This window comes from Agromyces sp. C10 (assembly GCF_023217995.1).
Classification (GTDB): Bacteria; Actinomycetota; Actinomycetes; order Actinomycetales; family Microbacteriaceae; genus Agromyces; species Agromyces indicus.
Genome location: NZ_JALPSX010000012.1, coordinates 1 through 56,047, shown reverse-complemented (window position 1 = coordinate 56,047; position 56,047 = coordinate 1). Strand labels below are relative to the sequence as shown.

Here is a 56,047-nt window from a genome sequence, read left to right as displayed (position 1 = left end):
GGGTACGCGGCAACGGTGAACGAACGGCACGCGAGGGGGCGAACGGATGCCGCGCGTCCCTCGGGAGGGCGGTCAGGAGCGCCAGATGTCCAGCGACTGCGCAGGCGGCCGACCGTCGATCTCGGCGAGGATCAGGTGCGAACGGGTCGACACCACGCCGGGCATGTCGTGGATGTCCCGGAGGATGGCCTGGCTCAGCTGCTCGTGGTCGGGAGCGCTCACGGTGAGCATGATGTCGATGTCGCCCGAGACCGCCTGGACCTTCTCGACGAACGGCAGCGTCGCGAGCTTCGCCGCGATCTCCTCCCACGAGACGTCGCCGATGCGCACCACCACGAGCGCGGAGATGTTCAGGCCGATCGCCTTGCGATCGATCTGCGCACCGAATCCGGTGATGACACCGCGCTGCTGCAGTGCGAGCACGCGGTTGTGCGCCGCCGTCCGGGAGATGTGGACGCGTTCGGCGAGGGTGCGGACGGACAGCCGGCCGTCACGGCTGAGCTCCGCGACGATCCGCCGGTCGATCGCGTCGAGCGGTTCGCCTCGATGTGCTGCCTGCTGGGTCATCCTCGTCCTCGCGGTTCGGTTCCAGCGTACCGGCTGCGCCGACGGAGCCGTCGGAGCGAGACGCGCGTGGGCAGGGCCCGGAGCCTCGCCGGCACGATGCGGCGCGCGACGCCCAACCCCCGCAACCAGGCCGCGGCGACCCGCCGCGCACGAGGAGTCCAGCGGAACCCGTACGCCTCCCGAAGCGCCGGGGGGAGGAGCGCGGCCGTCAGCAGGCGCACCGCCGGCATGAGCGCCCGCAGCGAAGCCGGCAGTCCGGTCCCGGCGAGCAGGTCGCGCGCCACCGCTCGCGCGTCGTCACCCACCTCCAGCCGCGGCATCCGCTCGGCCCACCACGCATCGAACTCGCGACGCGTCGCCGGCCACCCGGCATCCGCCCCTTGCAGCCGCGCCGCGATCGGCGCATAACCGCGAACGAGCGCGTCCGCGGTCGCCGCATCCAGCGGGCGCCCGGTGAGCCGCTCCTCCAGCTCGAGCGCCACGGCGAGGATGGTCGCCGCGACCCACCGCTGCGCATCCGCATCACGCGCGTCGTACGGACGCGGGCGGTCGCCCCGCACGCGCGCATGCCGCGCGTCGACGACGCGGACCACGTGATCGATGTCGCGATCGTCGCCGAACACCAGCGCGGTCAGGTACTGGTGCGTCCCGTCCAGCCGATCCAGCGGACGCTCACGGAACGCGCTGTGCCGGGCGACGCCCGCCGCGACGCGCGGATCGGCCAGTTGCAGCAGGATCGCCGCCGCGCCGCCGGCCATGAGCGTCCCGTCCGCCGCATGCCGGCGCAGGATCGCGCGGTCGTGTGCCTCATCCATCCCATCCGTTCTACCGCGCCCGCATCCGGTCGGCTCGCAGGCTGGGCCGCGTAGACTCACCGGGTGCGCCGGAGCCTCCCCACGACCCTCGCCGCCCTCGCCCTCGCGGGCACGGCGGTACTCGCCGGATGCTCGGCCCCGGCCCCGGCCTCACCCACCCCGAGCGAAGCCATCACGACCCCGTCCCCGACGCCGACGCCCACCCCGCAGACGGCCGAGGAATGGGCGACCGACCGGGTGTCGGGCATGACGCTCGACGAGAAGGCCGCCTCGGTGCTCATGCTCCACGCCCCCGGAACCGACCCGGCCGCCATGCGCGCCCTCCTCGACGAGGGCATCGCCGGAGTCATCCTCATGGGCGACAACATGCCCGGCGACGAGGCCTCCCTCGCCGCCCTCACCGCCGACCTGCAGCACGACCCCGACGCGGCGACCCTCATCGGGATCGACCAGGAGGGCGGCATCGTCAGTCGGATCGACTGGGATCCCGCACCGGGCCCCGCCGAGGTGCGCGCGCAGCCCCCGCAGGCCGCGCAGGAGGCCTTCGCGGCGCGCGCCGCCGCCCTGTCGGCCGCGGGCGTCAACGTCAACTTCGGCATCGTGGCGGACGTCACGGCCGACCCCGCCTCGTTCATCTTCGACCGCGTCCTCGGCACCGACCCGGCCGGCGCCGGCGAGCGCGTCGCCGCCGCCGTCGCCGGGGAACGCGGCACCGTCGCGAGCACCGTCAAGCACTTCCCCGGCCACGGCGCCGCGCCGGGCGACTCGCACGTCTCCGTACCGTCCGCGCCCCTCACGCTCGACGAGTGGCGCGCCGGCCCGGCGCTGCCGTTCGCCGCCGCGATCGAGGCCGACGTCGAACTCGTCATGACTGGTCACCTGGCGTACCCCGCCGTCGACCCCGCGCCCGCCTCGCTCTCGCCCGAGTGGCACCGGATCCTGCGCGAGGAACTCGGCTTCGACGGGGTCGTCGTCACCGACGACATGCTCATGCTGCAGCACAACGGGCTGCCGGAGTACGCCGACCCGGGCGAGAACGCGGTGCGCGCGCTCGCCGCGGGCGGCGACCTGCTGCTCTACGTGCTGCCCGCCGATCCCGCGGAGTTCGGGATCAGCGTCGACGGGCTGGCCGCCTCGATCTCCGAGGCCGTCGAGTCCGGTCGGATCCCGGAGGCACGTCTCGACGAAGCGGCCGCGCGGGTCCTCGAACTCCGCCGGGAACTCATCGTCGGATCCGGGGAATAGATCCCACTCCTCCATGCGTTTGCATTGAACGTGGCCGGAACCGGCCGAGAATGCATCGAAGGAGCATGACCGAATGACGACGACCGAGACGACCATCGAGATCCCGGGCTACAAGGCCGGAACCTGGAAGATCGACCCGACGCACAGCGAGGTGGCCTTCAGCGTCCGCCACCTCATGATCAGCAAGGTCAAGGGCAAGTTCGAGCGCTTCGACGCGACCTTCGTCACCGGCGAGGACCCGCTCGACTCCCGCGTGACGGCCACCGCCGAGGTCGCCTCGATCAACACGAACGAGCCGAACCGCGACGCGCACCTGCGCACGAACGACTTCTTCCAGGCCGACCAGTACCCGACGATCGAGTTCGTCTCGACCGGCGTCCGCGTCGTCGACGGCGACTTCAAGGTGGACGGCGACCTCACGATCAAGGGCGTGACCAAGCCGGTCACGTTCGACTTCGACTTCGGCGGCTTCGGCACCGACCCCTACGGCAACTACAAGGGCGGCGCCACGGCGAAGACCGTGATCAACCGCGAGGACTTCGGCCTGTCGTGGAACGCGGCCCTCGAGACCGGCGGCGTGCTCGTCGGCGAGCAGGTCACGATCACGATCGAGCTGCAGGCGGCGCTCGTCCAGGACTGAACGCGCCGCGCGTGGTCGCGCTGAGGGCGGCCCGGGCTCCGGCCCGGGCCGCCCTCACTCGTCCCTGGCGACCCCGCGCAGTTCCACGCCGTGGAATCGCGCCCAGGCCGCGAGCGGACGCGTGAACCGATCGGATGCCGCCCGGCTCGACGGCTCGAACCAGCGGAGCTCCACCCGCGGCTTCGCGGCGGTGCCCGCGCGACGCCAGGTGCCGACCACGCGCCCGTCCAGCACGAGCAGCGGCTGGAACACGCCGTTCCCGCCGGGGATCACGCGATCGGCGAAGCGGGGATCGCACACGGGGGAGCGGTCGGCGTAGCCGAGGAAGTACTCGTCAAAGGCCGCGAGCGCGAGTGCACCCCGAGGGCGGGATGCCGCGGCATCCGTCGACCCGGCTGCGACGAAGCGGTCGGGCTCGGGCCCGAACCGCTCGACGCGGTCGCCCGCCGCCGCGAGCGCCGTCGCAGCGTCGGTCTTCGTGACCCCCATCCACCACGCGAAGTCGGCGACCGTCGCAGGACCATGGCCCGTCACGTACGCGGTGAACAGCTCGGCCAGCGTCTCGTCGCGCTCGGTCGGCTCGCCCCCGTCGGCGGGCGCCCAGTCGTCGAGCAGCGCGAATCGCTGGCTGCGCCCGTCGACGGGGCCGCAGCACAGCACCCCGTCGCGCGCGAGCCACGCGATGAGGTGGTAGGCACGCTGTCCGTCCGGACGGATGCCCGCGGCCGCCCACGTCGCCGCGAGCTCGTCTCGCGATGCAGTGCCGGATGCCGCGAGCAGCCGTTCGGCGGCATCGCGCGCGACTCGGTAGTCGGTGTCGTCGAGCTCGAGCTGCACGAGTCGGGATCGGGACGCGGCGGTGATCCGCGGGCCGGTGATCCTCAGCGCGGGCCGCAGCAGCCGGGCCGGCATGAGGTGGAGCGTGCCGCGCATCGGCCACGACCGCACGATGCGCCGGGACTCGATGGCCGCGTCGACCGCCGCCACCGACGGTCGCGACATCCGACTGCCCACCGCCCACTTCGCGGCACCGAGGTCCTGCGCCTGCACCGCACCCAGCCGCTCGACGACCGCGACGGGATCATCGGCGAGCTCACGGAATCCGTGCGAGGCGAGTCGTGCGGCGCGCATCGCGGGGGAGTCTCCGGCCGGCATGCCGCCAGTCTGCCGTGAACCGCCGACCTGCGGCATCCGTCACCGCCCGGTAGACTGGAGGGCTGTGCCGCTCGGCACGCCCACCCCGCCCATCCCGACCGGAGGTCGTCCGTGCTCGCCGTCCAGGACCTCGAGATCCGCGTTGGCGCGCGCCTGCTCATGGAGGGCGTCAACTTCCGCGTCTCCGACGGCGACAAGATCGGCCTCGTCGGTCGCAACGGCGCCGGCAAGACGACGCTCACGAAGACGCTCGCGGGCGAGACGCTGCCCACCGGCGGTCGCATCGACCGATCGGGCGAGATCGGCTACCTGCCGCAGGACCCGCGGTCGGGCGACCCCGAGATGCTGGCGCGCACGCGCATCCTCGACGCCCGCGGGCTCGGTTCGCTCGTGCTCGGCATGCGCGAGGCGTCCGAGAAGATGGGCTCCGACGATCCGGCGGTCGCCGAGAAGGCCATGAAGCGCTACGGCACCCTCACCGACCGGTTCCAGGCGCTCGGCGGCTACGCCGCCGAAGCCGAGGCGGCGTCGATCGCGTCGAACCTCAACCTGCCCGACCGGATCCTCGACCAGCCGCTGAAGACCCTCTCGGGTGGTCAGCGCCGGCGCATCGAGCTCGCGCGCATCCTGTTCTCCGACGCCGACACGATGATCCTCGACGAGCCGACGAACCACCTCGACGCCGACTCCGTCGTGTGGCTCCGCGAGTTCCTGAAGAACTACAAGGGCGGCGTCATCGTCATCAGCCACGACGTCGAGCTCGTGGGCGAGGTCGTGAACCGCGTGTTCTACCTCGACGCGAATCGCGCGCTCATCGACATCTACAACATGGGCTGGAAGCACTACCTCCGCCAGCGCGCCGCCGACGAGGAGCGCCGCAAGAAGGAGCGGGCCAACGCCGAGAAGAAGGCGGGAGCGCTGCAGGCGCAGGCGGCGAAGTTCGGCGCGAAGGCGTCGAAGGCGGCGGCCGCACACCAGATGGTCGCGCGCGCCGAGAAGCTGCTCGCCGGCCTCGAGGAGGTGCGGGCGGTCGACCGGGTGGCGAAGCTGCGGTTCCCGACGCCGTCCCCCTGCGGTCGCACGCCGCTCACGGCATCCGACCTCTCGAAGAGCTACGGGTCGCTCGAGATCTTCACCGCCGTCGACCTCGCGATCGATCGTGGCTCCAAGGTGGTCATCATCGGCCTGAACGGCGCCGGCAAGACGACGCTGCTGCGCATCCTCGCGGGCGTCGACCGACCCGACACCGGCGTCGTCGAGGCCGGCCACGGGCTGCGCATCGGCTACTACGCCCAGGAGCACGAGACCCTGGACGTCGCTCGCACGGTGCTGCAGAACATGGTCAGCGCGTCGCCGAACCTCACCGAGACCGAGGCGCGCAAGGTGCTCGGGTCCTTCCTGTTCACCGGTGACGACGTGCACAAGCCCGCCGGAGTGCTCTCCGGCGGCGAGAAGACCCGGCTGGCGCTCGCCATGATCGTCGTCTCGGGCGCGAACGTGCTCCTGCTCGACGAGCCCACGAACAACCTCGACCCGGCGAGCCGCGCGGAGATCCTCGACGCGCTCGCCCACTACGAGGGCTCGGTCGTGCTCGTCTCGCACGACCCGGGCGCGGTCGAGGCGCTGAACCCCGAGCGGGTGCTCATCATGCCGGATGGCACGGAGGACCACTGGAGCCGGGACTACCAGGAGCTCATCGAGCTCGCCTGATCGGCGTCGCGGTGCGGGCCGAGTTGGTCTCGGGCGCGCTTCGGGCAAGTTGTATCCTGCGCGCGATCGTTGCGTCCAAACGCGGGCAAACGCATGGATGATGCGCACGGTGGCGTTGTCGCGCTGTCGAGTTGCATCAGGCCGGTCTTTGACGCACACTTGCGCAGGCTCCAGATCGACCGGAGGGATTCCCCGCATGACCACGTCCGAACCGTCGCGCTCGCCCCGCCCCACCCGCATGCACGAGGTGTCCGCCGAGACCACCGACCTCGTCGACCTCGTGCTGGACTACTCGCGCCGCCGCCTGCTCGCCGACGACACCCCGCTCGACCGGCCGATCTCGGAGTTCGAGCTCGACCGTCGCGCCGGTCGCAGCATCGATGAGCACGGCATCGGCGCGGAGCAGGCGCTGTCGCGCTTCGAGCACGTGCTGGCACCGGCCTGCATCACGACCGACCACGCCCAGTACCTGTCGTTCATCCCGACCGCGCCGACCAAGGCCGCGATCGCGTTCGATCTCGTGGTGTCCGCGAGCGCCCTCTACGGCGGATCCTGGCTCGAGGGCGCAGGTGCCGTGTACGCCGAGAACGAGGTGCTCGCGTGGCTCGCCCGCGAATTCGGCCTGCCGGCCACCGCGGGCGGCGTCTTCGTGCAGGGCGGCACCCTCGGCAACCTCTCCGCGCTCGTCGCCGCGCGCGAGCACGCCCGCCTCGCGATGACCCTCGCGGGCGCGCCGATGCCGGATCGCTGGCGCGTGGTGTGCAGCGGCGAGGCCCACTCGTCCATCGCCTCCGCGGCCCGGGTCATGGACGTGGAGGTGGTCCCCGTGGCGCCGGGCGACGACGGGATGCTGCGAGGCGACGCCGTGCGCGCCGCGCTCGACGAACACGGGCCCTCCGTGTTCGCCGTCGTCGCGACGGCGGGATCGACGAACTTCGGCATCGTCGACGACCTCGCCTCGATCGCGGCCCTGAAGGACGAGTACGACTTCTGGCTCCACGTCGACGGTGCCTACGGCCTGGCCGCGATGCTCTCGCCCCTCGCGCGCGACCGGTTCACCGGGGTGGAGCGCGCCGACTCGGTCATCGTCGACCCGCACAAGTGGCTGTTCGCGCCCTTCGATGCCTGCGCGCTGATCTACCGCGACCCCGAGGCCGGCCGGCGTGCGCACACCCAGCACGCCGAGTACCTGGACACGCTCACCGAGACGAGCGAGTGGAGCCCGTCGGACTACGCCGCGCACCTCACGCGCCGGGCGCGCGGCCTCCCGCTGTGGTTCTCGCTCGCCACCCACGGTGCCGCGGCGTACCGGGACGCCATCACCGCCTCGATCCGGCTCGCGCACGAGATCGCCGCGGAGATCGACCGGCGCGACGGGTTCCGCCTGGTTCGCGACCCGCAGCTCTCCGTCGTCGTCTTCGAGCGCGAGGGCTGGACGAAGGCCGACTACGACGCGTGGTCCGCGCGGCTGCTCGAGGCCCAGCACGCGTTCGTCACGCCGAGCTCCCACGCCGGCCGACCGAACACCCGCTTCGCCATCGTGAACCCGCTCACGACGTTCGAGCAGCTCGCCGCCATCCTCGACACGATGCGATGACCCGATCGAATCGTGAACTCGGGTAACGATGCAGCAGGTTCCGATTCGCTCCAAGGGATGACGCGCCGACGCGTCATCGGCGATCGAGGATCTCGTCCTCCACGTCGGCGTCGCTCCGGCTGCGGGACGGCTTGGGCGGCCGCTTGGGCTCGGTCGACGGATGCCGCGGCGGGCCCGACCGCTCTGCGGCATCCGCGGCCAGCAGCTTGCGCTCCTGGTTGGCGAACCAGCCCAGGGCGACGAAGCCCATGAGGGCGAACACGAACCACTGCAGCGCATAGGAGAGGTGCGGGCCTTCGTCGCGCTCGGGGCGGGGCAGGGCTATGGGCGGCTCGGACGCATCCGCCCCGGTCTGCACGAGGATGCCGTAGGCGCCCGTGTAGGTCGGTTCGCCGACCCGCTCGGCGAGCTCGTCGAGGTCGATCGTGGCGAACTCGGCACCCGACGAGGTTCTGCCGGCGATCTGCTGCTCGCCCGCCTTGAGGCGCGCCGTCACCTCCACGCGGCCGTCGGGCGCGGCCGGGAACTCGGACGGGCGCCCTTCGGAGTCCTGCGGGATCCATCCGCGATCGACCACGAACACCGTGCCGTCGTCGAGCCGCAGGGGCGTCAGCACCTCGAAGCCGGTGCTCCCGGCCCCCGGGCGGTTGCGCACCACGACCTCCTCGTCGTGGAGGTATTCGCCCGACAGGGCCACGACCTGCCAGCGCTGGTCGATGTCGAACGAGTCGGGATCGGGCAGCGCCTCGGCGACCGGGATCGGGTCGGCGTCGTAGTTCGCGTCGATCCGCGCGACCTCGGCGAGCGCCTCGGCGCGGCGATTGAACTGCCAGGTGCCGAGCGCCGAGCAGGCGATCGCGAAGACCACCACGAGCGCGAGGTACCCCGCCCAGCGCGGCGAGGCGAGGAATCGCCATCGGCTCACGCCGAGCCACCCCCGACCGCGCCGGCGCCGGGCGAGGGCGCGGGTGCTGCGGCATCCGTCGCCTCGAAGGACGACACGCGCACCGGGAACGCGCGTGCGGCGAGGAACTCGCGCAGGTAGTCGACGTGCTCGTCGCACGCGAGCCAGGTCTTCACGCGGTCCTCGGCGTGGATCTTGGGGTTGCGCCAGTCGATGCGGCTGGTCGCCGCCTCGCGGCACCCCGCGCGGGAGCAGCCGCCCGCGGGGGCGGCGTCGAGCGAGCCGATCACGCGGCGTCCCCCCGGGAGCGCGGCTCGCGCGTCTCGTCGTCGCCCGCCGCCGCGTCGTCGGACAGGGGAGCGCCGGGCGAACCCGGGGGCAGCGGCATCAGTCCGCCGGGCCGCAGCACCTCCTGGTCGCGGCGCGACGTGCCGACGTTCGCGACGATCACCGCGAAGTAGGGGAGGAAGACCGCCCCGGCGGCGAAGACGAGGATCCACCAGCCCTGCGCGAACAGCAGCGCGAAGATGCAGGCGACGCGGATGCCCATCATGACCGAGTACTTGATCATGCGCGCACGCCGCTCGTCGTCCGGCGACGCCGGCAACGACGTGATCGACTGGGTGGGCTGGTGCTTCATGGTGGTCGCCGGGGCTGGCGGCGCTCCTCACCTCCAAGGGTACGTCCGATAGGGGCAGCGGATGCCGCTACACGGCAACCTCTATGCTGGGACGGGCCGTTCGGCCTTGACGCGCACCCCTTGGAGAGAGACGGAGTCCGCCATGACCACGAGCCGTACCGTTCTGGTGACCGGGGGCAACCGCGGCATCGGCTACGCGATCGCCGAGGAGTTCCTCGCGCAGGGGCACCGGGTCGCCGTGACGGCGCGCTCCGGCGAGGGTCCCGAGGGGGCGCTCACCGTGCGGGCCGACGTCACCGACGCGGAGTCGATCGACCGCGCGTTCACCGAGATCGAGGCCGCGCTCGGACCCGTCGAGGTCGTCGTCGCCAACGCCGGCATCACCCGCGACACCCTGCTCATGCGCATGAGCGAGGAGGAGTTCACGAGCGTCGTCGACACGAACCTCACGGGCGCCTTCCGCGTCGTCAAGCGGGCGTCGAAGGGCATGCTGAAGGCGCGCTTCGGTCGCATCGTGCTCATCTCGAGCGTCGTGGGGCTGTTCGGCGGTGCCGGGCAGGTGAACTACTCGTCGTCGAAGGCGGGCCTCGTGGGCATGGCGCGCTCGATCACGCGCGAGCTCGGCGCGAGGAACATCACCGCCAACGTCGTCGCCCCCGGGTTCATCGAGACCGACATGACGGACGCGCTGCCCGCGGAGCAGCAGGCCGAGTACAGGAAGAACATCCCCGCAGGCCGGTTCGCCACGCCCGGCGAGGTCGCGAAGGTCGTCGCGTGGCTCGCGGGCGACGACGCCGGCTACATCTCGGGTGCCGTCATCCCGGTCGACGGCGGCCTCGGCATGGGGCACTGACCACCGCCGACACGGGAGCGCGGTCGCGCCGGGATCAGCGGTCGATCCGGTTCGCCGAGTACTCGGCGCCCTGCGGCGGCGTGCCGAAACGCGCGTTCGGCAGGTAGAGCGAGTTCGCGTACGACGCGACGGTCGTGGGCACGTCGAACGCCTCGCTCGTGAGCTGGTCGACGTACCTCCCGCTCCGACCGTCGGCGGTGAGCTCCACCACACCGACGAGGTTCAGCCGGTTCTGCACCACGTACAGGGTGCGCCCCTCGACGAGGAGTCCGTCGCCGTTCGTGAGCGGCACGCCGCCGAGGTCGACCGCGGTCGCGACACCGGTGGCGGGATCCACCCGGAACAGGGTCGAGGTCGCGGACTGGATGACGAGCAGCGCCTTCCCGTCCGGCGTCACCTCGATGCCGTTCGCGTTGAATCCCGGCTGCAGGACGAAGTCGCCGGTGAGCGGAAGGGCCTCGACCGCGTCTTGCGGGGGCAGCGCCCCGGCCGGTCCGAGGGGGAGCCGGTAGAGCTGCGCCTGCTGGCTGTCGGTGAACCACGCGGCGTCCCGCGTGACGATGACGTCGTTGACGAACGTCGCGCCGGACCCGAGCCGGTAGCTCGCGAGCAACTCGCCCGTGCGCGTGTCGATGACGCGGGCGTCGCCGGCCGGGCCGCCGGCGACGAACAGGCGGCCGCGCTGGTCGACGTCGAGGCCGACCGACGGCGTGCCGGGGCCTTCGGCGATGACGTCGCCGGCGCCGCTGCGCACGTCGGCCGCGTAGATGTCGCCGTCGGCCAGCGACCCGAAGTACGCGGTTCCGCGCGCGTCGATGGCGATCCCCTCGGGCTGGAAGCCGTCGGGGAGTGGAATGGCGTCCTGCAGCGCCCCGCGTGGGGCGGCAGGCGCCGGCGCAGCCGAGGCGGCCGGGGCGATCCCGAGGGCGACGAGCGCCAGGGCGGCGAGGGAAGCGGACGAAACGACGATGGTTCGAGTCTTCATGCCCTCACGCTAGGCCGGACGCGAGCGCGATCCATGCATTCGGATGGAACTCGCAGACCTCGACCAGCCGGCAGCCAGATCGTCGACCGAGGGAGGGCCCTGGTCCCCGAAGCGCTACCCGCGGAGCCCGGCGAGCGCGAGCACGCCGCTGAGGTCGACGCGGTCGATCGCGACATCCGCCTGCGCCCGCACCACGGGCTTGGCGCAGAACGCGACACCGAGCGCCGCGCGATCGAGCATGCGCAGGTCGTTCGCACCGTCGCCCACGGCGATCGTCCGGGAGATCGGGGTGCCGGATGCCGCCGCCCACTCCTCGAGCGCACGACGCTTCGCCTCGGCGTCGACGACGTCGCCGAGCACGCGCCCGGTGAGCCGATCGCCGTCCGTCTCGAGCCGGTTCGCACGGCAGAAGTCGAGCCCGAGCCGCTCGGCGAGCGGATCGAGCAGCTCGTGGAACCCGCCGGAGACCACGCCGACGCGGCCGCCCGCGGCGTGCACCCCGTCGATGAGCTCCCGGACCCCCGGCGTGGGCGTGAGCCGGTCGCGGGCCGCCAGGACCTCGGCGACGGGCAATCCCGCGAGGGTTGCGACGCGCTCCCTGAGGCTCGCGGCGAAATCGAGTTCGCCGCGCATGGCGCGCTCGGTCACGTCGGCGACGTGCTGCAGGCTGCCGGCCGCCTCGGCGAGCAGCTCGATCGCCTCCTCGCGGATGAGCGTCGAGTCGGCGTCGAGCACGACGAGCAGGCCGCCCTCGCGGCCGGATGGGCCGGCGGTCACGCCGAGGCTCGCACGTGCGAGCCCTTGCCCACCACGGTCACGCCGCTCTCGGTGACGACGAAGCCGCGCGCGAGGTCCTCGGCGCGGTTCAGCCCGATGTGGGCGCCCTCCTCGACGACGACCTCCTTGTCGAGGATGGCGCGACGCACCGTCGCCCCGGCCTCGATGCGCGCGCGGTCGAACAGGATCGAGTCGGACACGTTCGCGCCCGAGCCGACGATCGCCCACGGACCGAGCACGCTCCGCTCGACGTGCGCGCCCGAGATGACCGAACCCAGCGACACGATCGAGTCGATGACCGTGCCGAGCGAACCGCGGGCGTCGCGCGTGAACTTCGCGGGCGGCGAGTTCACCTGCTGGCTGAAGATCGGCCACTCGCGGTTGTACAGGTTGAAGATCGGCAGCACCGAGATGAGGTCCTGGTGCGCCTCGAAGAACGAGTCGATCGTTCCCACGTCCCGCCAGTAGTAGCGGTCGCGATCGGTCGAGCCGGGCACGTCGTTGCGCTTGAGGTCGTAGACGCCCGCGTTTCCCTGGGCCACGAACGCGGGGATGATGTCGCCGCCCATGTCGTGGCTGGAGTCCGTGCGCTCGCCGTCGCGCAGCACGGCGTCGATCAGGGCGTCGGCGTTGAAGACGTAGTTGCCCATCGAGGCGAGCACCTCGTTCGGCGAGTCGGGCAGCCCTTCGGGGTCGCTCGGCTTCTCGAGGAACTGGTGGATGCGGTCGGGCGCGTTCGGGTCGACCTCGATGACGCCGAACTGGTTGGCGAGTGAGATCGGCTGGCGGATGGCGGCCACCGTGGCATCCGCTCCGGACTCGATGTGCGCCTCGATCATCTGGCTGAAGTCCATGCGGTAGACGTGGTCGGCGCCGACCACGACGATGATGTCGGGCTGCTCGTCGTAGATGAGGTTGAGGCTCTGCAGGATCGCGTCGGCCGAGCCGGAGAACCACCGCTTGCCGAGTCGCTGCTGCGCGGGCACCGAGGCGACGTACGACCCGAGGAGCCCGTCGAGGTGCCAGGTCTGCGACACGTGCCGGTCGAGGCTGTGCGACTTGTACTGGGTGAGCACCACGATCTGGCGCAGGCCCGAGTTCACGAGGTTCGACAGCGCGAAGTCGATGAGCCGGTACTGCCCCCCGAACGGCACCGCGGGCTTCGCGCGGTCCTCGGTCAGGGGCATCAGGCGCTTCCCCTCGCCGCCAGCGAGGACAATGCCGAAGATCTTGCGCGTCGCCACCATGTGCCCAGCGTAGTCAGACGGATGCCGCATGGCACAGGAGGTTGACGGCGCGTGACCGCGACGGGCTAACGTTGCCGCATGCGCGTCGACCTGCTCACCCGCGAGTACCCGCCCGAGATCTACGGAGGGGCCGGGGTGCACGTCGCCGAACTGGTCCGAGCGCTCCGCCGCGACATCGACGTGCGGGTCCGCGCCTTCGGCGCGCCCCGTGACGAGGAGGGCACGACCGGCTACGGCACGCCCGCCGAGTTCGCCGACGTCAACGCGGCGCTGTCGACGATGGGCGTCGACCTGTTGATGGCCGCGGATGCCGCGGGCGCCGACCTGGTCCACTCGCACACCTGGTACGCCAACTTCGCCGGCTTCGTCGCCAAGAAGCTGCACGGGATCCCGCACGTGGTCACCGCGCACAGCCTCGAGCCGCTCCGGCCGTGGAAGGCGGAGCAGCTCGGCGGGGGCTACCGCGTCTCGAGCTGGGTCGAGCGCGCCGCCTTCGAGGACGCCGACGCGGTGGTCGCGGTGAGCGACGGCATGCGACGCGACATCCTGCGCTCGTACCCCTCGATCGACCCCGCGCGCGTCTCGGTCGTCTACAACGGCATCGACCTCGAGGACTGGCGTCCGAACCACGACCCCGACCTGGTGCGCTCGCTGGGGGTCGACCCCGACCTGCCGTCGATCGTGTTCGTCGGGCGCATCACGCGGCAGAAGGGCCTGCCGTACCTGCTGCGCGCGGCGCGCTCGCTACCGGACGACGTGCAGCTCGTGCTGTGCGCGGGCGCCCCCGACACGCCCGAGATCATGGCCGAGGTCTCCGGGCTCGTCGCCGAGCTCGCCGAGACCCGCCGCGGCGTGGTGTGGATCGATCGGCACCTGCCGCGCGCCGAGCTCACGGCACTGCTCACCGCGGCGACGTGCTTCGTGTGCCCCTCGGTCTACGAGCCGCTCGGCATCGTGAACCTCGAGGCCATGGCCTGCGGGGCGGCAGTCGTCGGCACGGCCACGGGCGGCATCCCCGAGGTCGTCGAGGACGGCGTCACGGGGGTGCTCGTGCCCATCGACCAGGCCGATGACGGGACGGGTACGCCGCTCGATCCGGACCGGTTCGTGGCCGACCTCGCGGCGGCGCTCACGCGCGTCGTGAGCGACCCCGGGCGTGCCCGCGAGATGGGCGCGGCGGGGCGGGTGCGGGCCGAGCAGCACTTCGCGTGGGCCGCGATCGCCGACGAGACGCGCGCACTCTACGAGCGGGTCCTCGCCGGGCGCTGACCCCGCCGCCGGTGCGCGGGACGGGTTCGAACGTCCCACTAGCATGGTCAGCATGGCGTCTACGGTTCTGCAGTTCCAGCACGTGTCGGTGGTCCGCGACGGGAACGCGATCCTCGACGACATCGACTGGAACGTCGCCTCCGACGAGCGCTGGGTGATCCTCGGGCCGAACGGTGCCGGCAAGACCACGCTGCTGCAGATCGCCGCCGCCGCCATGCACCCGACCAAGGGGTCCGTCGAGGTCCTCGGCGAGCCGCTCGGCAAGACCGACGTCTTCGAGCTCCGTCCGATGATCGGGTTCGCCTCCACCGCGATGGCGCGCCGGATCCCGAAGAACGAGACCGTCATCGACTCGGTCCTCACCGCCGCGTACTCGGTCACGGGCCGGTGGAACGAGGAGTACGAGACGATCGACGACCGCCGCGCCCAGCGGGTGCTCAAGGAATGGCAGCTCGAGGGCTTCGCCGACCGACGCTTCGGCAGCCTCTCCGACGGCGAGCAGAAGCGCGTGCAGATCGCCCGCTCGGTCATGACCGACCCCGAGCTGCTGCTGCTCGACGAGCCCGCGGCGTCGCTCGACCTGGGTGCGCGCGAGGAGCTCGTCGAGCTGCTCGGCGGCTACGCGTCGTCGGCCTCGTCGCCGGCGATCGTCATGGTGACCCACCACGTCGAGGAGATCCCGCAGGGCTTCACGCACGCCATGCTGCTCGCCGACGGCACCATCCGGTCCGCCGGGCCGATCGGCGAGGCGCTGACGTCCGAGACGCTCACCGAGACGTTCGGACTTCCGATCGAGCTCACCGAGCGCGACGGGCGCTACGCGGCGCGCGCCGCCCGCTGACGCGCCATCCGCTCACCCTCTGCTAGACTTGTGTGCTGGCCCGACGGCCGACATGCTTTCCCTGCCCGAAGGCGGGGCGAATCCGAATCCGAATCAACAAGGAAGTCTCCATGAAGACCGACATCCACCCCGCCTACAACGCCGTCGTCTTCCGCGACCTCGCCTCGGGCGAGACGTTCCTCACGCGCTCGACGGTGACCAGCGACAAGACGATCGAGCTCGACGGCCAGACCTACCCGGTCATCGACGTCGAGATCTCGTCGGCCTCGCACCCGTTCTACACGGGCAAGCAGCGCATCATGGACTCGGCCGGTCGCGTCGAGAAGTTCAACCAGCGCTTCAAGAACTTCGGCAAGTAAGACCCTGCCGCACTCGAAGGCCCCGTCGCATCGACGGGGCCTTCGTCGTGCCCGCGCCGCCGCAGCGGACGCGCCCGCCGATCACGCCCCGTGGGCGGCGGTGACGCGGAGGTAGCGAGTCGCCTCGTCGATCGCGGCGAGCTGCGCCTCGTGCGGGGTGATCCGCCCCGCGTCGAGCTCGTCGCCGATCTCGAGGAAGCGGCGCGCCTCGCCGGGGTCGGCGTCGCCGACGACGCCGCGCGCCCAGTCGACGAGCTCGCGCACCGAGATGCGGTCGCGGAGCAGCAGCGCCGCGAGTGCGCGCATCGCCATCGGACGGGTTCCGGGGTCGGGGTCGGGTACCGGGATGCCGAGTTCGCCCAGCGCGCGTTCCAGGGCGGCACGCAGTTCCCACGCCTCATCGGAGTCCGACAGGCCGGCGAGTTCGTGGAGCGCGGGAGCGTCGAGTCCCGCGACGACCGCCTCGACGGCGGCGTCGATGAGGAACGACGGAGGGCTGTCGCCCACGAGCCACAGGGCGCTCGCCTCCGTGAACGCGTCAACTGCCGGTCGGTCCTCGAGCGGGCTCGTCATGGATCCAGCGTCGCAGACGAACGCGATCCGCGCGACGGCCGTTCGTCCCGTCCGGCGAGGTGGAGCGCAGCCGTGCCGCGGCTCAGCGCAGCGGCCACGCCCCCGACGTCGTGAACTCCGGCTCGCCGTTCGCCCGCCGCCACTGCTGATAGCTCTCGGCCTGCTCCCGGCACCAGTCGACCTGGCGTGCGTGCAGTTCGGCGACCGCGATCGCGGCGAGCTCGGGGAACGCCCGGGCGATCGCCTGCGCCACCCGCCCCGCGGCGATCGCGTCGGCGCCGGCGTCGTGCGCCGCGGTCAGCTCGACGCCGTAGTGCTCGCACGCGGCGGTGAGCGTGCGCTTGCCCCGGCGGAAGCGGTCGACGGCCTTGTCGATGACGAGGGGGTCGACCACGTGCGCCGGCCCGCAGAACGCCTCGTGTCCGTACCGCTCGGCCTCGCGGTGCAGGACCGAGAGGTCGTAGGCGGCGTTGTACGCCACGATCGGCAGGCCCCGCGCCGCGGCATCCGTCAGCGCCTCGATGATCTCGGCCACGCCCTGCACGGCCGGCACCCCCTCGAGCCGTGCGCGCTCGGTCGTCACCCCGTGGATGAGCGTGGCCGCGGTCGGGATCTCGACGCCGGGATCGACGATCCACTGCCGCTGCTCGAGCACCTCGCCCGAGGGGCCGATCACGCCCACGTGGGCGGTGACGATGCGGCAGGTGTCGATGTCGATGCCGGTCGTCTCGAGGTCGAAGACCGCGAGGGTGTCGGCCCAGGATGCGGCGGGGGAGTGCTCCATGCCCGTCACGGTATCCACGCCCTCCGACAGCGCTCGGCAGCCGCGCCGTAGGATGGCCGGGATGATCGCCTCTCCGTACGCCGACGACCTCGCGCGCATCCCGGTCCGCGAACACCGTGCCCTCGTCGCGGGCAGCGACACCGCGTGGTGGGAGTACGGCGACCGCGACGCCCCCGCCATCGTGATGGTGCACGGCTTCCGCGGCGACCACCACGGGCTCGAGCCCATCGTCGCGAAGCTGCCCGGCTACCGCGTGATCGTGCCCGACCTGCCCGGCTTCGGGGCGTCGTCGACGTTCGCCGGCGCCGAGCACGACATCGACGGCTACGCGGCCTGGCTCACGGCGTTCGTCGCCGCGTCCGGCGCGACGGATGCCGCCGCCCGAGCCGCCGGCGGCTACACGCTGCTCGGCCACTCCTTCGGCTCGATCATCGTCTCGGCGGCGGTCGCGGGGGGCCTCGAGCCCGACCGGCTCGTGCTGGTGAACCCGATCGGCGCGCCCGCGCTCGACGGACCCCGCGCGATCATGACCCGTCTCGCGATCGGGTACTACCGCGCCGCCGCCGCGCTCCCCGAGAGGCTCGGCTTCGCGCTGCTGCGCAACCGGGCGATCGTCCGCGTCATGAGCGTCACCATGGCCAAGACCGAGGAACCCGCCCTCCGCCGGTTCATCCACGACCAGCACGACCGCTACTTCTCCGCGTTCAGCGACCGCGACGCGGTGCTCGCCGCGTTCCGCGCGTCGGTGAGCCACGACGTGCGCGAGTACGCGCCCGCCATTCAGGTGCCGGTCCTCCTCGTGGTGGCCGAGAAGGACGACATCACCCCGCTCGCCGCCCAGCACCGCCTCGCGCCGCTGTTCGCCGACGGCACCATCGCGGTCATCGACGGGGTCGGCCACCTCATCCACTACGAGACGCCCGCCGAGGCGGCCGGGCACATCCGCGTGTTCATCGAGGGGGAGCGAGCGTGAGGCTCGTCGTCGACTGCCGCTACGTGCGCGTCGGGCACCACGACGGCATCAGCCGGTTCACCGCCGGCCTCGTGCGCGAGCTCGCGGAGCGGCATCCTATCACGATGCTGATCAGCGACCACCGCCAGCTCGAGAAGCTCCCGGCGCTGCCGTGGGAACTCGTCAGCAGCCCGACGAGCGTCCGCGAGCCCTGGGTCGCGCGGCAGGTGCGCAAGCTGCGGCCCGACGTCGTCTTCTCGCCCATGCAGACCATGGGCTCGTGGAGCCGCGACTACGCGCTCGTCCTGACGCTGCACGACCTCATCTACTACGAGAACCGCACCCCGCCGCGCGACCTGCCGGCGTTCGTCCGCGGCCTGTGGCGCCTCTATCACCTGGCGTGGTGGCCGCAGCGGATGCTGCTGAACCGGGCCGACGCGATCGTGACCGTCTCCGACACCACCGCGGGCCTCATCCGCTCGCACCGGCTCACGCGACGCCCGGTCACCGTCGTGCCGAACGCCGCCGACGAGCTCGGCACACCCCACCTGCCGCGCACCCGGCCCGAGCGGCCACGGCTCGTGTACATGGGATCGTTCATGCCGTACAAGGGCGTCGACACGCTCGTACGCGCAGCCGCCCTGCTGCCCGACCACGAACTGCACCTCATGAGCCGGGTCCGCCCCGAGGAGCGCCGCCGGCTCGAGCAGCTCGCACCGCAGGCCCGGCTGGTCTTCCACGACGGGGCGACCGACGCCGAGTACGCCGACGTGCTCGCGGGCGCCACGGCGCTCGTCACCGCGTCCAAGGCCGAGGGGTTCGGGATCCCGCTCGTGGAGGCCATGCGACTCGGCACCCCGGTGGTCGTGAGCGACATCCCGATCTTCCGCGAGATCGGCGGTGACGCCGCCCTGTTCTTCCCCGTCGACGACCCCGCCGCGCTCGCCCAGGCGATCGGCGCGCTCGAGCGGCCGGGGGAGTGGGAACGCCGCTCCGCGGCATCCGTCGACGCCGCGGCGCGATTCACGTGGGCGGCATCGGCCGATCGCCTGCTCGAGCTGCTTCGCGAGGTCGCCGCGCGCCGCGCCCGCTAGCTCCCGGTCGCCTCCACGGGCGCGACCGCGTCGGAGGCAACCAGCTCGAGGCCCGAGGCCGACACGCGCAGCTCGTGCACCGAGCCGTTCGTGACGGATCCGCTCGGCAGGGACGCGCGCTCCCACAGATGCAGCAGCACCGACTGGATCACGCCGCCGTGCGTGACCGCGACCACCGCGCCACCGGGGTGGCGGGCCGCCAGCCCGAGCAGCGCGGGCACGACACGCGACACCACGGACACGCGCGACTCCAACCCCTCGATGGGGACCGCCTCGGTCTCGAGCCGACGCCGTTCGGCGGTCGTGAGCCCCTCGAGCGTGCCGTGACGGCGCTCCGCGAGGGCCGGCAGGAGGTCCGGCTCGTCGAGCCCCAGGCGATCGGCGATGATCGTCGCGGTCTCGGCCGAGCGCGACAGCGGACTCGTGACGACCGCATCCCAGCACCCGCCGGCGAGGCGTTCGGCCGTCGCCCGCGACTGCGCCCGGCCCCGGTCGTTCATCGGGATGTCGGTCGCCCCCTGGATGCGGCGCTCGCGGTTCCAGTCGGTCTCGCCGTGGCGCACGAGCGCGATCGTCGTCGCGGGCGCCGCGCCGGCGACGGGCACGGCGACCCCCGGCCCCCAGAGGCGCACCGTCATGCGCCGAGCGCCTCCGCCATCGCGGTCAGCGTCTCCGACGCGCCCGCGTCGAGCTTCACGGTCGCGCGGTTGTCGCCCTTCGTGACGCCGCGGTTCACGACGACGATGGGGATCCGCCGGCGACGCGCGATCTCCAGCAGCCGGACACCCGAGTTCACCACGAGCGACGACCCGGCCACGAGCAGCACGTCGGCACGCTGCACGAGCGCCGCCGCCTGACGGTAGACCGGCGTCGGCACGAACTCGCCGAAGAACACGACGTCGGGCTTCAGCACGCCGCCGCAGACCGTGCACTCGGGCAGCACCATCGACAAGACGTCGTCGACCTCCGCATCGCCGTCGGGGTTGATCCGCGCGGGCTTCGACAGGTCGATGTGCGGGTTCAGCAGCTCGAGCCGGTCGGCCACCGACTGCCTCGCGAACATCTGCCCGCACGCGAGGCAGGCGACCCGGTCCGATGCACCGTGCAACTCGACCACGTGCGAACTGCCCGCCTTGCGGTGCAGGCCGTCGACGTTCTGCGTGACGACCCCCGAGACGACGCCCGCCGACTCCAGGCCGGCGAGCGCCCGGTGCCCGTCGTTCGGCTGCGCCGACGCGAACGCGCGCCACCCGAGGTGGCTGCCCGCCCAATAGCGCTTCCGAGCGGTCTCGGACGACAGGAACGTCTGCACGGTCATCGGGTTGCGCACCGGCGCGCCCTCGCCGCGGTAGTCCGGGATGCCGGAGTCCGTGCTCACGCCCGCGCCCGTCAGCACGGCCACGCGCGAGCCGCGCATGAGGTCGATCGCCTCGTCGAACAGCGCGCCCGGCGACGTGGGCGCCTCGATGCCAGTGACCACACGGCTCCCTTCGACGGTGCTTGCGGTTCCCAGAGTCTAAACACCGCGCGTTATCGGAATGTTTCCGCCGACTGGCAGGCTGTCCTCGGAGGGTCCATGCGCATCGAACGAGTCCGCGACGCGGCATCCGACACCGTCGCCGACTACGCCCGGTTGACGGATGTCGCACTGCGATCGATCACCGAACCCGAACGCGGCGTCTTCATCGCCGAATCGGCCAAGGTGATCCGTCGTGCCATCCAGGCTGGGCACACGCCGCGGTCGGTGCTCATGGAGGAGAAGTGGCTGCCCGGCCTGCGCGATGCGCTCGAGCCGTTCGACATCCCCGTGCACCTCGCCGACCCGGCCGAGCTCGAGGCGATCACCGGCTATCGCGTGCACCGCGGCGCGCTCGCCGCGTTCGAGCGCCCCGCGCTGCCGGATCCGGGGACGCTGCTCGCCGCGTCCCGACGGGTCGTGATCCTCGAGGACATCGTCGACCACACGAACGTCGGCGCCATCATCCGCTCCGTCGCCGCCCTCGGGGCCGACGCCGTGCTCGTGACGCCCCGGTGCGCCGACCCGCTCTACCGACGGAGCGTCCGCGTGAGCATGGGCACCGTGTTCCAGGTGCCGTGGACCCGGCTGCCCGAGTGGGGCGAGGCGCGCGAGGTGCTCACGGCGCACGGCTTCACGGTGGCGGCGCTCGCCCTCGCCGACGAGGCGGTCACGCTGCGCCGGCTCGCGGCCGGTCCGCCCGAGCGCCTCGCGCTCGTCTTCGGCGCCGAAGGTGACGGGCTCTCGCGCCAGGCGCTCGCGGCGGCGGACACGGTGGTCACGATCCCGATGGCGCACGGCGTGGACTCGCTGAACGTCGCCGCCGCCGCGGCCGTCGCGCTGTACGCGCTCGCCTAGCCCGGGTCGGTATCCTGCAACGGATGTCACGCACGCTCGATCCGGCCCCGCCCGCGGTTCCCGCGACCCCCGCCCGTCCCTCGCCGCGGGTGTACCGTCGACGCCGCATCGCCGTGTTCGGCACTCTCGGCGTGCTCCTTGCGACGCTCATCGGCGGGGGTGCGTATGCGACCACGACGCTCACGGCACCCGTGCCGGAACACGCGCCCGTCGTCGTCGACCCGGCGCCGATCGCGGCGACGGCGCAGGCCGTCGCGCAGCCGGGCTTCGGCACGTGGGCGGTCGGCGCGGTCGGCTTCGACGGGCTCCTCGCCGCCGGCGGTCAGGACACGCCCATGCCGATGGCGAGCATCGCGAAGGTCGTGACGGCGCTCGTGATCCTCGAGGCGCACCCGATCCCGGCGGGCGAGAGCGGGCCGGGCATCGCCTACACCGACGCCGACATCGACCTCTACTGGGACATGGTGGCGCAGAACGGCTCGGTGGCCCCGGTGGCGGCGGGTACCACGCTGAGCCTCCGCGAGAGCCTCGAGGCGATGATGCTACCGTCGGGCAACAACTACAGCATCTCCCTCGCGCAGTGGGCGTTCGGCTCGGTCGACGCCTACCTCGAGCGCGCGCGGGCCTGGGTCGCCGAGCACGGCCTCGCGAACACGGTGATCGCCGACACGAGCGGTCTCTCGCTCGAGAACACCAGCACCGCGGCCGACCTGGTCACGCTCGGACAGCTCGCGCTGGAGGATCCGACCCTCGCCGAGATCGTCGCGACGAAGCAGGTGGAGATCCCCGGGCTCGGCACCCTCGAGAACTCCAACAAGCTCCTCGGCGCGCACGGGGTCGACGGCATCAAGACCGGCACGACGGATGACGCGGCGAACCTGCTCTTCTCGGCCGACGTCCCGGTGGGCTCCGGTTCGGTCACGCTCGTCGGGGTCCTTCTCGGCGGTGCGAACCACCCGCAGGTGCGCGAGGGGATCGCCGCGATGATCGACACGATCGCGCCCGGCTTCCACGAGGTCGTCGCCGTCGAGGCCGGCAGCACCCTCGCGACCTACGAGACCGTGTGGGGCGACACCGCCACCGCCCGCGCGACCGAGAGCGCGACCGTCGTCGTGTGGTCCGACACGCCCGTCGACGTCGCCGTGAGCGCCGAGCCGGTGGCCCTCGCCGCCGACGGTTCGCCCGCGGGGACCGCCGTCGTCACCGCAGGCGCGCAGCGCGTGGAGGTGCCGCTCGAGCTCGACGGTACGCTCGACGACCCCGGCGCCTGGTGGCGCCTGACGAATCCGGGCGGGCTGGACTAGCCGCGCTGCGGTCCGGGAGCGTCCGCACCGTGCACGCCGGCCTCCGCCGCTTCCGCCGCGGGCAGGGCGTACGGACCGGCATCCGGTCGCTTCGCGGTGATGAAGTCGCCCGACGACTGGTGGCGGATGCGACGGATGACCCAGGGCACGAGGTACTCGCGCGCCCAGGAGAGGTCCTGCGTGCGGGCCTGCCGCCACGACCGGTCGGGCAGGGGCTCGGGCTTCATGGGCTCGAGGTCGTTCTCGACGTTGAGCGCGCGCAGCACCATCCGCGCCACCTCGTGGTGGCCGAGCGCGTTCAGGTGCAGCCGGTCGCGGTCCCACATCCGCTGGTCCTGGATCTCGGCGAGGGCCCACTGGTCGGCGACGATGCAGTCATGCTTCTGGGCGATCGCGCGGAGGTTCTCGTTGTAGATCGCGACCTTGCCCCGGATGCCGCGGAACACGGGGGAGAAGCCGACGTCGACGCCGGTGAAGATCACGATGGTGGCGCGGTCGCGGGCGAGGCGTTCGACGGCGTACTCGAACCGCGCAGAGATCTCGTCCGGATCGGTCCGCGGGCGGATCACGTCGTTGCCGCCGGCCGAGATGGTGATGAGGTCCGGGCGGAGTTCGAGCGCGGGCTCGACCTGCTCGTCGATGATCTGCTGGATGAGTCGCCCGCGGATCGCGAGGTTGGCGTAGGCGAAGTCCTCGGTGCCCCGCGACAGCACCTCGGCGACGCGGTCGGCCCACCCGCGGTGCCCGCCCGGCACCCCGGGCTCGGGGTCGCCGATGCCCTCGGTGAACGAATCGCCGATCGCGACGTATCTCGACCAGGGATGCTGCTGGGTGACCATCCCTCCATTCTGCACAGTGCGCGAGTCAGGCGCGGGCCATCGGCCTGCACGTGTGTGCGCGATGCGGCCGGTCTGTCGGGCGCCTCGACTAGAGTGCTGCAGAGTGAGCAACGCGACCCCCTCCGGCCATCACCTGCCGGGCACCTCGGCCGCCGAGCACCTCTCACCGTCCTTCCCGGCGCGCGCACCGTGGGGTACCGCGTCGAAGCTCCGCGCCTGGCAGGCCGAGGCGCTCGACCGCTACTTCGAGACGGAGCCGCGCGACTTCCTCGCCGCCGCGACGCCCGGCGCCGGCAAGACGACGTTCGCACTCCGCCTCGCCGCCGAACTCCGCGCCCGCCGCACGATCGACCGCATCACGGTCGTCGCGCCGACCGATCACCTGAAGCGCCAGTGGGCGGATGCCGCGGCGCGCGTGGGGATCCGGCTCGACCCCGGGTTCCGCAACGCGCACGGCCGGTCGGCGCGGCACTACCACGGCGTCGCCGTCACGTACGCGCAGGTCGCCGTGCGGCCCGCGCTGCACCGCGAGCTCACGCTGTCGGGCCGCACCCTCGTGATCCTCGACGAGGTGCACCACGGCGGCGACACGCTCTCATGGGGCGATGCGATCCGCGAGGCGTTCGAGCCCGCGACACGGCGGCTGTCGCTCACCGGAACGCCGTTCCGCAGCGACACCGCCCCGATCCCGTTCGTGCACTACGAGCCCGATGCGCAGGGGATCCGCGTCTCGAAGACCGACTACGACTACGGCTACGGGCGGGCCCTGCAGGACGGGGTCGTCCGCCCCGTGCTGTTCATGGTCTACGCCGGCAGCATGCGCTGGCGCACCAAGGCCGGCGACGAGATGGAGGCCCGGCTCGGCGAGGACGCCACCAAGGACATCCACTCGGCCGCGTGGCGAACAGCGCTCGAACCCACGGGTGAGTGGATCCCCGCGGTGCTGCAGGCGGCCGACCGAAGACTCACCGAGGTGCGCCACGCGATCCCCGACGCCGGGGGCCTCGTCATCGCCACCGACCAGTCCATGGCCCGCGCCTACGCCGAGATCCTCGAGCAGGTGTGCGGCGAGAAGGTCACCGTCGTGCTCTCCGACGAGAAGGAGGCGTCGGGCCGGATCGAGGAGTTCTCCAACGGCACGAGCCGCTGGATGGTCGCGGTGCGCATGGTCTCGGAGGGCGTCGACGTGCCGAGACTGGCCGTCGGGGTCTACGCGACGAGTTCGTCGACGCCGCTGTTCTTCGCGCAGGCCATCGGCCGCTTCGTGCGCGCACGCCGGCGTGGTGAGACCGCGTCGGTGTTCCTACCCAATGTTCCCGTGCTGATGGCCCTCGCCGGCGAGCTCGAGCGGCAGCGGGACCACGCGCTCGACCGGCGTTCGGGCGACGGCGACGACGACCCCGGGCTCGACGACGGACTGCTCGAGTCGGCCAACCGCGACGAGAAGGCGTCCGACGAGCTGCAGGACGAGTTCACCTGGCAGGCGCTCGCATCGGATGCCACGTTCGACCGCGTCGTCTACGACGGCACCGACTTCGGCACGTTCGCCGAGCCCGGCAGTGATGAGGAACTCGACTTCATCGGCCTCCCCGGCATCCTCGAACCCGACCAGGTCGCCGAACTGCTGCGCCATCGCCAGGCGCGGCAGGCGCGGCGCGCGTCCGAGCGACGCAAGCACGCGGCATCCGCCGACGAGGACGAGACCGCGCACGCCGAGCCGGTCGCCCTCTACCGCACGCTCAAGGAGCAGCGCTCGCTGCTGAACAGCCTGGTGGGGCTGTACGCGAGGCAGACGGGGCAGGCGCACTCGCTCGTGCACGCCGAACTGCGCCGTGCGTGCGGCGGCCCGGAGGTCGCCCAGGCGACCGTCACGCAGCTGCAGGCGCGCATCGAGTTGCTGCGCAAGCGGCTCTCCGGTCGGTGAGGCCGGCGCCGGGGTCCCGCTCGACCCGGGTCGCGTCACCGGGACGACGTAGCATGGCGCGCATGGATCGCCGCGCTCGCGTGCTCGTCATCGCGATCGTCGTCGCGTTCATCGCCTTCCTCGACGGTGCGGTCATCAACATCGCGCTCCCGGCCATCGAAGCCGACCTCGGGGGCGGACTCGCGCTGCAGCAGTGGGCGGTTGACGCGTACCTGCTGACGCTCGGATCGCTCATCCTGCTCGCGGGCTCGCTGTCCGACTCGTTCGGGCGCCTGCGCATCCTGCGGATCGGACTGTACGGCTTCGGGCTCACCTCGGTCGTCTGCGCCATCGCGACGGACGGCACGATCCTCGTCGTCGCCCGCGCGCTGCAGGGTGCGGCCGGCGCCCTGCTCGTGCCGAGCTCGCTCGCGCTGATCATCGCGACGTTCCCGCGCAGCGAGCAGGGTCGCGCGATCGGCCGGTGGACCGCCTGGACGACGAGCGCGTTCCTCGTCGGGCCGCTGCTCGGCGGTGCGCTCGTGGACCTCGTGTCCTGGCGGCTCGTGTTCGCGATCAACGTGCTGCCGATCGCGGCCGCCCTCGTGATGCTGCGCCCGCTCGGTCGCGACGAGCCGAATCCCGATCGGGCCCGCGTCGACTGGCTGGGCGCGGCATTGGGGGTGTTCGGCCTCGCCGGCACCGTCTTCGCCCTGATCGAGCAGGGGCGACTCGGCTGGGCCGACCCGCTCGTGTTCGTACCCATGACGGTCGGACTCGTGTCGCTCGTCGCGTTCGTGGCCTGGGAGCGCCGGGCGCCGGCTCCCATGCTGCCGTTCACGCTGTTCCGCGCCCGGAATTTCGCCGCGGGCAACCTCGCCACCCTGTTCATCTACGCCGCGTTCTCGCTCGGACTGTTCGCGCTGCCGATCTTCCTGCAGGAGTCCGGCGGATTCCCGGCGACCCTCGCGGGGCTCGCGACCCTGCCGCCGACCGTGATGCTGGTCCTGCTCGGATCGTGGTTCGGCGGACTGGGCGGTCAGTACGGGCCGCGGCTGTTCATGGCGCTGGGGCCGATGATCGCCGCGATCGGCTGGCTGCTGACCCTCGCCCTCGACCTGCCGGTGGACTACTGGTGGCAGGTGTTCCCCGGCATGGTCGTCGCCGGGCTCGGCATGGCGATGACCGTGGCGCCGCTCACGGCGGCGATCCTCGGCGCAGTCGACCCGGCGCGCGCCGGGATCGGGTCGGCCGTGAACAACGCCGTCGCCCGCATCGCCGGACTCGTCGCGATCGCCTCGATCGGCGTCATCGTGGCCGGGCGGCTCGACGTCGACGGCTACCACCGGGTCGCGATCGCGACCGCCCTGCTGCTGGTCGTCGGCGGGGCGGTGTCGTGGATCGGCATCCGCAACCCCGCCCCGCCCGCGGACGAGGGCGATCAGCCGGCGACGCCGGCCTCCGGGACGGCGGGAGCCGACGAGCGCCCCAGGTCCTGAGGCACGGCCGCCGCATCCAGTGCGGCCATGAGGTCGGCGGTCAGGTCGTCGACGTGCTCGAGGCCGATCGAGAGTCGCACGACGCCGGCGTTCGGCTTGGCGTGCGCGGCGACGGGACGGTGCGTGAGCGAGGCGGGGTGCTGCACGAGCGAATCGACGCCGCCGAGCGAGACGGCGTGCGTCACCAGCTCGCACGCCTCGGTGAACCGACAGGCGGCGTCGTAGCCGCCCGCGAGTTCGATCGCGATGATCGAACCGGGACCGGCCATCTGGCGGCCGACGAGCCCCTGCGGGTCCTGGCCCGGAAGACCCGGGTATCGCACGCTCGCGACGGCCGGGTGCGTCTCGAGGCGGCGCGCCAGCTCGGCGGCCGTCTCCTGCTGCGCGCGGACGCGCACCGGGAGGGTCCGGATGCCGCGGTGCAGGAGGTACGCGCCCATCGGGTGCAGGAGCCCGCCGGTGAGCGCACGGACGCGCCGGAGCTTCTCGACCCAGTCGATGGGGCCGGCGACCACGCCGCCCATCGCGTCACCGTGGCCGCCGAGGTATTTCGTCGCGCTGTGCAGCACGAGGGTCGCCCCGTGCTCGATGGGGCGCTGCAGCACGGGGGTGGCGAAGGTGTTGTCGACGAGGAGCGGCACGTCGCCTGCGGCATCCGCGGCACGTCGCAGGTCGATGAGTTCGAGGGTGGGGTTCGCGGGCGTCTCGACGATGACCAGTCCGGTGTCGGGGCGGACCGCGTCGGCGATGCCGTCGACGTCCGTCCAGGTCACCCGGGTGCCGAGCAGGCCGCTCTCCAGGACGTGGTCGGAGCCGCCGTAGAGCGGACGCACGGCCACGACGTGCGGGCGACCGTCGGAGACGGTGGCGATGAGCGTCGCGGCGAGCGCGGCCATGCCGGTGCCGAACGCGACCGAACCCTCGGCGCCCTCGAGGTCGGCGAGCGCCGTCTCGAATCGGGCGACACCCGGATGCCACAGCCGCTGGTAGACGGCGGACCGGCCCTCGGTAAGGCAGCCGCCCGTGGCGAGCTCCTCGTAGGACAGTCCGCCGGTCTCGACGTCGCCGAGCGGGTTGGTCGTGGAAAGATCGATCGTGGGAACGTGCGAGCCCTGCTCGCGGACGCCCTCCATGCCGGCGTGGACGGCGCGGGTCTCGAGGTTCGACGACGGTGTCAACATGACAGCAGGCTACAGAATCTGTGGCTCGACGAAGGTCTGTCCGAAGATGCTTGCGGATCGACCGGATTTGGCGCAGAATCTTCTGAATTGAGCTGAGAGGATCCGCATCATGCCGCAGAAAGCCGAACTGGATCGGGTCGACCGAGCGCTGCTGGCGGCGCTGTCGAAGAACGCCCGCGCCTCCGGTGCGGCGCTCGCGGCCGAGGTGGGCGTCGCCGAGTCCACGGTGTCGCTCCGGCTCCGCCGTCTGCAGAGCCTCGGCACGGTGAAGGGATACCGCGTCGACGTCGACCTCGCCTCGCTCGGCGTCTCGCTCCAGGCCCTCATCGCGATCCGCCTCGTCAAGCACGACCGCAGCGAGATCGACGCCTTCCGCAACGCCGTTCCGCACCTGCCCGGCGTGCTCGGCGTCTTCCACGTCGCCGGCGCCGAGGACTACCTGCTGCACGTCGCCGCGCGCGACGCCGAGGAGCTCCGCCAGTTCGTGCTCGCACACCTCACCGGTCATCCGGCCGTTGCGCACACCGAGACGAACCTCATCTTCGAGTATGCCGACGGCGACGGCTGGCAGTCGCTCGTCGGCTGAGCGCGCGGCATCCGCTCACGAGGGCCTGCCGGGCGGGCCCCCGGTTCGGCGATCCGAAATGCTGCCAATTCCTCACGCCGGGCCGCTCGGACGCCATCCGCCCCGCTAGCCTTTCGGAGGCCCCGCGGGGCCGACACGCGACGAGGCGGGCGCCGGACCGCCCAGGTCGCGACCGTCGCCCGCGACCGGATGGAGCACGATGACCGCCCACGAACCGCAGGGGACCCCCGCCGACCGCGCGCGCTGGAAGCGCTACCTCGCCGACGAGCGCGCCGAGGCCGCCGTCTACCGCGAACTCGCGGCTCGCCGCGACGGCGAGGAGCGCGAGATCCTCCTCGCCCTGGCCGCCGCCGAAGGACGCCACGAGGCGCACTGGCTCGCGCTGCTCGACGGCGACGACGGGGGGATCCCGCGCGCCGACCTGCGAACCCGCCTGCTCGCAGGGCTCGCCCGCCGATTCGGCTCCATCTTCGTCCTCGCGCTCGCACAGCGCGCCGAGGCGCGGTCGCCGTACTCGACCGACCCGCACGCGACCGCCGCGATGGCCGCCGATGAGCGCATCCACGGCGAGGTCGTCCGCGGGCTCGCCGCGCGGGGGCGCCGCCGCCTCGCGGGCACGTTCCGCGCCGCGGTCTTCGGCGCGAACGACGGGCTCGTCTCCAACCTCGCGCTCGTCCTCGGCATCGGCGCCACGGGCGTCCCCGCCCCCGTCGTGCTGTTCACCGGCATCGCCGGCCTCCTCGCGGGAGCCCTCTCAATGGGCGCCGGCGAGTACGTCTCGGTCCGGTCGCAGCGTGAGCTGCTCGAGGCATCCGCCCCCGACCCCGGCGCGCGCGAGGCCCTCGTCGACCTCGACATCGACGCCAACGAGCTCGCGCTCGTCTACCGCGCGCGAGGCATGGCCGAGCAGGACGCCGTCGAGCAGGCGGCCCTCGTCGTCGCACGCGTCCAGGCGGCCGGTCGCACGCCCGCCCCGACCGACGCGATCGGCGTCGTCGAGCACGACGACGAGGCCGTCGGGACGGGGATGAGCGCGGCCGTCTCGAGCTTCCTCTTCTTCGCATCGGGCGCGCTGATCCCGGTGCTGCCGTGGATCCTCGGCATGTCCGGCACGGCGGCGATCGTCACCGCGACGGTGCTCGTGAGCCTCGCACTGCTGCTCACGGGCGCCACCGTGGGCCTGCTCTCCGGGGCGTCGCCGCTGAAGCGCGCGCTCCGGCAGCTCGCCATCGGCCTCGGCGCCGCCGCGGTCACCTACCTGCTCGGCCTCGCATTCGGCACCACCCTCGGATAGGAGCGCCCATGGCCCGACCCGTCGCCCTCGTCACCGGAGCCGGTCGACGCAACGGGATCGCCTACGCCATCGCGTCGGACCTCGCCGCCGACGGCTGGGACGTCGCGTTCACCTACTGGCGCGCCTACGAGCACCGGATGTCCCTCGGCGGCGACCCGGAGGCGGACCCGACGAGCCTCACCCGCGAGCTCGAGGCCGCCGGGGCCCGCGCGCTCGCGATCGAGGCGGACCTCGCCGACCCCGAGACCCCGGGCCGGATCGTCGGCGCGGTGCGCGACGAGCTCGGCCCGGTGCGCGCACTCGTGCTCGCGCATTCGGAGAGCGTCGACAGCGGCGTCCTCGACACCTCCGTCGACGCCTTCGACCGGCACCTCGCCGTGAACGCGCGGGCCGCCTGGCTGCTGATCCGCTCCCTTGCCGAGCACGTGCCCGCCGACGGCGCCCGGATCGTGGCGCTCACGAGCGACCACGTCGTGGGCAACCTCGCCTACGGCGTGAGCAAGGGGGCACTCGACCGCGTCGTCCTGGCCGCCGCCGGCGAGCTCGCGGCTCGGGGCATCACGGCGAACTCGGTGAACCCGGGTCCCGTGGACACCGGGTGGATGGACGACGCCACCCGCGCCGCGCTGGTCGCGCGACAGCCGACGGGACGCCTCGGTACGCCGCACGACGTCGCCCGCCTCGTCCGCTTCCTGGTCTCGCCCGACGCGGGCTGGGTGACGGGCCAGCTGATCACCAGCGACGGCGGCTTCTCCATCTGAGGCGCCGGCGCCGACGGGTCGCGGCCGCCCGCCTGAGGATCACCCGGGTGCGGTGACGAAGTCGATGAGCTCCTCCACGCGGCCGAGCAGGGCCGGCTCGAGGTCGCCGTACCCGCGGACGCGGCCGAGGATGTGCTGCCAGGCACGGGCGATGTCGGCCTGGTCGGCGTGCGGCCAGCCGAAGGCCGCGCACACGCCGTGCTTCCACGACGTGCCGCGTGGGATCGTCGGCCAGGCGTCCATCCCGAGGCGGGCGGGCTTCACGGCCTGCCAGATGTCGACGTAGGGGTGGCCGACGACGAGCACGTCACCCCGGTGCCGGCCGCGCATCACCGCGTCGGCGATGCGCTGCTCCTTCGAGCCGGGCACGAGGTGGTCGACCAGTACGCCCACGCGGCGACCGGGGCCCGGCCGAAACTCGTCGAGCACGTCGTCGAGGACGTCGACGCCCTCGAGGTACTCGACCACGACACCCTCGACCCGGAGGTCGGCGCCCCAGATCTTCTCCACGAGCTCGGCGTCGTGGCGGCCCTCGACGAAGATCCGGCTCGGCAGCGCCACCTTCGCCGGCCCCGATTCGGCCGCGAACGAACCCGACGCCGTTCGGAGCCGGCCCCGGGGCGCGGACGGCGTCGGGGCGACGAGCTTCACGGGCTCGCCGTCGACGAGGAAGCCGTGCCCGAGGGGGAACATGCGGGTCCGCCCGTGGCGGTCCTCGAGCGTCACCGTCTGCTTCTCGACGCGCACCACGGCACCGCAGTATCCGTCGGCGGCGAGTTCGACGACGAGGTCCCGCTCCGCGGCCACCTCGCGGATGGTGCGGCGGCCGGTGGCACGCCAGTCGCCGGCGAGCACGTCGGTGCCGTATCGGTCGGGTCCGGATGCGTCGAAGGGAGGCACCGCACGAGATTAGCCCGATGGCCCGCCGCAGGATCGGTGACACGGCCGTGAGACGCTCAGTCCGGACGAGGGCGCCGCCGATATGCGAGACCGGCCGTCCACGCTGCTCCGCCGCCGGCGATCGCCGCGGCGACCGCGAACGCCCACGGGATGCCGAACGGCGCCGCGACCAGCCCCAGCAGGATCGGCCCGATGCCGAGTCCCAGATCGATGGCCGCGCTTCCCGTCCCCGCCGCGATGCCTCGCTCGCTCGGCGTCGCCGTCGCGAAGATCGCCGAGAAGAACGCCGGCGTGCTGAACGAGACGCCGACCGCCATGATGACGGTCGCGACCAGGAAGCCGGCCGGCTGCTGCCAGACGGTCGCGAGGGCCGCCCCGAACCCGATCGCGCAGAGCGCAGCACTGCCCAGCACGAGTGGAGGGACGCGATCCGGGACCCGGGCGAATGCGACTCGGCACACCACGACGGTTCCGCCGTAGACGAAGAGCACCACGCTCGGGTTCGGGAAGCCGAGTCGAGTCGCGTGCAGCGAGGCGAACGCGAGCAGACCTCCCATCGCGATGAGCGAGGTCAGGAATCCGAGCGCTGCCGGGATCGCCGGCCGGTGGATGATGCGCAGCGGTTCGCCGACGGCTGGTCGGGCCACGCGCGTCTCGCCGACGATCGACACGACGACGGCGGCCACCGCCGCCAGGAGCGCCGCGCCGACCCAGACAGCTCCGAACGCGCCCGTCTCGAGGAGCAGTTCGCCGAACGGTGGTCCGAGCGCCAGCCCGAGGTAGAGCCCGAGCGAGTTGTACGACAGCGCTTCGCCCATCCGTTCGGCAGGCGCGATGTCGGCCAGAGCGGCGAAGCTCGCCACGAAGAAGGCCGCCTCGCCCACGCCGGCCACCAGCCGGAGCGCGACGACGGCGATGAGGGAATCGGCGATGCCGGTCAGGGCGAGCGCCGTGGTGGCGAGCAGAGCACCGCCCGCGAGCAGCGGCCGTCGACCGAACCGGTCGGCGAACCGTCCGGCGATGGGGCGCAGGACGAGGGCGGAGACCGCGAATGCGCCGAAGGCGATACCCGCCGAGGCCTCGTCGCCGCCGACGGGGCCGACCACGAACAGCGGAAGTGCGAAGATCGCCGCGCCGGCCGCGGTGAAGTAGGCGAGATCGGCGATCGCGAGGGCGATGAACGACCTCGTGAAGAGTGGTGCCCGCGATCGCGGCGCCACTGGATTCCCGATGTTCGAGCGGCGTCCGTCGCGCCCGGGGCGCGCGGCCATGCTCCAGCGTACCGCCGACATGCGAACGGATCATCGGAAGTCGCGCGACCGGTTCGTGGTCGACACGGTGAGCGGCTCGAACCGGTCGGCGACGAGGTTCACGACTCCCTCGGGCGAGCGCTCCAGGATGCCGCGAACGACCACCGCGGGCGCCTCCCGGGCGATCCGCCGGTACCGGCTCCACACCCCGACGCTCGCGATCACGTTGAGCGTGCCGGACTCGTCCTCGAGGTTCATGAACGTGATGCCGCTCGCGGTCGCCGGCCGCTGCCGGTGCGTGACCACGCCGCCGACCTCGATGCGGCGCCCCGACTCGGCCCGCTGCAGGCGGTCGATGCGCACCACGCCGCGCTCGTCGAGGCGGTCGCGCACGTGGCGGATCGGATGGTCGTCGGGGGAGATGCCGGTCGCCCACAGGTCGTACACCACCTGCTCGGCGTCGTTCAGCATCGGCAGCAGCGGCGGCTGCACCACGACGACCGCACCGGGCAGGTAGTCGGCGCGGTCCTGCGCCGCTTCGCCGGCGAGCCACAGCGCCTGGCGCGGCTGCAGGTCGAAGCACTCGAACGCGCCGGCCGCGGCGAGCGCCTCGAGCTGCGTCGCGTCGAGGCCGGCGCGCCGGGAGAGGTCGGCCATGTCGCGGTACGGCCCGTGCTGCTCGCGCTCGGCGACGATGCGCTCGGCGACCTTCTCGCCGATCGAGGTGACGTCGGCGAGGCCCAGCCGCACGGCGAACGCGCCGTCGCGGCGGTGCTCCGTCGAGCGGTCGGGCGCCGCCCGGTCGAAGTCGCCGACGGGCGGCTGGGTCGGATGGGCGCACTCGGGCATGCCCGTGGGGCGACGGATGCCGCGTGCCCCCGCCGCGGCATCCGTCGCCGGCTCATCGCGGCCGTCGCCGTCGACCGGCTCGAGCCCCGCGTGCACGCCCGAGCGCGCGAGATCGGGCCGCCGCAGCTCGACGCCGTGCCGGCGCGCGTCCGACGTGAGCGTGTGCGGCGAGTAGAAGCCCATCGGCTGGGCGCGGAGCAGGGCGGCGAGGAACGCCGCCGGGTAGTGCAGCTTCAGCCACGAGCTCGCGTAGACCAGCAGCCCGAAGCTGATGGCGTGGCTCTCGGCGAAGCCGAAGTTCGCGAACGCCTCGATCTTCTCGTAGATGGAGTCGGCCACATCGGGCTCGATGCCGTTGCGGGCCATGCCGTCGTAGAGCTTCGCGCGCAGCCGCTCGATCTTCTCGACGCCGCGCTTGGAACCCATGGCACGCCGCAGCAGGTCGGCGTCGGCGGCATCGCAGTCGCCCACCGCGACGGCCATCTGCATGAGCTGCTCCTGGAACAGCGGCACCCCGAGGGTGCGCCGCAGCACGGGCACGAGCTTCGGGTGCAGGTAGCTGATCGGCTCCTCGCCCGTGCGCCGGCGGATGTACGGGTGCACCGCGCCGCCCTGCACCGGTCCGGGGCGGATGAGCGCGATCTCGACGACGAGATCGTAGAAGCAGCGGGGCTTCAGGCGGGGGAGGGTGCCCATCTGCGCACGCGACTCGACCTGGAACACCCCGATCGAGTCGGCCCGGCACAGCATGTCGTAGACGGCCGGCTCCTCCTTCGGGATCGTCGCGAGCTCCCACTCCTCGCCGGTGCACTCGCGCACGAGGTCGAACGTGTACTGCAGCGCCGCGAGCATGCCGAGGCCGAGCAGGTCGAACTTCACGAGTCCCATCCACGCGCAGTCGTCCTTGTCCCATTGCAGCACCGTGCGGTTCTCCATGCGGGCGTGCTCGATGGGGCACACCTCGCCCACGGGCCGGTCGGTGAGCACCATGCCGCCCGAGTGGATGCCGAGGTGCCGCGGGAAGGTGAGCAACTGCTCGGCGAGCTCGACGACCGCGTCGGGGATGTCGTGGTCCTCCGTCTCGACCACGGCGCCCCACCGCTCCACCTGGCGCGACCACGCATCCTGCTGACCCGTGGAGTAGCCGAGCGCCTTCGCCATGTCGCGCACCGCGCCCTTCGGGCGGTAGCTGATCACGTTCGCCACCTGCGCGGCGTTCTGCCGACCGTACTTGCCGTAGACGTATTGGATGATCTCCTCCCGTCGGTCGGAGTCGAAGTCCACGTCGATGTCGGGTTCCTCGTCGCGCAGCGACGACAGGAAGCGCTCGAACGGCAGTTCGTAGAAGATCGAGTCGACCCCGGTGATGTCGAGCACGTAGCAGACCGCCGAGTTCGCCGCCGAACCGCGACCCTGGCACAGGATGCCGCGGCGTCGAGCCTCCTGCACGAGATCGTGCACGATCAGGAAGTAGCCGGGGAAGTCCTTCTGCTCGATCACGTCGAGCTCCTTCGCGAGCCGGTCGCGGACGTGGTCGGGGAGTCCCGGATAGCGTCGCTCGGCGCCGCGCCACACGAGTTCGCGGAGCCACGACATGGGCGTGTGCCCCTCGGGCACCTCCTGTCGGGGCAGCTTCGGCCGGGCGCTGCGCAGCCGGAACGACAGGTCGCGCGCGAGGGTCGCCGAGTGGGCGACGGCACCCGGGTAGCGGTCGAACCGCGCGAGCATCTCGGCGCCGGAGCGCAGGTGGAGTCCGTCGGTCGCCGGGAGCCACCCGTCGAGCTCGTCGAGGCTGCGCCGTGCCCGCACCGCCGCGAGCGCCGACGCCAGCCGGTGCTCGCCGGGGGTCGCGTAGTGCACGGCGTTCGTCGCGAGCACGGGCAGGTGCGCCCGGGCGGCGAGCCCGGCGAGCGCGTCGTTGCGGACCTGGTCGAGCGGGTCGCCGTGGTCGGTGAGCTCGACGACGACGTGGTCGCGGCCGAACAGGGCGACGAGCCGGTCGAGTTCGCGCCACGCGGCATCCGCCCCGCCCTCGCCCGCGAGCGCACGTCGCACCGCGCCCTTGCGGCACCCCGTGGAGACGACCCAGTGCCCGTCGCTGCGTTCGGCCAGGTCGTCGAGGTCGTACACCGGGCGGCCCTTCTCGCCGCCCGCGAGCTGGCCCGCGGTGATCGCCGACGCCAGCCGGTGGTAGCCCTCCTCGCGCCCGGCGAGCACGAGCAGGTGGTCGCCCTCGGGGTCGGCGGCGCCCATCTGCGGTTCGGTGAGGCCGAACGACAGCTCGGCGCCGAAGACCGTGTCGAGATCGGGGTACGCCTCGGCGGCCTCGGCGAAGCGCACGACGCCGTAGAAGCCGTCGTGGTCGGTGATGGCGATGCCGCTGAGGCCGAGCCGGTGCGCCTCCTCGACCAGCCGTTCCGGCCCCGACGCGCCGTCGAGGAAGCTGAACGTCGAATGCGCGTGCAGCTCGGCGTACGGCACGATGGGGCCAGCCGGTCGTTCCTCGACGTCGCCCGAGGGGCGGTACGGATGCCGCTTCCGGCTCCATCCCGGGCTGTCGCCGCCGTCGGCGACGACCTTGGAACCGCTCGGCCGCTGCCGGTCGGAGAGCCGGCGTTCGAGCTCGGACCATGGGATCTCGGGGTTGTTCCAGCCCATCAGTCGTACCTCGCCTCGGCCCACCAGCCCTCGGCGTCGCGCACGAGCAGCCACGCGCAGCCGTCGTGGTCGACGACCTGGAAGCGGTGGACGCGCCGCGCGCGCTCCGCATCCCACCAGCGCTCGACGACCGGCCACGGCCCCGCCCACGCCCGGACCGGCGCCGGCCGTGCGGCGCCCGCCGCGAACGACACGGGTGCCGCCGAGATCGCCCCACGGGCGTCGACGGCGACGGGCGAGCCGCCGTCGTCGACGAGCGTCACCGGCATCCGTTCGCGGAACACGCTCGCGGGGGCGAGCGCCGGGAGGCTGCCGGGCCACGGCGCCGCGGCCGTCGCGCGCTCCGGTGCGCGGTCGCCCCACGGCACGAGCACCTGCCGGTCGGCGAGCATGCGGCCGCCGCCGACCGCCGCCGTCACGACGCCCTCGTGCCCGAGCATGCTCTGCACGCGGGTGAGCCCGTGGTGCACGCGCTCGTCGGGCCCGCCGCCCCACAGGCCGGCCTCGTGGTTGCCCGTCGAGTCGACGCGCTCGGGTACGACGCGCAGCCGCACGATCGGGGAGTCGAGCCCGGCGTCGGCGGTACCCGCGCCCTGCAACTGCCACCGCACCCGGTCGACCACGTCGGCGGGCGTGAACCAGTGCGGATGCAGCCAGCTTCGGCTCGAGTGCCCGCCGCGCTCGTCGTCGAGCTCGACGCGGATGCCCGTGCACACGAGCCGGACCGCCCGCATGCGCTCGATGAACTCATCGGCCCGCACGCGGAACGCGAACGCGAGCTGGTCGATGCGGTCGAGCGGCGGCTCGAAGTGCTGCTCGATCTCGAAGTCGGGCGGGGGAGTGCGGGGAGCCACCCGCGACTGCTCACGGCCTGCGGCGCGGTCGTGGGCGAACGCACCGGCCGCGCCGAAGCGCCGTCGCACGTCGTCGTCGGGCAGCGCGGCGAACTCGCCGAGCGTGCGCACGCCGAGCCGGTGCAGTAGCGTCGCCGTGCGCGCGTCGACGACGAGCGACACGGGCAACGGGGCGAGGAAGGCGGCCGCCCCGCCCGTCGCCACCAGGTGCACGGGCGACCGCGAACCGGCACGGGAGGCCGCACGCGCCGCCTGCTCGGCCGCGAACGGTCCGTCGGCGACCCCGACCCGGGCGCCGACCACGCCGAGCCCGGTGGCCGCGTCGAGCAGCGCCCGAGCCGCCGCCTCCTCGCCGCCGTAGTACCGTGCCGGGCCGCGGGCGCGCATCGCGAGCGTGCCCGGTCGCAGCACCTGCACGCCCGGCACGATGGCCTCGATGCCGCGCACCACCGGCTCGAACGCGCGATGGTCGAGCGCGGCGTCGTACTCGAGCACCGTGAGGGCGGTCGAGCGGTACTGCGCCTCGCGGAGCTTCAGCCCGCGCGTCACGCCGTCGCGCCGGGCGGCCGCCGAGCACGAGTGCACGAGCCCCTTCTCGGTGAGCGCCACCGGGAGGGCGGGGTCGACGCCGTGCTCGCGGCACGCAGCGAGCACGGGCCAGTCGGGACACCACAGCACGATGGTGCGCACCGCCGCGCTCATGACGCCCTCGCGCCGAAGTCGGGGCGATGCACGACGGATGCCGCACCCGGGCCGACCGCGTCGGGCGTCGCGTCGACCGCCGCGAATCCGAGGTCGCCCGCGGGCAACCGCAGGCGCCGTCGGCTGCCCCGGCCGATCTCGCCGCGACCCGTGACCCGGACCACGACCTCGCGCTCGGCGAGGTGCCCGTGACCGCGGTCGAGCCCGGTCCAGTCGCTCTGCTCGAGCTCGAGGCGCGCATCGCTGCCGGGCCAGTCGCCGTCGACCAGCAGCAGGGCGCCGCGCTGGCGGAGCCGCGCCGCGAACCGCGACGCCTCGGCGGGCGCCAGGCGCCCCGCCGGGCGCACGGCCACCACCGGGATGACGTCGGCGAGCGCCGCCGCGACCGTGAGCCACTGCCGGCCGGGATCGGGCACGAGCACGAGCCGCTCGAGGTCGATGCCGAACCGCGAGGCCGCCTCGACGCCGAACTCGGGGATGCCCGAGACCGCGACCCAGCGACCGCTCCGCGACGGACCCGCGAGCGCCGCCATGAGCAGCGTGATCGACCCCTCGACCTGCACCACCGCGCCCTCGCGCAGGGCACCGCCGGGCAGCACCGCGGCGAGCGCCGGATGCGTCGGCACCGCCCGCGAGTCGAGCCGCGTGGCCTGCATGCCCCGGATGCGCGCTTGGAGCTCCTCCACCCGCTCGACCCGGCCCGCGGCCGCGACGGAGGCGGTCGGCACGGATCGGGGAGCGGTCATCGTCACCACTCAATGTTCGAACACATGTTCGAATACGGCAAGTCCCGGATGCCACGCGTCCGCGCCCCGTGCAGGGGTCGCCCACCGCGGCGGCACCCCGCGGCATCCGTTCGCACCCGCCGACCGCGGCGCGCGACGCCGCGACACCGGGATGCCGCGACGCGGTGCGGCCTCGACGCCATGCTGCCGCGACACCGTGCTGCCTCGACGTGGGGATGCCGTTCTCAGGAGATCTCGGCCGGATCGCACGTTCCTCAGGACGACACGCCGTGCCGGACGGCGACCGGCCGGGGGGGCTCCTGAAAACGGGTTCGAAACCCCGGAAACGCGAGAAGGCCGGATCCGAAGATCCGGCCTTCTCGACAACGCGTGCGCGAGGGGGGACTTGAACCCCCACGCCCTATACGGGCACTAGCACCTCAAGCTAGCGCGTCTGCCAATTCCGCCACCCGCGCGTTGTCTCGGCCCTGATCGCTCAGCGGCCGTAGAAGACATTAGCACGGTTTTCGAGGCCCACTGAACACGGCCCGGCGCTAGCGTGGACCGCATGGCCGAGACCACCCCGACCGACGCCCGCCCGACCACCGGAGGCGCCGCAGCCGGCCTTCCGGACGGCCTCGACGAGACCGCGCTGATCGCCCGCGACCTCATCCGGTTCGACACGACCAACCACGGCGAGGGCCGGTCGAACGGCGAGCGCGAGGCCGCCGAGTACGTCGAGGCGCGGTTGCGGGCCAAGGGCCTCGAGCCGGCCGTGTACGAGTCCGCGCCCGGCCGCGCGAGCGTCGTGGCGCGGGTTCCGGGCGCGAACCCGGACAAGCCCGCCCTGGTGCTCCACGGCCACCTCGACGTGGTGCCGGCCGACCCGCGGAACTGGAGCGTCGACCCGTTCGCGGGCGAGATCCGCGACGGCATGCTCTGGGGCCGCGGCGCGGTCGACATGAAGGACATGGACGCGATGATCCTCACGGCGGTCGGGGACATCCTCGCCGAGGGCCGACTGCCCGAGCGCGAGCTCGTGCTCGGGTTCTTCGCCGACGAGGAGGCCGGCGGCCTCTACGGCGCGAGCTGGCTCGTCGACGAGCACCCCGAGCTGTTCGCCGGCGCCACCGAGGCCATCAGCGAGGTCGGCGGCTACTCGATCACGGTCGGCGGGCAGCGCGCCTACCTGCTCCAGACGGGGGAGAAGTCGCTCGTCTGGGTGCGCCTCGTCGCGCACGGCACGGCCGCGCACGGCTCGCGCCTGGTGGGCGACAACGCCGTCACGAAGCTCGCCGAGGCGATCGCCCGCATCGGCCGCCGCGAATGGCCCCTGCGACTCACCGACACGACGCGCGAACTGCTCGCGGCGATCGCGGCGGCCATCGGCGCCGACCCGGAGCAGGTCTCGCCCGACGAGCTGGCGCTCGCCACCGGATCCGCCTCCGGCTTCATCACCGCGACGCTCCGCACGACGTCGAACCCGACGCTGCTCGACGCCGGGTACAAGCACAACGTCATCCCCGACCGCGCCGAGGCCCTCGTCGACATCCGGACGCTGCCGGGCGAGGAGGAGGCGGTCCTCGCGGAGATCCGCGAGCTCATCGGCCCCGACATCGAGATCCAGACCGTGCACCGCGACGTCGGACTCGAGGCGCCCACGCACGGACCGCTCGTCGATGCGGTCACGAGCGCCCTGCACGCGCACGATCCGGAGGCGACCGTGTTCCCGTACCTGCTGAGCGGCGGCACCGACAACAAGTCGCTGTCGCGACTCGGCATCGCCGGCTACGGGTTCGCGCCGCTCCGCCTGCCCGACGGGCTCGACTTCCCGGCGATGTTCCATGGCGTCGACGAGCGCGTGCCGCTCGACGCACTAGTCTTCGGTAGGCGGGTCCTGCGCGACCTGCTCCTCGCGTACTGACGTCCTCGTACCGAAGCGCGCTCCGACACACTCCGACCACGACGGTCCCGTGCCCTCCGCCGTCCGGAGGGCGGAAGGGCGATATCCAGTTGATCGAAGCGATCATCCTCGGCCTCGTGCAGGGCCTGACCGAGTTCCTGCCGATCTCCTCGAGCGCGCACCTGCGGATCCTCGGCGAGTTCCTGCCGAACGCGGCCGACCCCGGCGCGGCCTTCACCGCGATCACGCAGCTCGGCACCGAGGCCGCGGTCGTCGTCTTCTTCTGGCGCGACATCGTCCGCATCGTGCGCAACTGGTTCGCCTCGCTCGCCGGCCGCGTGCCGCGGAACGACCCGGACGCGCGCATGGGCTGGCTGATCATCGTCGGCTCGATCCCGATCGTGGTGCTCGGCCTGCTGTTCCAGGACCAGATCGAGACGGTGTTCCGCTCGCTCTACGTGGTGGCGACGATGCTCCTCGTGTTCGGCATCGTGCTCGGCCTCGCCGACTGGGCGGGCGCCAAGCGCCGCAAGCTCGACGACCTCACCGTGCCGCACGGCCTCTACTTCGGGCTGGCGCAGTCGCTGGCGCTGATCCCCGGCGTCTCGCGCTCGGGCGGCACGATCACGATGGGACTTCTGCTCGGATACGAGCGGGCCGCGGCGGCGCGGTACGCGTTCCTGCTGGCGATCCCCGCGGTGTTCGGCTCGGGCTTCTACCAGCTGTTCAAGAGCTGGGGCGAACCGGCCGTCTACGGGCCGCTCGAGACGGCCGTGGCGACCGCGGTCGCGTTCGTCGTCGCCATCCTCGTGATCGCGTTCTTCATGAGCTACATCTCGAAGCGCAGCTTCCTGCCGTTCGTGATCTACCGCATCGCGCTCGGGCTCACGATCTTCGTCCTGCTCGGCACGGGGGTGCTGCAGCCCTAGGCGAGCGGATGCCGCGCCGCGGGCGTGCGCGCGGCATGCCGGCTTCCGCCCCGGCCGGCCGGGGTCCGGCGGCTCAGGCCCCGTCGCGCGGGCGCCAGGGGCCGCTGCCGCCGGGCTGGTCGCCGCGGCGGCGCAGGTACCGCTCGAACTCCTGCGCGATCGCCTCGCCGGAGGCCTCGGGGGCGTCGGCGGCGTCGCGGGCCTGCTCGAGCTGCTGGATGTAGCCGGCCATCTCGTCGTCGTCGGAGGCGAGGGCGTCCACGCTCGCCTCCCAGGCCTGCGCCTCGTCCTCGAGGGAGCCGCGCGGGATGCTGAGACCGGTGAGCTCCTCGACCTTGCCGAGCAGGGCGAGCACGGCCTTGGGGGAGGGCGCGTTGTGCACGTAGTGGGGCACGGACGCCCAGAGCGAGACGGTCGGGATGCCGACCCGTTCGGCCTGGTCGGCGATCACGCTGAGGATCCCGACGGGGCCCTCGTAGGTCGATCGCTCGACGCCGAGCGCGGCGCGGACCTCGGGGTTCTCGCTCGAGGCGAAGACGGCGAGCGGGCGGGTGTGGGGCGCATCCGCGAGCATCGCGCCGAGCAGCACGATGCCCTCGATGTCGGCCGACAGCGCGGCGTCGACGAGCTCGGCGGCGAAGCCCTTCCACGTGCGCGCGGGCTCGGCGCCGAGGAGCACGTGGAGCGTGTCGGCGCCCGGTCCGGTGACGCCCTCCTCGTCGGGCTCGGCGGGGATCCCGCTCGGGCCGAGGATCGCCGCGCCGGGCCAGGAGAGCCGCCGCGAGCCGTCCGGCTCGGACTGGATCGTCGGGCGCGTGAACTGGTAGTCGAAGTAGAGCTCGGGATCGACGGCCGCGACCTCGACGAGGCGGAGCCGCTCCGCGAGGAGCCGGGCGGCGCCGGTGGCCGCCTCGCCCGCGTCGTTCCACCCCTCGAATGCGACGATGAGGAGTCGTCCGCCCTGGAACCCGGTCGGCTGCTGCACTCGGTTCGCCCCGCTTCCCGAACCCGGGACCTCCGGGCTCACCTCCACAATAGGCCGTGCGGATAGAATCGCCGGTTGTGACCCCAGCCCTCCCCGCCGCCGTCCTGTGGGACATGGACGGCACCCTCGTCGACACCGAGCCCTACTGGATGCGAGCCGAAGGCGAGCTCGTCCGCGAGTTCGGCGGCAGCTGGACCGACGAGGACGCCCTGCAGGTCGTCGGCGCCGGCCTCTGGGAGGCCGCGGCCGTGTTCCAACGCGCCGGGGTCGACCTCGACGCCGATACGATCGTCGCGCGCCTGACCGCGCGCGTTCGCGAGCAGCTCGCCGAGCACGGCGTGCCGTGGCAGCCGGGCGCGCAGGCGCTGCTGAAGTCCGTCCGCGACGCGGGCATCCCGACGGCGCTCGTGACCATGTCGGTGCGCTCGATGGCCGAGGACATCGTCGCGGCCATCCCGTTCGAGGCGTTCGACCTGCTCGTCACGGGCGACGAGGTCGCCGAGCCGAAGCCGCACCCCGAGCCGTACCTGACGGCCGCCGAGCGGCTCGGCGTGGCCATCGGCGACTGCGTCGCGATCGAGGACTCGGTGCCCGGGCTCCGTTCCGCGGCATCCGCCGGCACCGTCGCGATCGGCGTGCCGCACATGGTGCCCCTCGACCCGGCCGCCGCGCAGGTCATCTGGGACTCGCTCGACGGGCGGACCGTCGACGACATCGCCCGCGTCGTGGCATCCGCGAGGGAGACCGCATGAGCCGCGGGGAGGCGAGCGGACCCTTCCGCGCCGGCGACCGCGTGCAGCTGACCGGCCCCAAGGGACGCCTGCACACGATCACCCTCGAGCCGGGCAAGCTGTTCCACTCGCACAAGGGCGCGATCGCGCACGACGACCTCATCGGCCTGCCCGACGGCTCGGTCGTGGCCAACCAGGTGGGTGTCGAGTACCTGGCGCTCCGGCCGCTGCTCAGCGACTTCGTGATGTCGATGCCGCGCGGGGCGGCGATCGTATACCCGAAGGACGCGGCGCAGATCCTCGCGCAGGCCGACGTCTTCCCGGGCGCGACCGTCGTCGAGGCCGGTGTCGGTTCCGGCGCGCTGTCGCTGTGGCTGCTCCGCGCGATCGGCGCGAACGGCCGGCTGATGTCGTTCGAGCGTCGCGAGGAGTTCGCCGACGTCGCCCGCGGCAACGTGGCCACCTTCCACGGCGAGGACCCCGAGAACTGGACCATCACCCTCGGCGACCTCGCCGAGGCGCTGCCGGAGCAGGCGCCCGAGGCGTCCGTCGACCGCGTCGTGCTCGACATGCTCGCGCCGTGGGAGTGCATCGACGCCGTGTCGACCGCGCTCAAGCCCGGCGGCGTGCTGCTCTGCTACATCGCGACGGTCACCCAGCTCTCGCGCGTCGCCGAGGCGATCCGTGCGACCGGCCGGTACACCGAGCCGCAGGCGAGCGAGACGATGGTCCGCGGATGGCACGTGCAGGGCCTCGCGGTCCGGCCCGACCACCGCATGATCGCGCACACCGGCTTCCTCCTCACCGCACGCCGGCTCGCCCCCGGCACCGTGCTGCCCGAGCTCAAGCGCCGCCCCTCCAAGACCGAGTTCAGCGACGAGGACGTCGAGGCGTGGACGCCCGGCGCGCTCGGCGAACGCAACGTCAGCGACAAGGTGCTGCGCAAGCGCGCACGCGCAGCGGATGCCGCGGCCCGCCGCTCGCGCGGCGACGACGACTCCCGACCCGACACCGAAGCGCCCGACGCCGACTAGGCTGTCTGCGCCCGTTCCACCCAGACGAAACGAGGACCCGTGCGACTCCCGCTCGCGCTTCTGGCCACCGCGACCGCCGTCGCGGTCACGCTCACCGGCTGCACCGCGGCACCCGAACCCGAGGCGACCGCCGGCGCGTCGTCCGACCTCATCGAGGTCGAGGGCGACTTCGGCCAGGAGCCCCGGGTCGACTTCCCGACGCCCGTCTCCCCGGCCGAGACGCAGTGCACCGAGATCATCGAGGGCGACGGCGACCGGCTCGTGGCCGGCCAGCAGGCGCTCGTCGGCCTCGCGGTGTACAACGGGACGACCGGCGAGGAGATCGACGTCAACGGGTTCGGCGACCAGGAGCCCGTGCCGATCCTCCTCAGCGAGGGCGGGCTCCCCGGCATCCGCAAGGGCCTCTCGTGCGCCAGCGAGGGCTCGCGCGTCGTGATCGTCGCCCCGCCCGCCGACGCCTTCGGCGAGCAGGGCAACGCCCAGCTCGGCATCGAGCCCGACGACAGCCTCGTCATGGTGTTCGACGTGCACCGCGCGTTCCTCCTCAAGGCGAACGGCGCGCCGCAGATCGCCCGCGACGGCTTCCCCGCCGTGGTGACGGCGCCCGACGGGCGTCCGGGCATCACCGTGCCCGACACGGAGCCCTTCGAGTCGACCGAGGTCGAGGTGTTGAAGGCCGGCTCCGGCGCGGTGGTCGAGGACGGCGACCAGGTCGTCGTCCACTACACGGGCGTCCTGTGGGACGACAACTCCGTCTTCGACTCCACGTGGGAGCGCAACGGCCCGACGGCGTTCGTCGTCGCCGAGGGCGAGGGCTCGCAGGTCGTGCCCGGGTTCGCCGAGGCGCTCATCGGCCAGAAGGTCGGCTCGCAGGTCGGAGTGGTCATCGCCCCGGAGGACGGCTACGGCGACGCCGAGCAGGCGGGCATCCCGGCCGGCTCGACGCTGTTCTTCGTCATCGACATCCTCGGCGTGGTGTGACCGGCGGGCGCGTCGTCCGCCCGTCGCACGCCGGTCAGTATGATCGCTGACGTGGCGTCATCCAAGCGCTCGGGGGAGCCGAGGATCCCGGTCGAGGACCGGCTCTTCAGCCTCGTCCTGGCGCTGCTCGCGACCGAGACCGGGCTGCTGAAGTCCGAGATCCTGTCGACGGTGCGCGGCTACGCCGAGCGCTACGACGATCGGGGCGGCAACGCCAACCTCGAGCGCCAGTTCGAGCGCGACAAGGACGAGATCCGCGACCTCGGCATCCCGCTCGAGACGATCGAGTCGCCCGACCGACCGGGCGACAACCAGGCGCTGCGCTACCGGATCCCGAAGGGCGACTACGATCTCCCGGTCGACGTCCGGTTCACGCCCGATGAGCTCGCCCTGCTCGGCCTCGCCGCCGAGGTCTGGCGCGAGGCCTCGCTGTCCTCCGACTCGCAGCGTGCGCTCACGAAGCTCCGGTCGCTCGGCATCGAGCCGCGTGAACCCGTGATCGGCTACGCGCCGCGGCTCCGGGTGCGAGATGCCGCGTTCGAGCCGATCCGGCAGGCACTCGACAAGCGGCAGCGCGTCCGGTTCCGCTACCTGAAGCCGGGGGAGCGCGAGCCGAGACTGCGCACCGTCGAGCCGCACGCGGTCGTGCTCCACGAGGGTCGCTGGCACCTGCACGGCCGTGACGTCGACGCGGGCGCCCCGCGCACGTTCCTCCTCTCGCGCATCGTCGGCGACGTGCAGTCGCTGGCCGGCAGGCCCTTCGATCCGCCGCCCGCCGACGTGCAGGACCGGGCGCTCGCCGACCTGCGGGCGCTGCGGCAGGCCAACAGCGCCGACCTCGCGGTGACCGCGGGCTCCGACGCCGAGGTGCGCCTCGGCAAGCGGGCGGTGGAGGCCGACGACGACGCGGGCGTCATCCGGCTGCACTACACGGATGCCGCCGTCTTCGCCGACGAACTGGCCTCGTACGGCCCGGAGGTCCGTGTGCTCTCGCCCTCGACGCTGCGCGACGCCGTCCGCGAGCGGCTCGCCGCGGTCGCGGCCTCCCATCGCCCGGGAGCCGATCGATGAGCGCGTCGCCGCGTCGGCCCGCTGGAATGCGCGGGCCCGACAAGCTCGTGTTCCTGCTCGCCCTCGTCCCGTACCTGCTCGAGCAGCGCGTGGTCGACGTCTCCGAGGCGGCCGCGCACTTCGGGGTGGGGGAGGAGGAGATCCGCGACGCGGTCCGGCTGATCGCCACGTCGGGCCTGCCGGGCGCGACGGGCACCTACCAGCCGAACGACCTGTTCGACATCGACTGGGACTCCTTCGAGGAGGACGACGTCATCGTGATCGTCCACCACGTGGCGATCGACGACGCCCCCCGGCTGTCGGCGCGCGAGGCGGCGGCGCTCATCGCCGGACTCCAGTACCTCTCGGCGTCGCCCGAGAACGCCGGGAGCGCCTCGCTCGCCGCGCTCACCGAGAAGCTCCGCGCGGGCGCGTCCGCGGCTCCCAGCCGGCTCGCCGTCGCCGAGGAGGCCGCCGATGCGTCGCTCGCCGTGGTTCGGCGGGCCGTGGCATCCGGTCGTCAGCTCGAGTTCGACTACCTCAACGCGCGAGGGGAGCGCCGACGCCGGCGCGTGGATCCCCTGCGCATCGCCTCGCTCGGCGCCGACTGGTACCTGCAGGCGTTCGACCACCTCCGGGAGGAGGTCCGGAACTTCCGCATCGACCGGATGAGCGGGCTCGAGGTCGCCGACGAGCCGATCGCCAACCACTCCGACCGGGCGATCCCCGAGACGCTCTTCCAGGCGTCCGACACCGATCTCGAGGTCGTCGTCGACGTGGCCCCGGCGACGCTGCCGCTCCTGGCGGACTACCTCGCCGACTCGACCACGACCGAGGTCGACGGGCGGCTCCGCGTGACCCTCCGCCTCGCCCACGTGCACGGGCTCAAGCGCCTGGTCGCGGGTCTGCCCGGACTGGTGACCGTCGTCGCCCCGGAGGAGGCGCGCGCGGTGGTCGCGGAGTGGGCCGAGGCGGGCCTGGCAGGTTACCCGGACGACGACCCCCGTGCGTCGTCCACGCCGGCCGACGGGTGAGGCGAACGCCGCCGGCGACCGGTTAGACTGAGCGGACCATCCCGCCAGAATTGGACGAGCACCTATGTTTGGAAACGCCTTCACCGGTTGGCACGCGCTGATCATCCTGCTGGTGATCCTGCTGCTGTTCGGTGCGCCGAAGCTTCCCGCCCTCGCGCGGAGCCTGGGCCAGTCGATGAAGATCCTGAAGAACGAGGTCCGGTCGGACTCCGACGAGCGCACCGACGCGTCCGACGGCACGACGACCACCGACGCGCCCGTCACGGGCACGTCGACCGCGTCGAACGCATCGACCACCACGCCGCCCGCGTCGTCGACGACCGGTGATCCGGCGAAGCGCACGGACGCCGGCCCGAACGCCTAGCCCGTGTCGGCCGTGAAGGATCGCGGCACCGCGAACCGCGAGAAGCGGATGTCGCTCGGCGCGCACCTCCTCGAGTTGCGCAAGCGCCTCTTCACGTCGGCGATCGCCATCGTCGTCGGTGCGGTCGCCGGGTGGATCCTCACCGACCTGTTCGTGTGGAACGCGCTGCAGGCGCCCGTCGAGGCCGTGGCCGAGGCCCAGGGCGGCGGCGGGATCATCTTCCCGACCATCTCGAGTGCGTTCGACCTGCGGCTCCAGGTCGCGTTCACCGTGGGGATCGTGATCTCGAGTCCGGTCTGGCTGTACCAGATCTTCGCGTTCCTCGTGCCGGGGCTGAATGCGCGCGAGCGCAAGTTCTCGTTCATCTTCCTCGGTGCGGCGATCCCGCTCTTCCTCGCCGGTTGCGCGGCCGGCTGGTTCGTGCTTCCCAACATCGTGAAGCTCATGACCGGCTTCGTCCCCGAGGGCAGCGAGTCGCTCCTGACGGCGAAGGAGTACTACGACTTCGTGCTGAAGCTGGTCCTGGCGATCGGCATCGCGTTCGTCGTGCCGGTGTTCATCGTGCTGCTGAACCTCGCCGGGGTGCTCAGCGCGGCGTCGATCATCAAGAGCTGGCGGGTCGCCATCCTCGTCATCACGCTGTTCACCGCAATCGCCACCCCGTCGGCCGACGTCGTCTCGATGTTCATGCTCGCGATCCCGATGATCGGGCTCTACTTCGCGGCGTGGGGCATCGCGCATCTGCACGACAAGCGCGTCGCCAAGCGCAATCAGCTGGAGTTCGGCAGTCCTGTCTAGGCTGGGGGGATGAGCCTCTCGCCGGCGGAACGCTACGCATTGTCCCGGCAGCAACGGCGCCAGCCGAGGCTGCAGGAGTTCGCGGCGAACCTGTCCTTCGACCTCGACCCGTTCCAGCGCGCCGCGTGCGGCGCCCTCGACGAAGGGCGGAGCGTGCTGGTCGCCGCACCCACCGGCGCGGGCAAGACGGTGGTCGCGGAGTACGCGGTCTACCTCGCGATGGAGTCGGGCGACGAGAAGGTGTTCTACACGACGCCCATCAAGGCGCTCTCGAACCAGAAGTACCAGGAGTTCGTCGACACCTGGGGGGCCCGCAACGTCGGCCTGCTCACCGGCGACACGAACATCAACTCCGGCGCTCGCATCGTGGTGATGACCACCGAGGTCCTCCGCAACATGCTCTACGCCGACTCGCCGCTGCTCGACCGGCTCGCGTACGTCGTCATGGACGAGGTGCACTACCTCGCCGACCGATTCCGCGGCGCGGTGTGGGAGGAGGTCATCATCCACCTCCCGGAGGTGGTGCGCCTGGTCTCCCTGAGCGCCACGGTGTCCAACGCCGAGGAGTTCGGCGACTGGCTGCAGGCCGTGCGCGGCGACACGGACGTGATCGTCTCCGAGCAGCGGCCGGTGCCCCTCGAGCAGCACGTGCTCGCGGGCGGGAAGCTCGTGGACCTCTTCGACTCATCGGGGCAGGCGGCCACCCATCGGGTGAATCCCGAGCTCCAGCGCCTCGCCCGCGCGGGCGGGCGGTCGATCCGGGGCCGTTCGGAACGCGGGCGGCGCGGAAGCGACCGCGGCCGGTTCCACCAGGGCGGGCACGGTGCCTCGCGCATCGACCGGCCGGATGTGGTCGCCCTGCTGCACTCCAAGCACCTGCTGCCCGCGATCGTGTTCATCTTCTCTCGCGCCGGCTGCGACCAGGCGGTCCGCCAGGTGCTCCGCAGCGGCATCCGCCTCACCGACACGGCTGAACGAGACGAGATCCGATCCATCGTCGAGGAGCGCGCCCGGATGCTGCGCGACGACGACCTGGCCGTGCTCGGCTACTGGGAGTGGCTCGAGGGCCTGCAGCGAGGCGTGGCGGCGCACCACGCGGGCATGCTGCCGACCTTCAAGGAGATCGTCGAGGACCTCTTCCAGCGCAAGCTCCTGAAGGTCGTGTTCGCCACCGAGACCCTCGCGCTCGGCGTCAACATGCCCGCGCGCTCGGTCGTGCTCGAGAAGCTCGAGAAGTTCAACGGCGAGGCGCGCGTGCCCATCACGCCGGGGGAGTACACCCAGCTCACCGGTCGAGCGGGGCGACGTGGCATCGACGTCGAGGGCCATTCCGTGATCCAGTGGGTCGACGGGCTCGATCCCGAGGCGGTGGCCTCGCTGGCGTCCCGACGCAGCTATCCGCTGAACTCCAGCTTTTCGCCGACCTACAACATGGCGGTGAACCTCGTCGACCAGTTCGGCCGCGAGCGGACTCGTCAGGTGCTCGAGCTGTCGTTCGCGCAGTTCCAGGCCGACCGCGCGGTCGTCGACCTCGCCCGAACCCTGCGCAAGCAGGAGGAGTCGATGGCCGGCTTCGAGCGCGCGATGCAGTGCCACCTGGGAGACTTCGGCGAGTACGCGGGGATCCGTCGGCGCATCGCCGACCTCGAGCGGCAGCAGGCGAAGGGCAACCCGACCCACGCCCAACGCGAGCGGATGCAGCGGGAGCTGGCCTCCGAGCGCAAGCGCCTCCGGGCGCATCCGTGCCACGGTTGCGCCGAGCGCGAGCAGCACGCCCGCTGGGCCGAGCGGTGGTGGCGCCTGAAGCGCGACCACGACGACCTCAGCCGTCAGATCCGGACCCGGACCGGCCAGGTCGCCAAGCGGTTCGACCGGGTCGCCGAGGTGCTCGTACAGCTCGGCTACCTCGAGTCGGACGGGCAGGGCGGGCTCGTCTCCACGGCGGCGGGTCGCACCCTGAAGCGCATCTACGGCGAACGCGACCTGCTCGTGGCCGAATCCCTCCGGCGCGACCTGTGGGCCGGCCTCGACGTCGCGGGCATCGCCGCGATGGCGGCCGCGCTCGTGTACGAGCCGCGTCGGGACGAGCGCGGCCTGCAGTTCCGGCTCCCGAAGGGACCGTTCCGCGCGGCGTTCGATCGCACGACCGATGCGTGGAGCGAACTCGACGACGTCGAGCGCGACCACCGCCTGCCGGGGACCGAGCAGCCGTCTCCGGCGCTCTCGGCGGCCATGCACGCCTGGGCCCGCGGCGCGGCGCTCGGCAGCGTCCTGTCGGAGACCGAGCTCGCCGCGGGCGACTTCGTGCGCCTGTCCAAGCAGGTCATCGACCTCCTCGACCAGATCTCGATCGTGGCCGACGCCGAGCTGGGCGCCACCGCGCGCGCCGCGATCGACGCCGTCCGGCGCGGCGTGGTCGCGTACGGTGCCGCCGCATGAGCACCACTCCGATGCGAACGGATGCCGCAGCCGAGGCATCCGCTGACCGCCCCCGGCCCGTCATGCCGCTGTGGGCCGCGCTGCTCGTGTCGGCGCTCGGCGGCGTCGTGTACGACCTCGGGTTCCCCGGAGCGAGCGTCTGGCCGCTGGCGTTCGTCGGCATCGGCATGACGCTCGTCTCCCTGATCGGGCGTTCCTCCTGGGCGGCCTTCCACATCGGGCTCGTCTTCGGGCTCGGCTTCTACCTCACGCACGTGTCGTGGACCTCGTTGTACCTCGGGCCCGTGCCGTGGCTCGCCCTCTCGATCCTCCAGTCGTTGATCGTGGCCGGCGGAGCCGTCCTCATCGCCCTGGCGTACCGGTGGCTGCCGCGCGCGACGTCGTCCCGCTGGGCTCGCCTCGTGCTGCTGCCGCTCCTCGTCGCCGGATTGTGGATCGTGCGCGAGACCGCGACGGGCAGCATCCCCTACGGCGGATTCCCATGGGGGCGCGCGGCCCTCAGCCAGTCCGAGAGCCCGTTCGCGCAGGTCGTGTCGTGGGTCGGCTCGAGCGGTCTGGGCCTCGTCATGGTCGCGCTCGTCGCCGGTGTCATCGAGTGGGTGCGGTTGCGCGGGTGGCGCGACGTCCGCAGCGCGGTCCCGGTCGTCGCGCTCCTCGTGGTCGCCGTGGCGGTGCCCGCCTGGCCGACGACACCGACGGGGGAGCTCCGCGTGGCGAGCGTGCAGGGCAACGGGCCGTCGGGCTACTTCGACGAGCGCGAACCCGGCGACATCCTCGCAGCGCAGCTCGACGCGACCGAGCCGGTGCTCGACGAACCCGGCATCGACGTGCTGCTCTGGCCCGAGGGCGGCTCGGACGTCGACCCGACCCGCAGCGCCGAGGCCGCGCGCACCTTCGACGACCTGAGCGAACGCATCGGCGCGCCCGTCGTGCTGAACACGGTGACGGTCGACGACGAGGAGCGGTTCTACAACACCTCGCTGCTCTGGGAGTCCGGCGCCGGAGCGGTCGACCGGTTCTCGAAGCGGAACCCGGTGCCCTTCGGCGAGTACATCCCCGACCGCTGGTTCTACGACGCCCTCGTCCCCGAGCTCACGGGCCTCATCCAGCGCGGCTACTCGCCGGGCACGGAACCACCTGTCTTCGACGTGGGCGGCGCGGTCGCCGGGCTCGCGATCTGCTTCGACGTCATCTACGACGGCCTCATCTGGGAAGGCGCGCGCGACGGCGCGGAGCTCTACCTCCTGCAGACCAACAACGCCGACTTCCGCGGCACCGACGAGAACCAGCAGCAGCTCGCGATCGCGCGGCTGCGCGCGATCGAGACCGGCCGCTCCGTGGTGAACATCTCCACGGTCGGCACCAGCCAGGTCATCGACCCCACCGGTCGCACCATCGACGAGCTTCCGGCGTACGAGGCCGAGGCCATGGTCACCGACGTCGAGTTGCGCGAGGGACTCACCCCGGCGGTCGTGTTGGGCGGGTCCGTGCCGACGATCACGGTGATCGCGGCGATCGGCGGTCTCATCGCGGTCGGCGTCCGGGGGCGGACGCAGAACGCCCCGCGCCGGACGGGATCCGGGCGGGGCGACGGCGGGGAATCGGCGGCCTAGGCGCCGATCTTCTGCTGGCCGCGTCGGGCCCGCAGGTAGTTGAGGCGCTCCTGCAGGAGTTCCTCGAGCTCGGCGCGCGTGCGGCGCTCGAGCAGCATGTCCCAGTGGGTACGGGCGACCTTCTCGCCCGACCGGTCGATCTCGACCGGCTTGGAGTCCACGAGGAGGACCGCGGAGCTGCCGCAGTGGCGGCATTCCCACATCTCGGGGATCTCGGCCTCCGTCGAGAAGGTCATGATCGTGTCGCGCCCGCACGCCTCGCACTGGTAGGTGTAGTCGGCACGGTCGGCGAACACGACGCCGTCCTCGCTCTGCAGGCTCTGGGCGCCGATTCGCATGCCCCGAAGGCTCCGGTCCGCCATGGCGTACTCCTCTCGATCGTCAATCAGGTATAGACGATCAAGCTGGGCGTATTCTTCCCGGGGGCTGGGGTTTTGCCGGGGAACTCTCAGGTTCCCGACACGACCCGCAGCGCGAGATCGGCCCGGTCGGTGACGATGCCGTCGACGCCGAGGTGCAGCAGCCGCCGCATGTCCGCCTCGGCGTTGACCGTCCACACGTGCACTTCGAGGCCGGCGGCGTGCGCGCGTTCGAGCAGGCGGGGCGTCAGCAGCGGGACCCGCCCCACGCGCTCGGGGATCTGGAGCACCTGAGCACCTGCCACCGCCCGACGCAGCACGGCCGGGTTCCCGACGACGGATGCCGCCCGCGCCCGCAGCACGGACGCGCGCCCCGCCGAGGTCACGACCCCCGGAAGCATCGCCGCGAGCCGGCGGCGCCGCGCGTCGGAGAACGCCGTGAGCAGTACCCGGTCCCGGGCGTCGGCAGCCCGGATCGCCTCCACCGTCGCGGCGACCGCCGGATCCGTTTTGACGTCGATGTTGAATCGCGCCGCGGGGAACGCATGCAGTGCTTCGATCAGGGTCGGGAAGCCCTGGCCGTGACCGAGGTCCACCCGGCGCAGCGCGTCCGCCGTGAGGTCGGCGACCCGCTCGGTCCGACCGGGTGCGACGCGCCCGAGCTCGGGGTCGTGCGCGATCACGGCCTCGCCGTCGGCACTGAGGTGCACGTCGGTCTCGAGGTAACCGGCACCCGCGCGCACGGCGTGCTCGAAGGCGAGCAGGGTGTTCTCGGGTGCGTCGAGCGCCAGCCCGCGGTGCGCGAGCACGCGGGGCGCCGCCGGTTCGAACCAGGGCGAGCCCACGGGAGGATCAGCCGGGCAGGTCCGTGCGGGTACCCGGTGCGCCGGTCGCGCCGTCCTTCGGCGTGAACGCGCCGCCGATCCCCTTCAGGGCCTCGGTGAGCTCGCTCGGGATGATCCAGAGCTTGTTCGACGCGCCCTCGGCGAGCTGGGGGAGCATCTGCAGGTACTGGTAGCCGAGCAGCTTGGGGTCGGGGTCGCCCTTGTGGATGGCGTCGAAGACCGTGAGGATCGCCTCGGCCTCACCCTGTGCACGGAGCACGGCGGCCTTGGCGTCGCCCTCGGCCTTGAGGATCGAGGCCTGCCGTGCACCCTCGGCCTCGAGGATGGCGGACTGCTTCGTGCCCTCGGCGGTGAGGATCGCGGCGCGGCGGTCGCGCTCCGCGCGCATCTGCTTCTCCATCGAGTCCTGGATGGACAGGGGCGGATCGATCGCCTTGAGCTCGACGCGGGAGACGCGGATGCCCCACTTGCCGGTCGCCTCGTCGAGCACGATGCGGAGCTGGCCGTTGATGTTGTCGCGGCTCGTGAGCGCCTCTTCGAGGTTCAGGCCGCCGACCACGTTGCGGAGCGTGGTCGTGGTGAGCTGCTCGACCGCGCCGAGGTAGTTGTTGATCTCGTAGGTCGCCGCGCGGGCGTCGGTGACCTGGAAGTAGACGACCGTGTCGATCGACACGACGAGGTTGTCCTCGGTGATCACCGGCTGCGGCGGGAACGAGACGACCTGCTCGCGCATGTCGACGAGCGGCAGCAGCCGGTCGATGAAGGGCACGAGGAGGTTCAGGCCGGGGGAGAGGGTCTTGTGGTAGCGGCCGAGCCGTTCCACGACGCCCGAGTACGCCTGCGGGACGATCCGAATGGATCGCGCGATGACCACGATCGCGAAGATCGCGATCGCCGCGACGACGACCAGGGTGATGATGGGGCCGATGTCGTTCACGCCTGGGCGCTCCTCTCAATGGGCACGACGACCGCCGTCGCGCCGTCGATGCCGGTGACGAGCACGCGCTCGCCCGCGGCGACGTCCGCCTGCTCGGTGATGGGCGAGAGCCGCGCCGTCCAGACGTCGCCGTTGTGCAGCTTGACCTGGCCGCCGGCGGCGGTGACCGTGCGCACTACGCTGCCCTCGGCGCCGATCAGCGCATCGACGTTGCTGCGCGCCGAATCCGCACCGCGGCGCAGCAGCCGCAGCAGCGATGGTCGCAGCGTCAGCAGCAGTGCGACCGCGACGACGGCGGCCACGATGAACTGCGCCCACCAGGGGATGCCGGTGAGGCCGGAGAGCAGTCCCGCGACGCTGCCGAGCGCGAGCATGAGGAACGTCATCTCGAGGGTGAACACCTCGATGGTCGCGAACACGAGGATCAGCACCAGCCAGGCGATCCACGCGTACTGCGTCAGCACATCCACTTCGACTCCTTCGGGCTACCTCGAACCTATCAGCGCGCGGGACGCCGGTGGGGGAGTTGGTAGTCTCGGGGGCGGCGCGTCCGCGTGGCGCTCAGCCATCCCCGCACCGCATCGAGGAGCCCAACGTGACCAACCCGCTCGCCCCCGGATCGCTCGACGGTCGCGTCGCCGTCGTCACGGGCTCGTCCCGCGGCATCGGCGCCGACACCGCACGGTATCTCGCCGAAGCGGGCGCCGCCGTCGTGATCAACTACCGCAGCAAGGCGCCGCGCGCCGAGAAGATCGTCGGCGAGATCACCGCCGCGGGCGGTCGGGCGATCGCGGTCGGCGCCGACCTGACGGATGCCGCGTCGGTCCGGGCGATGTTCGAGCGCGCCGTCGACGAGTTCGGGCCGATCGACCTCCTCGTGCTCAATGCCTCGGGCGGCATGGAGTCCGGCATGGGGGAGGACTACGCGATGCGCCTGAACCGCGACGCGCAGGTCAACGTCGTCGAGAACGCGCTGCCGCACCTCGCCGAGCACTCGCGGATCGTGTTCGTCACCAGCCACCAGGCGCACTTCATCCGTACGACGCCGACGATGCCGGAGTACGAGCCGGTCGCGCTCTCGAAGCGAGCCGGTGAGGACGCACTCCGCGCGAAGCTGCCCGAGCTCGACGCGAAGGGCGTCGAGTTCGTCGTCGTCTCCGGCGACATGATCGAGGGCACCATCACCGCGACGCTGCTCGAGCGGGCCAACCCGGGTGCCATCGCCGCGCGCAAGGAGGACGCGGGCAAGCTGTACAACGTCGCGGAGTTCGCCGCCGAGGTCGCGGCCGCCGCCGTCGACCCGGTCCCGGACGACCACACGCGCTACGTCGGCGACGTCTCCGGCTTCTCGCCCGAGCG

The 56,047-nt window shown here is 72.4% G+C and carries 54 protein-coding genes and 1 tRNA gene; 29 read left to right on the top strand and 26 right to left on the bottom strand.

The window, feature by feature from the left end; genetic code table 11:
• Positions 1-72 precede the first annotated feature (72 nt).
• On the bottom strand, positions 73-567 hold the full coding sequence (locus M1L56_RS13970; protein WP_067946825.1) for an Lrp/AsnC family transcriptional regulator: 495 nt from the start codon (positions 565-567) through the stop codon (positions 73-75).
• The gene (locus M1L56_RS13965; RefSeq protein ID WP_067946827.1) at positions 564-1,382 is read right to left on the bottom strand and encodes an oxygenase MpaB family protein; all 819 of its coding nucleotides are present in this window, start codon (positions 1,380-1,382) and stop codon (positions 564-566) included. The genes M1L56_RS13970 and M1L56_RS13965 overlap by 4 nt, the downstream gene beginning before the upstream one ends.
• A gap of 63 nt (positions 1,383-1,445) precedes the next feature.
• On the opposite strand from M1L56_RS13965, the gene M1L56_RS13960 reads away from it, so the two are divergent.
• Together M1L56_RS13960 and M1L56_RS13955 are read left to right on the top strand one after the other, a co-directional pair.
• Positions 1,446-2,627: a glycoside hydrolase family 3 N-terminal domain-containing protein gene (locus tag M1L56_RS13960; RefSeq protein WP_248599689.1), complete on the top strand. Its 1,182-nt coding sequence runs from the start codon at positions 1,446-1,448 to the stop codon at positions 2,625-2,627.
• A gap of 73 nt (positions 2,628-2,700) precedes the next feature.
• Positions 2,701-3,267: a YceI family protein gene (locus tag M1L56_RS13955; protein ID WP_248599688.1), complete on the top strand. Its 567-nt coding sequence runs from the start codon at positions 2,701-2,703 to the stop codon at positions 3,265-3,267.
• Positions 3,268-3,321: 54 nt separating this feature from the next.
• Here the strand turns inward: M1L56_RS13955 and M1L56_RS13950 are convergent, their stop codons facing one another.
• Positions 3,322-4,422 (bottom strand): winged helix DNA-binding domain-containing protein, encoded by a 1,101-nt coding sequence (locus M1L56_RS13950; RefSeq protein ID WP_248599687.1) that lies wholly within the window; start codon positions 4,420-4,422, stop codon positions 3,322-3,324.
• A 111-nt stretch (positions 4,423-4,533) separates the two neighbouring features.
• On the opposite strand from M1L56_RS13950, the gene M1L56_RS13945 reads away from it, so the two are divergent.
• On the top strand, positions 4,534-6,132 hold the full coding sequence (locus M1L56_RS13945; protein WP_248599686.1) for an ABC-F family ATP-binding cassette domain-containing protein: 1,599 nt from the start codon (positions 4,534-4,536) through the stop codon (positions 6,130-6,132).
• A gap of 196 nt (positions 6,133-6,328) precedes the next feature.
• Entirely contained in the window at positions 6,329-7,729 is a 1,401-nt protein-coding gene (locus tag M1L56_RS13940) for a pyridoxal-dependent decarboxylase (protein ID WP_067946836.1), read from the top strand.
• A 73-nt stretch (positions 7,730-7,802) separates the two neighbouring features.
• On the opposite strand, the gene M1L56_RS13935 is transcribed toward M1L56_RS13940, so the two are convergent.
• From M1L56_RS13935 to M1L56_RS13925, 3 genes are read right to left on the bottom strand one after another with little or no spacing between them, the layout of a single operon-like run.
• Entirely contained in the window at positions 7,803-8,654 is an 852-nt protein-coding gene (locus M1L56_RS13935) for an SURF1 family protein (protein WP_248599685.1), read from the bottom strand.
• Complete coding sequence (locus M1L56_RS16150) at positions 8,651-8,923, bottom strand: hypothetical protein (protein WP_374256851.1); 273 nt, start codon at positions 8,921-8,923, stop codon at positions 8,651-8,653. Before M1L56_RS16150 ends, M1L56_RS13935 begins: the two co-directional genes overlap by 4 nt.
• Positions 8,920-9,273 (bottom strand): DUF3099 domain-containing protein, encoded by a 354-nt coding sequence (locus M1L56_RS13925; RefSeq protein ID WP_082847019.1) that lies wholly within the window; start codon positions 9,271-9,273, stop codon positions 8,920-8,922. The genes M1L56_RS16150 and M1L56_RS13925 overlap by 4 nt, the downstream gene beginning before the upstream one ends.
• Before the next feature lie 142 nt (positions 9,274-9,415).
• Here M1L56_RS13925 and M1L56_RS13920 point away from each other — a divergent pair, with 142 nt between their 5' ends.
• Positions 9,416-10,126: a beta-ketoacyl-ACP reductase gene (locus M1L56_RS13920; protein ID WP_248599684.1), complete on the top strand. Its 711-nt coding sequence runs from the start codon at positions 9,416-9,418 to the stop codon at positions 10,124-10,126.
• Positions 10,127-10,160: 34 nt separating this feature from the next.
• Here M1L56_RS13920 and M1L56_RS13915 read toward each other — a convergent pair whose 3' ends face one another.
• From M1L56_RS13915 to glgC, 3 genes are all read right to left on the bottom strand, one after another.
• Positions 10,161-11,111 (bottom strand): SMP-30/gluconolactonase/LRE family protein, encoded by a 951-nt coding sequence (locus tag M1L56_RS13915; RefSeq protein WP_248599683.1) that lies wholly within the window; start codon positions 11,109-11,111, stop codon positions 10,161-10,163.
• A 114-nt stretch (positions 11,112-11,225) separates the two neighbouring features.
• The gene (gene serB, locus M1L56_RS13910; RefSeq protein ID WP_248599682.1) at positions 11,226-11,888 is read right to left on the bottom strand and encodes a phosphoserine phosphatase SerB; all 663 of its coding nucleotides are present in this window, start codon (positions 11,886-11,888) and stop codon (positions 11,226-11,228) included.
• The gene (gene glgC, locus M1L56_RS13905; protein ID WP_067946847.1) at positions 11,885-13,135 is read right to left on the bottom strand and encodes a glucose-1-phosphate adenylyltransferase; all 1,251 of its coding nucleotides are present in this window, start codon (positions 13,133-13,135) and stop codon (positions 11,885-11,887) included. The genes serB and glgC overlap by 4 nt, the downstream gene beginning before the upstream one ends.
• A 78-nt stretch (positions 13,136-13,213) precedes the next feature.
• Between glgC and glgA the strand changes: the two genes are divergently transcribed.
• The 3 genes from glgA to M1L56_RS13890 all read left to right on the top strand — a co-directional run bounded on the left by glgA (position 13,214) and on the right by M1L56_RS13890 (position 15,604).
• Positions 13,214-14,404 (top strand): glycogen synthase, encoded by a 1,191-nt coding sequence (gene glgA, locus M1L56_RS13900; RefSeq protein ID WP_248599681.1) that lies wholly within the window; start codon positions 13,214-13,216, stop codon positions 14,402-14,404.
• A gap of 52 nt (positions 14,405-14,456) precedes the next feature.
• The gene (locus M1L56_RS13895; protein WP_067946852.1) at positions 14,457-15,245 is read left to right on the top strand and encodes an ABC transporter ATP-binding protein; all 789 of its coding nucleotides are present in this window, start codon (positions 14,457-14,459) and stop codon (positions 15,243-15,245) included.
• 110 nt (positions 15,246-15,355) lie between these two features.
• Entirely contained in the window at positions 15,356-15,604 is a 249-nt protein-coding gene (locus M1L56_RS13890; RefSeq protein WP_067946854.1) for a type B 50S ribosomal protein L31, read from the top strand.
• Positions 15,605-15,685: 81 nt separating this feature from the next.
• On the opposite strand, the gene M1L56_RS13885 is transcribed toward M1L56_RS13890, so the two are convergent.
• A complete protein-coding gene (locus M1L56_RS13885) occupies positions 15,686-16,177 on the bottom strand; it encodes a hypothetical protein (protein WP_248599680.1) in 492 nt (163 codons plus the stop codon).
• Between the two features lie 82 nt (positions 16,178-16,259).
• Entirely contained in the window at positions 16,260-16,961 is a 702-nt protein-coding gene (locus M1L56_RS13880; protein WP_067946858.1) for an exonuclease domain-containing protein, read from the bottom strand.
• Between the two features lie 61 nt (positions 16,962-17,022).
• Between M1L56_RS13880 and M1L56_RS13875 the strand changes: the two genes are divergently transcribed.
• Both M1L56_RS13875 and M1L56_RS13870 read left to right on the top strand, forming a co-directional pair.
• Positions 17,023-17,934, top strand: coding sequence for an alpha/beta fold hydrolase (locus M1L56_RS13875; protein ID WP_067946860.1), 912 nt, complete (start codon positions 17,023-17,025; stop codon positions 17,932-17,934).
• Positions 17,931-19,007, top strand: a complete 1,077-nt coding sequence (locus tag M1L56_RS13870) for a glycosyltransferase family 1 protein (protein WP_248599679.1) — start codon at positions 17,931-17,933, stop codon at positions 19,005-19,007. Before M1L56_RS13875 ends, M1L56_RS13870 begins: the two co-directional genes overlap by 4 nt.
• Here the strand turns inward: M1L56_RS13870 and M1L56_RS13865 are convergent.
• Both M1L56_RS13865 and M1L56_RS13860 read right to left on the bottom strand, forming a co-directional pair.
• Positions 19,004-19,645 carry a histidine phosphatase family protein gene (locus M1L56_RS13865; protein ID WP_248599678.1) on the bottom strand — a complete coding sequence of 214 codons (642 nt, stop codon included), beginning with the start codon at positions 19,643-19,645 and terminating at the stop codon, positions 19,004-19,006. The two genes, M1L56_RS13870 and M1L56_RS13865, sit on opposite strands and share 4 nt — an antisense overlap.
• Positions 19,642-20,424, bottom strand: coding sequence for a Sir2 family NAD-dependent protein deacetylase (locus M1L56_RS13860; protein ID WP_248599728.1), 783 nt, complete (start codon positions 20,422-20,424; stop codon positions 19,642-19,644). The genes M1L56_RS13865 and M1L56_RS13860 overlap by 4 nt, the downstream gene beginning before the upstream one ends.
• A 159-nt stretch (positions 20,425-20,583) precedes the next feature.
• Between M1L56_RS13860 and M1L56_RS13855 the strand changes: the two genes are divergently transcribed.
• The gene (locus M1L56_RS13855) at positions 20,584-21,381 is read left to right on the top strand and encodes an RNA methyltransferase (protein WP_248599677.1); all 798 of its coding nucleotides are present in this window, start codon (positions 20,584-20,586) and stop codon (positions 21,379-21,381) included.
• A 23-nt stretch (positions 21,382-21,404) separates the two neighbouring features.
• Positions 21,405-22,685, top strand: a complete 1,281-nt coding sequence (locus M1L56_RS13850) for a D-alanyl-D-alanine carboxypeptidase family protein (RefSeq protein ID WP_248599676.1) — start codon at positions 21,405-21,407, stop codon at positions 22,683-22,685.
• On the opposite strand, the gene M1L56_RS13845 is transcribed toward M1L56_RS13850, so the two are convergent.
• On the bottom strand, positions 22,682-23,524 hold the full coding sequence (locus M1L56_RS13845) for an SGNH/GDSL hydrolase family protein (protein WP_248599675.1): 843 nt from the start codon (positions 23,522-23,524) through the stop codon (positions 22,682-22,684). The genes M1L56_RS13850 and M1L56_RS13845 overlap by 4 nt on opposite strands.
• A gap of 103 nt (positions 23,525-23,627) precedes the next feature.
• Here M1L56_RS13845 and M1L56_RS13840 point away from each other — a divergent pair, with 103 nt between their 5' ends.
• On the top strand, positions 23,628-25,448 hold the full coding sequence (locus M1L56_RS13840; protein WP_248599674.1) for a DEAD/DEAH box helicase: 1,821 nt from the start codon (positions 23,628-23,630) through the stop codon (positions 25,446-25,448).
• A 62-nt stretch (positions 25,449-25,510) separates the two neighbouring features.
• Positions 25,511-26,926: an MFS transporter gene (locus tag M1L56_RS13835; protein WP_248599673.1), complete on the top strand. Its 1,416-nt coding sequence runs from the start codon at positions 25,511-25,513 to the stop codon at positions 26,924-26,926.
• On the opposite strand, the gene M1L56_RS13830 is transcribed toward M1L56_RS13835, so the two are convergent.
• Positions 26,869-28,107 carry a PLP-dependent aspartate aminotransferase family protein gene (locus tag M1L56_RS13830; RefSeq protein ID WP_248599672.1) on the bottom strand — a complete coding sequence of 413 codons (1,239 nt, stop codon included), beginning with the start codon at positions 28,105-28,107 and terminating at the stop codon, positions 26,869-26,871. The genes M1L56_RS13835 and M1L56_RS13830 overlap by 58 nt on opposite strands.
• A 109-nt stretch (positions 28,108-28,216) precedes the next feature.
• Between M1L56_RS13830 and M1L56_RS13825 the strand changes: the two genes are divergently transcribed.
• From M1L56_RS13825 to M1L56_RS13815, 3 genes are all read left to right on the top strand, one after another.
• A complete protein-coding gene (locus tag M1L56_RS13825; protein WP_067946877.1) occupies positions 28,217-28,693 on the top strand; it encodes an Lrp/AsnC family transcriptional regulator in 477 nt (158 codons plus the stop codon).
• A 199-nt stretch (positions 28,694-28,892) separates the two neighbouring features.
• Positions 28,893-29,987 (top strand): VIT1/CCC1 family protein, encoded by a 1,095-nt coding sequence (locus tag M1L56_RS13820; RefSeq protein ID WP_248599671.1) that lies wholly within the window; start codon positions 28,893-28,895, stop codon positions 29,985-29,987.
• Between the two features lie 8 nt (positions 29,988-29,995).
• On the top strand, positions 29,996-30,748 hold the full coding sequence (locus M1L56_RS13815; RefSeq protein WP_248599670.1) for an SDR family oxidoreductase: 753 nt from the start codon (positions 29,996-29,998) through the stop codon (positions 30,746-30,748).
• Positions 30,749-30,787: 39 nt separating this feature from the next.
• Here M1L56_RS13815 and M1L56_RS13810 read toward each other — a convergent pair whose 3' ends face one another.
• The 6 genes from M1L56_RS13810 to M1L56_RS13785 all read right to left on the bottom strand — a co-directional run bounded on the left by M1L56_RS13810 (position 30,788) and on the right by M1L56_RS13785 (position 39,162).
• Positions 30,788-31,648 carry a DUF3097 domain-containing protein gene (locus M1L56_RS13810; protein ID WP_248599669.1) on the bottom strand — a complete coding sequence of 287 codons (861 nt, stop codon included), beginning with the start codon at positions 31,646-31,648 and terminating at the stop codon, positions 30,788-30,790.
• 56 nt (positions 31,649-31,704) lie between these two features.
• Positions 31,705-32,919 carry an MFS transporter gene (locus M1L56_RS13805; protein WP_248599668.1) on the bottom strand — a complete coding sequence of 405 codons (1,215 nt, stop codon included), beginning with the start codon at positions 32,917-32,919 and terminating at the stop codon, positions 31,705-31,707.
• A 30-nt stretch (positions 32,920-32,949) separates the two neighbouring features.
• Positions 32,950-36,405 carry an error-prone DNA polymerase gene (locus tag M1L56_RS13800; RefSeq protein ID WP_248599667.1) on the bottom strand — a complete coding sequence of 1,152 codons (3,456 nt, stop codon included), beginning with the start codon at positions 36,403-36,405 and terminating at the stop codon, positions 32,950-32,952.
• Positions 36,405-37,961: a DNA polymerase Y family protein gene (locus tag M1L56_RS13795; protein ID WP_248599666.1), complete on the bottom strand. Its 1,557-nt coding sequence runs from the start codon at positions 37,959-37,961 to the stop codon at positions 36,405-36,407. Before M1L56_RS13795 ends, M1L56_RS13800 begins: the two co-directional genes overlap by 1 nt.
• Complete coding sequence (locus tag M1L56_RS13790) at positions 37,958-38,707, bottom strand: hypothetical protein (protein WP_248599665.1); 750 nt, start codon at positions 38,705-38,707, stop codon at positions 37,958-37,960. Before M1L56_RS13790 ends, M1L56_RS13795 begins: the two co-directional genes overlap by 4 nt.
• Positions 38,708-39,077: 370 nt before the next feature.
• Positions 39,078-39,162: transfer RNA gene (locus tag M1L56_RS13785), tRNA-Leu, on the bottom strand.
• Positions 39,163-39,254: 92 nt separating this feature from the next.
• On the opposite strand from M1L56_RS13785, the gene M1L56_RS13780 reads away from it, so the two are divergent.
• Positions 39,255-40,610: a M20/M25/M40 family metallo-hydrolase gene (locus tag M1L56_RS13780; protein ID WP_248599664.1), complete on the top strand. Its 1,356-nt coding sequence runs from the start codon at positions 39,255-39,257 to the stop codon at positions 40,608-40,610.
• Positions 40,611-40,693: 83 nt separating this feature from the next.
• Positions 40,694-41,518: an undecaprenyl-diphosphate phosphatase gene (locus tag M1L56_RS13775; RefSeq protein WP_248599727.1), complete on the top strand. Its 825-nt coding sequence runs from the start codon at positions 40,694-40,696 to the stop codon at positions 41,516-41,518.
• A 73-nt stretch (positions 41,519-41,591) separates the two neighbouring features.
• On the opposite strand, the gene M1L56_RS13770 is transcribed toward M1L56_RS13775, so the two are convergent.
• Complete coding sequence (locus M1L56_RS13770) at positions 41,592-42,503, bottom strand: PAC2 family protein (protein WP_248599663.1); 912 nt, start codon at positions 42,501-42,503, stop codon at positions 41,592-41,594.
• 77 nt (positions 42,504-42,580) lie between these two features.
• Here M1L56_RS13770 and M1L56_RS13765 point away from each other — a divergent pair, with 77 nt between their 5' ends.
• The 9 genes from M1L56_RS13765 to lnt all read left to right on the top strand — a co-directional run bounded on the left by M1L56_RS13765 (position 42,581) and on the right by lnt (position 52,547).
• A complete protein-coding gene (locus M1L56_RS13765; RefSeq protein WP_304439341.1) occupies positions 42,581-43,255 on the top strand; it encodes an HAD family phosphatase in 675 nt (224 codons plus the stop codon).
• Positions 43,252-44,268: a tRNA (adenine-N1)-methyltransferase gene (locus M1L56_RS13760; RefSeq protein ID WP_248599662.1), complete on the top strand. Its 1,017-nt coding sequence runs from the start codon at positions 43,252-43,254 to the stop codon at positions 44,266-44,268. The genes M1L56_RS13765 and M1L56_RS13760 overlap by 4 nt, the downstream gene beginning before the upstream one ends.
• A gap of 39 nt (positions 44,269-44,307) precedes the next feature.
• The gene (locus tag M1L56_RS16145) at positions 44,308-45,249 is read left to right on the top strand and encodes an FKBP-type peptidyl-prolyl cis-trans isomerase (RefSeq protein WP_248599661.1); all 942 of its coding nucleotides are present in this window, start codon (positions 44,308-44,310) and stop codon (positions 45,247-45,249) included.
• Positions 45,250-45,300: 51 nt separating this feature from the next.
• Positions 45,301-46,320 (top strand): WYL domain-containing protein, encoded by a 1,020-nt coding sequence (locus M1L56_RS13750; RefSeq protein ID WP_248599660.1) that lies wholly within the window; start codon positions 45,301-45,303, stop codon positions 46,318-46,320.
• Positions 46,321-46,346: 26 nt separating this feature from the next.
• The gene (locus tag M1L56_RS13745; protein WP_248599659.1) at positions 46,347-47,333 is read left to right on the top strand and encodes a YafY family protein; all 987 of its coding nucleotides are present in this window, start codon (positions 46,347-46,349) and stop codon (positions 47,331-47,333) included.
• Positions 47,334-47,397: 64 nt separating this feature from the next.
• Positions 47,398-47,697, top strand: coding sequence for a twin-arginine translocase TatA/TatE family subunit (gene tatA, locus M1L56_RS13740; RefSeq protein ID WP_067946908.1), 300 nt, complete (start codon positions 47,398-47,400; stop codon positions 47,695-47,697).
• A gap of 48 nt (positions 47,698-47,745) precedes the next feature.
• Positions 47,746-48,495 carry a twin-arginine translocase subunit TatC gene (tatC, locus tag M1L56_RS13735; protein WP_248599726.1) on the top strand — a complete coding sequence of 250 codons (750 nt, stop codon included), beginning with the start codon at positions 47,746-47,748 and terminating at the stop codon, positions 48,493-48,495.
• Between the two features lie 9 nt (positions 48,496-48,504).
• Complete coding sequence (locus M1L56_RS13730) at positions 48,505-50,934, top strand: RNA helicase (protein ID WP_067946910.1); 2,430 nt, start codon at positions 48,505-48,507, stop codon at positions 50,932-50,934.
• Positions 50,931-52,547: an apolipoprotein N-acyltransferase gene (gene lnt / locus M1L56_RS13725; protein ID WP_248599658.1), complete on the top strand. Its 1,617-nt coding sequence runs from the start codon at positions 50,931-50,933 to the stop codon at positions 52,545-52,547. The genes M1L56_RS13730 and lnt overlap by 4 nt, the downstream gene beginning before the upstream one ends.
• On the opposite strand, the gene M1L56_RS13720 is transcribed toward lnt, so the two are convergent.
• The 4 genes from M1L56_RS13720 to M1L56_RS13705 form a co-directional block, all read right to left on the bottom strand.
• The gene (locus M1L56_RS13720) at positions 52,544-52,909 is read right to left on the bottom strand and encodes an RNA polymerase-binding protein RbpA (protein ID WP_248599657.1); all 366 of its coding nucleotides are present in this window, start codon (positions 52,907-52,909) and stop codon (positions 52,544-52,546) included. The two genes, lnt and M1L56_RS13720, sit on opposite strands and share 4 nt — an antisense overlap.
• A gap of 86 nt (positions 52,910-52,995) precedes the next feature.
• Positions 52,996-53,751, bottom strand: a complete 756-nt coding sequence (locus tag M1L56_RS13715; RefSeq protein WP_248599656.1) for a glycerophosphodiester phosphodiesterase — start codon at positions 53,749-53,751, stop codon at positions 52,996-52,998.
• A 7-nt stretch (positions 53,752-53,758) separates the two neighbouring features.
• Positions 53,759-54,670, bottom strand: a complete 912-nt coding sequence (locus tag M1L56_RS13710) for an SPFH domain-containing protein (protein ID WP_369798131.1) — start codon at positions 54,668-54,670, stop codon at positions 53,759-53,761.
• A gap of 14 nt (positions 54,671-54,684) precedes the next feature.
• Entirely contained in the window at positions 54,685-55,158 is a 474-nt protein-coding gene (locus M1L56_RS13705; RefSeq protein ID WP_248599655.1) for an NfeD family protein, read from the bottom strand.
• Between the two features lie 125 nt (positions 55,159-55,283).
• On the opposite strand from M1L56_RS13705, the gene M1L56_RS13700 reads away from it, so the two are divergent.
• A partial coding sequence (locus M1L56_RS13700; RefSeq protein ID WP_067946922.1) for an SDR family oxidoreductase occupies positions 55,284-56,047 on the top strand: 764 nt, incomplete at its 3' end.

Coding starts and splice junctions, on each gene's coding strand:
- M1L56_RS13970 (WP_067946825.1), bottom strand. CDS start 567: ATGACCCAGCAGGCAGCACATCGAGGCGAACCGCTCGACGCGATCGAC.
- M1L56_RS13965 (WP_067946827.1), bottom strand. CDS start 1,382: ATGGATGAGGCACACGACCGCGCGATCCTGCGCCGGCATGCGGCGGAC.
- M1L56_RS13955 (WP_248599688.1), top strand. CDS start 2,701: ATGACGACGACCGAGACGACCATCGAGATCCCGGGCTACAAGGCCGGA.
- M1L56_RS13950 (WP_248599687.1), bottom strand. CDS start 4,422: ATGCCGGCCGGAGACTCCCCCGCGATGCGCGCCGCACGACTCGCCTCG.
- M1L56_RS13940 (WP_067946836.1), top strand. CDS start 6,329: ATGACCACGTCCGAACCGTCGCGCTCGCCCCGCCCCACCCGCATGCAC.
- M1L56_RS13925 (WP_082847019.1), bottom strand. CDS start 9,273: ATGAAGCACCAGCCCACCCAGTCGATCACGTCGTTGCCGGCGTCGCCG.
- M1L56_RS13920 (WP_248599684.1), top strand. CDS start 9,416: ATGACCACGAGCCGTACCGTTCTGGTGACCGGGGGCAACCGCGGCATC.
- M1L56_RS13915 (WP_248599683.1), bottom strand. CDS start 11,111: ATGAAGACTCGAACCATCGTCGTTTCGTCCGCTTCCCTCGCCGCCCTG.
- glgC (WP_067946847.1), bottom strand. CDS start 13,135: ATGGTGGCGACGCGCAAGATCTTCGGCATTGTCCTCGCTGGCGGCGAG.
- glgA (WP_248599681.1), top strand. CDS start 13,214: ATGCGCGTCGACCTGCTCACCCGCGAGTACCCGCCCGAGATCTACGGA.
- M1L56_RS13895 (WP_067946852.1), top strand. CDS start 14,457: ATGGCGTCTACGGTTCTGCAGTTCCAGCACGTGTCGGTGGTCCGCGAC.
- M1L56_RS13890 (WP_067946854.1), top strand. CDS start 15,356: ATGAAGACCGACATCCACCCCGCCTACAACGCCGTCGTCTTCCGCGAC.
- M1L56_RS13885 (WP_248599680.1), bottom strand. CDS start 16,177: ATGACGAGCCCGCTCGAGGACCGACCGGCAGTTGACGCGTTCACGGAG.
- M1L56_RS13880 (WP_067946858.1), bottom strand. CDS start 16,961: ATGGAGCACTCCCCCGCCGCATCCTGGGCCGACACCCTCGCGGTCTTC.
- M1L56_RS13875 (WP_067946860.1), top strand. CDS start 17,023: ATGATCGCCTCTCCGTACGCCGACGACCTCGCGCGCATCCCGGTCCGC.
- M1L56_RS13865 (WP_248599678.1), bottom strand. CDS start 19,645: ATGACGGTGCGCCTCTGGGGGCCGGGGGTCGCCGTGCCCGTCGCCGGC.
- M1L56_RS13860 (WP_248599728.1), bottom strand. CDS start 20,424: ATGCGCGGCTCGCGCGTGGCCGTGCTGACGGGCGCGGGCGTGAGCACG.
- M1L56_RS13855 (WP_248599677.1), top strand. CDS start 20,584: ATGCGCATCGAACGAGTCCGCGACGCGGCATCCGACACCGTCGCCGAC.
- M1L56_RS13850 (WP_248599676.1), top strand. CDS start 21,405: ATGTCACGCACGCTCGATCCGGCCCCGCCCGCGGTTCCCGCGACCCCC.
- M1L56_RS13845 (WP_248599675.1), bottom strand. CDS start 23,524: ATGGTCACCCAGCAGCATCCCTGGTCGAGATACGTCGCGATCGGCGAT.
- M1L56_RS13835 (WP_248599673.1), top strand. CDS start 25,511: ATGGATCGCCGCGCTCGCGTGCTCGTCATCGCGATCGTCGTCGCGTTC.
- M1L56_RS13830 (WP_248599672.1), bottom strand. CDS start 28,107: ATGTTGACACCGTCGTCGAACCTCGAGACCCGCGCCGTCCACGCCGGC.
- M1L56_RS13825 (WP_067946877.1), top strand. CDS start 28,217: ATGCCGCAGAAAGCCGAACTGGATCGGGTCGACCGAGCGCTGCTGGCG.
- M1L56_RS13820 (WP_248599671.1), top strand. CDS start 28,893: ATGACCGCCCACGAACCGCAGGGGACCCCCGCCGACCGCGCGCGCTGG.
- M1L56_RS13815 (WP_248599670.1), top strand. CDS start 29,996: ATGGCCCGACCCGTCGCCCTCGTCACCGGAGCCGGTCGACGCAACGGG.
- M1L56_RS13805 (WP_248599668.1), bottom strand. CDS start 32,919: ATGGCCGCGCGCCCCGGGCGCGACGGACGCCGCTCGAACATCGGGAAT.
- M1L56_RS13800 (WP_248599667.1), bottom strand. CDS start 36,405: ATGGGCTGGAACAACCCCGAGATCCCATGGTCCGAGCTCGAACGCCGG.
- M1L56_RS13795 (WP_248599666.1), bottom strand. CDS start 37,961: ATGAGCGCGGCGGTGCGCACCATCGTGCTGTGGTGTCCCGACTGGCCC.
- M1L56_RS13790 (WP_248599665.1), bottom strand. CDS start 38,707: ATGACCGCTCCCCGATCCGTGCCGACCGCCTCCGTCGCGGCCGCGGGC.
- M1L56_RS13780 (WP_248599664.1), top strand. CDS start 39,255: ATGGCCGAGACCACCCCGACCGACGCCCGCCCGACCACCGGAGGCGCC.
- M1L56_RS13760 (WP_248599662.1), top strand. CDS start 43,252: ATGAGCCGCGGGGAGGCGAGCGGACCCTTCCGCGCCGGCGACCGCGTG.
- M1L56_RS13745 (WP_248599659.1), top strand. CDS start 46,347: ATGCGCGGGCCCGACAAGCTCGTGTTCCTGCTCGCCCTCGTCCCGTAC.
- tatA (WP_067946908.1), top strand. CDS start 47,398: ATGTTTGGAAACGCCTTCACCGGTTGGCACGCGCTGATCATCCTGCTG.
- tatC (WP_248599726.1), top strand. CDS start 47,746: ATGTCGCTCGGCGCGCACCTCCTCGAGTTGCGCAAGCGCCTCTTCACG.
- M1L56_RS13730 (WP_067946910.1), top strand. CDS start 48,505: ATGAGCCTCTCGCCGGCGGAACGCTACGCATTGTCCCGGCAGCAACGG.
- lnt (WP_248599658.1), top strand. CDS start 50,931: ATGAGCACCACTCCGATGCGAACGGATGCCGCAGCCGAGGCATCCGCT.
- M1L56_RS13720 (WP_248599657.1), bottom strand. CDS start 52,909: ATGGCGGACCGGAGCCTTCGGGGCATGCGAATCGGCGCCCAGAGCCTG.